The sequence below is a fragment of the Phaeodactylibacter xiamenensis genome, assembly GCF_965229835.1.
GTDB lineage: Bacteria > Bacteroidota > Bacteroidia > Chitinophagales > Saprospiraceae > Phaeodactylibacter > Phaeodactylibacter xiamenensis.
This window is the reverse complement of record NZ_OZ245931.1, coordinates 7,636,442-7,694,112: the sequence shown is the minus strand read 5'-3', so window position 1 is coordinate 7,694,112 and position 57,671 is coordinate 7,636,442. Positions and strand designations below refer to the sequence as shown.

Annotated in this window: 41 protein-coding genes (2 of these 41 running past the window's edge); 24 read left to right on the top strand and 17 right to left on the bottom strand. The window is 51.1% G+C overall.

Annotation, left to right across the window (positions count from 1 at the left end):
* Positions 1-223: the 3' portion of a hypothetical protein gene (locus ACO08I_RS29355; RefSeq protein ID WP_282783025.1), read on the top strand. 164 nt of this gene lie to the left of the window's left edge; only the last 223 of its 387 coding nucleotides appear in the window; its start codon lies off the left edge, out of view; its stop codon occupies positions 221-223.
* Positions 224-311: 88 nt separating this feature from the next.
* Positions 312-485: a hypothetical protein gene (locus ACO08I_RS29350; protein WP_160213848.1), complete on the top strand. Its 174-nt coding sequence runs from the start codon at positions 312-314 to the stop codon at positions 483-485.
* A 54-nt stretch (positions 486-539) separates the two neighbouring features.
* Here ACO08I_RS29350 and ACO08I_RS29345 read toward each other — a convergent pair whose 3' ends face one another.
* Positions 540-1,952 (bottom strand): alpha/beta hydrolase-fold protein, encoded by a 1,413-nt coding sequence (locus ACO08I_RS29345; protein WP_282783027.1) that lies wholly within the window; start codon positions 1,950-1,952, stop codon positions 540-542.
* A 117-nt stretch (positions 1,953-2,069) separates the two neighbouring features.
* On the opposite strand from ACO08I_RS29345, the gene ACO08I_RS29340 reads away from it, so the two are divergent.
* The 5 genes from ACO08I_RS29340 to ACO08I_RS29320 all read left to right on the top strand — a co-directional run bounded on the left by ACO08I_RS29340 (position 2,070) and on the right by ACO08I_RS29320 (position 8,938).
* Positions 2,070-3,350, top strand: a complete 1,281-nt coding sequence (locus ACO08I_RS29340) for an LVIVD repeat-containing protein (protein WP_421947977.1) — start codon at positions 2,070-2,072, stop codon at positions 3,348-3,350.
* A gap of 13 nt (positions 3,351-3,363) precedes the next feature.
* Positions 3,364-3,957: a hypothetical protein gene (locus ACO08I_RS29335; RefSeq protein ID WP_282783030.1), complete on the top strand. Its 594-nt coding sequence runs from the start codon at positions 3,364-3,366 to the stop codon at positions 3,955-3,957.
* A 1-nt stretch (position 3,958) separates the two neighbouring features.
* Positions 3,959-4,513 carry an RNA polymerase sigma factor gene (locus tag ACO08I_RS29330; protein WP_421947976.1) on the top strand — a complete coding sequence of 185 codons (555 nt, stop codon included), beginning with the start codon at positions 3,959-3,961 and terminating at the stop codon, positions 4,511-4,513.
* Positions 4,503-5,723 carry a hypothetical protein gene (locus tag ACO08I_RS29325; protein ID WP_421947975.1) on the top strand — a complete coding sequence of 407 codons (1,221 nt, stop codon included), beginning with the start codon at positions 4,503-4,505 and terminating at the stop codon, positions 5,721-5,723. The genes ACO08I_RS29330 and ACO08I_RS29325 overlap by 11 nt, the downstream gene beginning before the upstream one ends.
* A gap of 173 nt (positions 5,724-5,896) precedes the next feature.
* Positions 5,897-8,938 carry an ATP-binding protein gene (locus ACO08I_RS29320; protein ID WP_421947974.1) on the top strand — a complete coding sequence of 1,014 codons (3,042 nt, stop codon included), beginning with the start codon at positions 5,897-5,899 and terminating at the stop codon, positions 8,936-8,938.
* Between the two features lie 18 nt (positions 8,939-8,956).
* On the opposite strand, the gene ACO08I_RS29315 is transcribed toward ACO08I_RS29320, so the two are convergent.
* Positions 8,957-9,565, bottom strand: a complete 609-nt coding sequence (locus tag ACO08I_RS29315) for a YceI family protein (RefSeq protein ID WP_421947973.1) — start codon at positions 9,563-9,565, stop codon at positions 8,957-8,959.
* Between the two features lie 158 nt (positions 9,566-9,723).
* Between ACO08I_RS29315 and proC the strand changes: the two genes are divergently transcribed.
* Positions 9,724-10,557 carry a pyrroline-5-carboxylate reductase gene (proC, locus tag ACO08I_RS29310; protein ID WP_282783064.1) on the top strand — a complete coding sequence of 278 codons (834 nt, stop codon included), beginning with the start codon at positions 9,724-9,726 and terminating at the stop codon, positions 10,555-10,557.
* A gap of 60 nt (positions 10,558-10,617) precedes the next feature.
* Here proC and ACO08I_RS29305 read toward each other — a convergent pair whose 3' ends face one another.
* Positions 10,618-15,564: an OmpA family protein gene (locus tag ACO08I_RS29305; protein ID WP_421947972.1), complete on the bottom strand. Its 4,947-nt coding sequence runs from the start codon at positions 15,562-15,564 to the stop codon at positions 10,618-10,620.
* Between the two features lie 135 nt (positions 15,565-15,699).
* On the opposite strand from ACO08I_RS29305, the gene ACO08I_RS29300 reads away from it, so the two are divergent.
* A complete protein-coding gene (locus ACO08I_RS29300; protein WP_421947971.1) occupies positions 15,700-16,593 on the top strand; it encodes a lysophospholipid acyltransferase family protein in 894 nt (297 codons plus the stop codon).
* Here the strand turns inward: ACO08I_RS29300 and ACO08I_RS29295 are convergent.
* From ACO08I_RS29295 to ACO08I_RS29285, 3 genes are all read right to left on the bottom strand, one after another.
* Positions 16,583-18,862, bottom strand: a complete 2,280-nt coding sequence (locus ACO08I_RS29295; protein ID WP_421947970.1) for a DUF5916 domain-containing protein — start codon at positions 18,860-18,862, stop codon at positions 16,583-16,585. The two genes, ACO08I_RS29300 and ACO08I_RS29295, sit on opposite strands and share 11 nt — an antisense overlap.
* Positions 18,863-18,943: 81 nt before the next feature.
* Complete coding sequence (locus ACO08I_RS29290; RefSeq protein ID WP_044225066.1) at positions 18,944-19,279, bottom strand: hypothetical protein; 336 nt, start codon at positions 19,277-19,279, stop codon at positions 18,944-18,946.
* On the bottom strand, positions 19,279-19,992 hold the full coding sequence (locus ACO08I_RS29285; protein WP_421947969.1) for a YebC/PmpR family DNA-binding transcriptional regulator: 714 nt from the start codon (positions 19,990-19,992) through the stop codon (positions 19,279-19,281). Before ACO08I_RS29285 ends, ACO08I_RS29290 begins: the two co-directional genes overlap by 1 nt.
* A 189-nt stretch (positions 19,993-20,181) precedes the next feature.
* Here ACO08I_RS29285 and ACO08I_RS29280 point away from each other — a divergent pair, with 189 nt between their 5' ends.
* From ACO08I_RS29280 to ACO08I_RS29235, 10 genes are all read left to right on the top strand, one after another.
* The gene (locus ACO08I_RS29280) at positions 20,182-20,799 is read left to right on the top strand and encodes a PolC-type DNA polymerase III (RefSeq protein ID WP_282783048.1); all 618 of its coding nucleotides are present in this window, start codon (positions 20,182-20,184) and stop codon (positions 20,797-20,799) included.
* A 491-nt stretch (positions 20,800-21,290) separates the two neighbouring features.
* A complete protein-coding gene (locus ACO08I_RS29275) occupies positions 21,291-24,302 on the top strand; it encodes a SusC/RagA family TonB-linked outer membrane protein (RefSeq protein WP_421947968.1) in 3,012 nt (1,003 codons plus the stop codon).
* 27 nt (positions 24,303-24,329) lie between these two features.
* The gene (locus tag ACO08I_RS29270) at positions 24,330-25,907 is read left to right on the top strand and encodes a RagB/SusD family nutrient uptake outer membrane protein (RefSeq protein ID WP_282783051.1); all 1,578 of its coding nucleotides are present in this window, start codon (positions 24,330-24,332) and stop codon (positions 25,905-25,907) included.
* A gap of 78 nt (positions 25,908-25,985) precedes the next feature.
* Positions 25,986-27,581 carry a SusF/SusE family outer membrane protein gene (locus ACO08I_RS29265; RefSeq protein WP_421947967.1) on the top strand — a complete coding sequence of 532 codons (1,596 nt, stop codon included), beginning with the start codon at positions 25,986-25,988 and terminating at the stop codon, positions 27,579-27,581.
* Positions 27,582-27,711: 130 nt separating this feature from the next.
* Positions 27,712-28,392 carry a TVP38/TMEM64 family protein gene (locus ACO08I_RS29260; protein ID WP_421947966.1) on the top strand — a complete coding sequence of 227 codons (681 nt, stop codon included), beginning with the start codon at positions 27,712-27,714 and terminating at the stop codon, positions 28,390-28,392.
* Positions 28,389-28,895: a dihydrofolate reductase gene (locus ACO08I_RS29255; protein WP_282783057.1), complete on the top strand. Its 507-nt coding sequence runs from the start codon at positions 28,389-28,391 to the stop codon at positions 28,893-28,895. Before ACO08I_RS29260 ends, ACO08I_RS29255 begins: the two co-directional genes overlap by 4 nt.
* Positions 28,896-28,990: 95 nt before the next feature.
* The gene (locus ACO08I_RS29250) at positions 28,991-29,302 is read left to right on the top strand and encodes a hypothetical protein (protein WP_044225047.1); all 312 of its coding nucleotides are present in this window, start codon (positions 28,991-28,993) and stop codon (positions 29,300-29,302) included.
* A gap of 100 nt (positions 29,303-29,402) precedes the next feature.
* Positions 29,403-29,576 carry a PspC domain-containing protein gene (locus tag ACO08I_RS29245; RefSeq protein WP_202965278.1) on the top strand — a complete coding sequence of 58 codons (174 nt, stop codon included), beginning with the start codon at positions 29,403-29,405 and terminating at the stop codon, positions 29,574-29,576.
* 13 nt (positions 29,577-29,589) lie between these two features.
* Positions 29,590-30,327 (top strand): PPK2 family polyphosphate kinase, encoded by a 738-nt coding sequence (locus ACO08I_RS29240; protein WP_421947965.1) that lies wholly within the window; start codon positions 29,590-29,592, stop codon positions 30,325-30,327.
* An 11-nt stretch (positions 30,328-30,338) separates the two neighbouring features.
* Positions 30,339-30,731, top strand: a complete 393-nt coding sequence (locus tag ACO08I_RS29235) for an RNA-binding S4 domain-containing protein (protein ID WP_282783062.1) — start codon at positions 30,339-30,341, stop codon at positions 30,729-30,731.
* On the opposite strand, the gene tilS is transcribed toward ACO08I_RS29235, so the two are convergent.
* The 5 genes from tilS to ACO08I_RS29210 form a co-directional block, all read right to left on the bottom strand.
* Entirely contained in the window at positions 30,728-32,080 is a 1,353-nt protein-coding gene (tilS, locus tag ACO08I_RS29230) for a tRNA lysidine(34) synthetase TilS (protein WP_421947964.1), read from the bottom strand. The genes ACO08I_RS29235 and tilS overlap by 4 nt on opposite strands.
* Positions 32,077-33,081, bottom strand: coding sequence for a carbohydrate kinase family protein (locus tag ACO08I_RS29225; RefSeq protein WP_282775435.1), 1,005 nt, complete (start codon positions 33,079-33,081; stop codon positions 32,077-32,079). The genes tilS and ACO08I_RS29225 overlap by 4 nt, the downstream gene beginning before the upstream one ends.
* A gap of 203 nt (positions 33,082-33,284) precedes the next feature.
* Positions 33,285-34,937, bottom strand: a complete 1,653-nt coding sequence (gene pgi, locus ACO08I_RS29220; protein WP_421947963.1) for a glucose-6-phosphate isomerase — start codon at positions 34,935-34,937, stop codon at positions 33,285-33,287.
* A gap of 186 nt (positions 34,938-35,123) precedes the next feature.
* On the bottom strand, positions 35,124-37,760 hold the full coding sequence (locus ACO08I_RS29215; RefSeq protein ID WP_282775437.1) for an AAA family ATPase: 2,637 nt from the start codon (positions 37,758-37,760) through the stop codon (positions 35,124-35,126).
* Positions 37,761-37,958: 198 nt separating this feature from the next.
* The gene (locus tag ACO08I_RS29210; protein WP_421947962.1) at positions 37,959-42,161 is read right to left on the bottom strand and encodes a DUF4397 domain-containing protein; all 4,203 of its coding nucleotides are present in this window, start codon (positions 42,159-42,161) and stop codon (positions 37,959-37,961) included.
* A gap of 171 nt (positions 42,162-42,332) precedes the next feature.
* On the opposite strand from ACO08I_RS29210, the gene ACO08I_RS29205 reads away from it, so the two are divergent.
* Complete coding sequence (locus tag ACO08I_RS29205; protein WP_044225029.1) at positions 42,333-45,623, top strand: AAA family ATPase; 3,291 nt, start codon at positions 42,333-42,335, stop codon at positions 45,621-45,623.
* 12 nt (positions 45,624-45,635) lie between these two features.
* Here the strand turns inward: ACO08I_RS29205 and ACO08I_RS29200 are convergent, their stop codons facing one another.
* Positions 45,636-45,866 carry a hypothetical protein gene (locus tag ACO08I_RS29200; protein WP_421947961.1) on the bottom strand — a complete coding sequence of 77 codons (231 nt, stop codon included), beginning with the start codon at positions 45,864-45,866 and terminating at the stop codon, positions 45,636-45,638.
* A gap of 256 nt (positions 45,867-46,122) precedes the next feature.
* The gene (locus ACO08I_RS29195; protein WP_052516239.1) at positions 46,123-46,644 is read right to left on the bottom strand and encodes a hypothetical protein; all 522 of its coding nucleotides are present in this window, start codon (positions 46,642-46,644) and stop codon (positions 46,123-46,125) included.
* A 279-nt stretch (positions 46,645-46,923) separates the two neighbouring features.
* Between ACO08I_RS29195 and ACO08I_RS29190 the strand changes: the two genes are divergently transcribed.
* Together ACO08I_RS29190 and ACO08I_RS29185 are read left to right on the top strand one after the other, a co-directional pair.
* Positions 46,924-47,274 carry a HesB/IscA family protein gene (locus ACO08I_RS29190; RefSeq protein ID WP_044146864.1) on the top strand — a complete coding sequence of 117 codons (351 nt, stop codon included), beginning with the start codon at positions 46,924-46,926 and terminating at the stop codon, positions 47,272-47,274.
* Between the two features lie 260 nt (positions 47,275-47,534).
* Positions 47,535-49,397 carry a T9SS type A sorting domain-containing protein gene (locus tag ACO08I_RS29185; protein WP_044225025.1) on the top strand — a complete coding sequence of 621 codons (1,863 nt, stop codon included), beginning with the start codon at positions 47,535-47,537 and terminating at the stop codon, positions 49,395-49,397.
* Between the two features lie 321 nt (positions 49,398-49,718).
* On the opposite strand, the gene icd is transcribed toward ACO08I_RS29185, so the two are convergent.
* Complete coding sequence (icd, locus tag ACO08I_RS29180; protein WP_044225024.1) at positions 49,719-50,984, bottom strand: NADP-dependent isocitrate dehydrogenase; 1,266 nt, start codon at positions 50,982-50,984, stop codon at positions 49,719-49,721.
* 216 nt (positions 50,985-51,200) lie between these two features.
* Here icd and ACO08I_RS29175 point away from each other — a divergent pair, with 216 nt between their 5' ends.
* Positions 51,201-51,728, top strand: coding sequence for a flavin reductase family protein (locus ACO08I_RS29175; RefSeq protein ID WP_044225022.1), 528 nt, complete (start codon positions 51,201-51,203; stop codon positions 51,726-51,728).
* 100 nt (positions 51,729-51,828) lie between these two features.
* Here ACO08I_RS29175 and ACO08I_RS29170 read toward each other — a convergent pair whose 3' ends face one another.
* The 3 genes from ACO08I_RS29170 to ACO08I_RS29160 all read right to left on the bottom strand — a co-directional run bounded on the left by ACO08I_RS29170 (position 51,829) and on the right by ACO08I_RS29160 (position 56,528).
* Positions 51,829-52,083: a DNA-binding protein gene (locus ACO08I_RS29170; protein ID WP_044225020.1), complete on the bottom strand. Its 255-nt coding sequence runs from the start codon at positions 52,081-52,083 to the stop codon at positions 51,829-51,831.
* 144 nt (positions 52,084-52,227) lie between these two features.
* The gene (locus ACO08I_RS29165; RefSeq protein ID WP_421947960.1) at positions 52,228-55,350 is read right to left on the bottom strand and encodes a WD40/YVTN/BNR-like repeat-containing protein; all 3,123 of its coding nucleotides are present in this window, start codon (positions 55,348-55,350) and stop codon (positions 52,228-52,230) included.
* Between the two features lie 29 nt (positions 55,351-55,379).
* Positions 55,380-56,528 (bottom strand): alkaline phosphatase, encoded by a 1,149-nt coding sequence (locus ACO08I_RS29160; protein WP_282775442.1) that lies wholly within the window; start codon positions 56,526-56,528, stop codon positions 55,380-55,382.
* Positions 56,529-56,720: 192 nt separating this feature from the next.
* Here ACO08I_RS29160 and ACO08I_RS29155 point away from each other — a divergent pair, with 192 nt between their 5' ends.
* On the top strand, positions 56,721-57,671 hold the 5' portion of the coding sequence (locus ACO08I_RS29155; RefSeq protein WP_282775443.1) for a hypothetical protein. It continues 132 nt past the right edge of the window; 951 of the gene's 1,083 nt are visible here — the first part of the coding sequence; the start codon lies at positions 56,721-56,723; the stop codon falls past the right edge of the window.

Below are 57,671 nucleotides of genomic sequence, written 5' to 3'. Positions count from 1 at the left end.
CACTCCTGATATTACCGCAGTGATGCGGGGCAACAAATGCTACTTTGAAATCGCCATGAAATCAGACCAAAAACAAGACCTCATCACTAAATGGAAACTGCTTGACCGGCTGGCTTCAATCAAAGAGGGAAAGTTCTTCCTCTTTACACCGCATGGGCACCGTGCTTTTGCAGACCGGCTGGTAAAACAACATGATATTAACGCCACCCTGATTAACATCTAGGTGTGCCTTTATTTGACCATAAAACGGTAGCCGTTTACCCGAACTTACCGGACAACTACTTTCTTCAACATTTTAATCGACAGCTATTATGATAGATCGCAGCATCAAAGTCAAAGTACTCAAGGAAACGTCTAAAACCGTTACGGTACAACTAACGACTTTAAATAGAAAAATGCCCGTGCCTCGAAAAGAATTCGAAAAGCGTGTAAAAAATGGTCTGTACGAAGTTATCGGTGGTTACGAAGTAGAAGCTGAAGAATAGACTTTGTTACGGACTAACCGCATTCCGACCACAAAGGAATCATAGTTCGTAAGCTTACTTTTGCACCATCAGGCGCTTCATACCTAAACTGTGCCCGCTTTTAAGATAAAAGCCTATCAGGTAGGTAGCAGGCGGCAATCCGGTAAGGCTCATTCGCTGGCCATCAGGCTGAATGAGCCTTACTAGTTTACCCTCTGCTGTAAAAACCCTGCACTGAAGCCCCGGCTTTTCTTCCGGCAGCTCGATATATACAGTATCTCCGCCCGGGTTCGGAAATACCTCCACACCTTTCATGAAATCGCGGGCATCTTCACTTACGCCGGTGGTCAAATTGCCAAACAACCACTCATAGGCAGCGGGGAATTCTCTTTTCCAGTACCATTCAGCATGTGTACCATCCGGATGCCCTACAGCAACAATCTCGCTTTCCTCAAACCCCGCAGCCAGTAGCTCCTGCTTCATAGCCATCATATCAGCCACCTGTTGCCCGTTTGACCCTTCCTGGGCTCCGGCAATCATATATATCCGCATATCCTCCTGTTTCCCCCGGTCGCCTACATGGTCATAGCACGCTTCAGCAAACCAGAAAGAAGCAGAAAAAATCCCCGCTTTGCTAAATATATCCTGATGCTCTATCGCAGCATAGAGTGAAATCAGGCCGCCCATGCTCGACCCCATAATACCCGTGTGGGCCCGCCCCGGAAGCGTCCGGTAGTTTTCGTCTATGTGGGGCTTAAGTGTTTCCACGATAAAATCCACATAGGCTTCTCCTTCGCCCCCACCATAACTTGGGTTCACCCATGGGCTATACTCGTCTAACCGGGCGGCCCCGCCGTTGTCAATGCCTACTACGATTACGCCGTCATCCCCGTTTTCGAACAGGGCGTTCAGAGATTCATCCACTTCCCATTCTCCGAAGGCTGCAGTAGCGGCATCAAAGAGGTTCTGGCCATCGTGCATATAAAGGACCGGATAGTCCGTTGTGGAGGTCGTGTAATCCGGTGGCAGATAAACCCAAATACGACGGTTGCGGTCCAGCTGAGGCATATAAAAGTCTTCCGCAACCACAGTAACATTATCAGCGGCAGTGGAACTTCCCGGGCTGTCTCCTTCCCAGGATACAATTTCCAGATCGACCTCCAACTGCCCCCCGCCGTACTCCAAAGTCCGGTTGGGCAGAAAACCGCCATCCGCATTGCCTTCCACCGTTGCCCAGCTACCCCGGGTAAATTTGAACGTCAGAGTGCCCGGATCAGGCTCAAAAGTGAGGGTGTAAGTACCATCCGCAGCTGCAGTAAAGGCATAATCCGAGCTGCCTTCCTCCCAACCATTAAAGTTGCCTGCCGCATAAAGGACCGCCCCGTCCGGCGTATTAGCTGGTACACTCGTGATATTGAAAGTCACCTGAGCCAGTGCCGTTATCCCGAAAGCAATCCAAATGAACGTAGACAGAATGATTTGCCTCATCTTTTTTTTACACAAATATAGGGCTTTAACCCAACCCTCCCCGCTTTATCCAACGTCTGGCTTTGTGAGAAGTCATCGGGAATAGATTATCTCTAAACTTTTCACAAATTTACCTTTATGAAAACGATCCCGACTTTCTATTATCACCTGATTGGCCTGCTGAGCCTTGCGCTGGCTTTGCCTTCCTGTATACAGGATACTTGTGAGGCCACCACCACCTTCCAGGCTTATGAACCGGTTTACGTGAAACCCGCTGACTTCCGCCACGCTATAGAATTTGAAGCACCCAAAGACCTGGAGAACCCTGGCAAAATTTATGTTTACCAGGATATCCTCCTGATTAATGAGCGTGGTGCAGGCATACACCTGATTGACAACAGCAATCCGGAAGCCCCCCAACCCTTTGGGTTCCTGAATATTCCGGGCAATGTGGATATGGCAGTGCGTGGCAATATGATCTACGCTGACAACTATGTAGACCTGGTCGCCATTGACATTACCAATCCCAACAGCCCGGTTTTTGCCGGGCGGACCGAAGAAGCCATTCCCAGCCATAGCTTTGACGAAGAGCAAGGCTATTTGGTCCGGTACGAGGAGGTGCCAATGACGGAGGAGGTAGACTGTGACTCGTATACCGGTAATTCCTTTTGGAGAGACGGCACTTTATTCATCGATGTGGCGGCAGGCGGTGTGGCGCAGGATTTCGCCAATGAATCCGCCGGACAAGCGCAGGACGTAGGTGTTGGAGGCTCTATGGCAAGATTCACCCTCGCCCAGGACCACCTGTATGTGGTGGACGAACACCGGCTGCATGTATTTGGCTTGTCCGCCACCCCTGAGCCTGAAAAGATCAATGTAGTCGATATAGGCTGGGGTATTGAGACCATTTTCCCTTACGGAGATAAGCTATTCATTGGTGCTGCCAACGGTATGTATATTTTTGACAACAGTGTGCCTACTGCTCCGGAGCAGCTATCGGTATTCCGCCACGCAACAGCTTGCGACCCTGTTTTTGTAGATGGGAATATTGCCTACGTGACGCTCCGGAACGGCACGGAGTGTGAGACTTTTACCAATCAGCTCGATGTGGTGGATGTCACCAACCTAACAGACCCGGTACTGATCAACAGCTTTAGCATGCACAACCCACATGGATTGTCTAAGCTCCATAACGCCCTGTATATCTGTGAGAACGAACAAGGCGTAAAGATTTTTGATGCCACCGACCCGGCAACGGTTGGCAACGAGCAAATTGGAAAAATGACAGGATTCCAGGCTTATGATATTATTACGCTGCAAGGCAATTTAGCGATAGTCATAGGCGACAATGGTTTATACCAATACGATATTAGCAATCCGGAGGCACCACGCCGTTTGAGCAACCTTTTATCGCTGTAATATGGCACAGTATATGAAAGCATGGGCTTTTGCCGTATTTACAGTCTTGGTGCTGCTACTGCCGGGCACAGTTGAGGCACAGCAGGATACTGAAAGCATATTCGAGCCCGGGTGGGCGCATGAAGTGCACTACGGCAGCCTGATCGGGTCTTCAGATTCAGAAATACAAGCCGGTGCCTCCCTGCAATACATTGGCACCTACCGGATAAAACGTTATCTTGGGATAGGTGGAGGAGTTGGGGCACAAAGCTATCAGTTCAACAGTGGCTACAGCTACTTCCCCTTTTGGGCTGTTTGCAAGCTTTATGACCCTTCTCAAACTGGTGTGCAGCCCTATTTGCAGTTTGCCGCAGGTTATGGAGCAGCGCTTAACCGGAGGGATGAGGAGACTTTGCTGGTTGATGCAACAGGAGGCTTTAATGCTCACGGGGCGATAGGCCTGGAAGTACCCATTCGGCAGGAACTTGGACTGTTGTTGAGTCTGGGCTATCAGTTTCAGTCGGCTCAGTCAACATTTGACCATTTTGGCTGGTGGTGGGGAGACCGGCAGACTACGCAGGAATGGAAGTTCCGGCGTATACAACTTCAAATTGGAGTTAAATTTTAGTATGGCAAAGGACGCATCCGCATATACTGACGAAGAGCTGGTGGAAGGCTGCCTGAAGAACAGGCGTCTTGCTCAGGAGATGCTCTACCGCAAGTACTTCAAGAGTATGATGCGGATGTGCCTGCGATATACTCAGGATAAAACCGCTGCGCTGGAAATCCTGAATGCGGGGTTTCTCAGGGTTTTTAAAAAGCTGGAAAAGTACTCCTTTAACGGGTCGCTGGAAGGCTGGATCCGGAGGCTGGTGTTCCACAGCCTGTCAGATCACTTCAAAAAGCACAACAATCAGATTCATTTTCTCGATCTGGAAGACCGGGATGGGCCTGCACCTGATAATGCGCTAAGCCAGTTATACCTGGAGGATATTCTTAAGCTGGTGTCTTATTTACCGGATGCCACGAGAGAAGTTTTTTACCTCTACGCTATTGAAGGCTATACGCATGTGGAAATAGGGAAGCAGCTGGGCATCAGCACCGGCACTTCAAAATGGCACCTTTCCAATGCCAGGCAAAAACTGAAACAATTAATCAGAACGCATTACAACCATGCAGGATAATTTTACACCAGATATTGACCCGGACTGGGTGGAAGAGGGCTGGTCAGGCATGCGGCAAATGCTGGACCAGGAAATGCCCGTTCAACAGCGCCGCCCGTTTGTATGGGTATGGTGGAGTGCTGCACTGCTGGCTATTGGCATAGGCACAGGTTGGCTGCTCAATGATTTTGCCGGTCGCCACACAGTCATCGGGCAGTTGCCGGTCCCTTCCGAATGGGCAAGGGCCAGCCAAAACCCGGAACACTCACCGTTGGAGCAGGAAGCAAACGCTACTGGTCAGGGTGACTCCTCGCCGATTGCAGGCAATACTCCCCCAATAGCAGGAGCAGCTCATTACCCTAATGCGGCTTTGAACACTTCCCCAATTCCCCGCCCCGTAAAACAGTCTGAGCCTAATGCGAAGGTTCAGTATAGACAGACAGCAAGTGCAACGACATCCATAGAGCAGGAAAGGCCACTTGCGCTCTCCCCTGCACTTACTGCTATTCCCCCGCTGAACGCTCTTGCAGCACTCAGCCCTGAACCATTGGAAAAACAAAGCTTTCCGTCGCTGCCCGAACAGCCAAAAACCACTTTGGCTACAACTTCCCCCTGGCAGCCCGGGCTTTTCATAAGCGGGCTCTTCGTGCCAGAACAAGGCAGCACAGGGTATGAAGCAGGGGTTTTTCTTGCCTGGGAGCCTAACCAATCAAGATGGTACAGCCGCTTTAGCATGAGCTACCTCCGCTTAGGGATGAATCAGCAACTGGATCAACGGCAGTTTGCGCTTTCCAACAGTCGCTTCTCCAACAACCCGGCTGTGGTCAGCATGGCTACAAAGGTGGAAGTTGCACACTTCGCTAACACAGCCCTACGTGCCGGCTATCAAATCACTCCTGGGCTGGGGTTGGAAGGTGGCTTCTTCATGGCCTACCTCACCAGCGCACAAAAGGTTAATCTGTGGGCTGGCACAGGGGCACCGGACAATAGCGGCGGAACGGACGGGAGCGAGGCCAGCCTTCCTGCTTTCAATATTACCAACCGATCTCAATCCGTAACAGGGTTAAGCCGCTGGAGTACAGGATGGACAGCTGGTTTACGGTATAATTTAAGTGACAATTTTTTCACTACCCTTAACTACAGCGCCCCTGTAACGGGCTTTCCAGCAACTGGCAATCAAAAAACAATCTTAAACCCAACCATTGCCCTGTCACTATTTGGCAGCTTCTGAAGGGCCAGTTAACATTTTTTTTAGTAGCTTTTGACCCTGAATTTCAGAGTCATTGACAGGAACGAATCATGTCTAAGCTAAAAAAAGGTGATTGCCTGCTCAGGTGTGTTCTTTTTTTTGCGCTTTTTTCGAATTGCTGCCTTCTTCATAGCCAGATCAGTGAAGAGCAACTTGTGCATTTTGATATTGAGGACGGGCTGCCTTCTAAAGTAATCTATGGCGTTGAGCAAGACAGTTCCGGATTCATCTGGGTTTCCACCGATGTTGGCCTCTCCTACTTTGATGGGGTTGAATTTCACACGCTGACCACAAAGGACGGACTGCCGAGTAATGACGTAATTGGCACTGACTATGTGGACCACCGGCTTTGGGTAAACACCCTTGGCCACCTCTCCTACCTCACCCCTGACTTTAAGGTCCAAATTGCCCCTATTTCTTCCTCTACCTTTTCCTCCTACATTGACCATCAGTTTGTAAAAACGGAAAGTGCGCTTTGGATCAGCCGTTCAAATGACCTTTTCAGGCTCAACGATGCCCTGGACACTATGCCTGTGGCCCCGGAACTCCTCCGGGAAGATAGCACCTATTATTGGGTCTTCGAACATCAGGATCAACCCTGGATGGTTAGAAAAAAGAAAGGGTACAGAACAGAGCTGCTCCAAATAGCCGGTAATCAAGTCAACACCTGCTTCGAAGTTGGCGACCCAAGTGATGATGTGTTTTACTTCTACTATGCCTCAAGAGGCCCTCTGCTTTATTGCCACTTTAACGGCAATGTATTGGTCATCAATACGGAGACCGAAACGGCGAAGGAGATAATTCAGGGGCGGGACCTCAACAGCCACATCCGGCTGAAAGACAACAACCTATGGATAATACAGCCGAGAAATGGTATTGAAGTGTATGCCATTCAGGGCGATACTGCGGCGGTTTACCAGCAAACACTTTTAAAAGGCCTGCAACCTTCCAGTGTTCTATTGGACAAAGAAGGCAATGCCTGGATCGCTACGCTCGGAAACGGGCTCTACTTTTTGCCCCGGCAAGCCAGTGCAATTCAGGTGGTGCGCAAAGCAAATGGCCTTACAGAAAATACGATCAACAGTATATTAGCTACCGATCAGTACCTGGTTGCCGGCAACCGTAGTAACATCCTTGAATTCTTCACATCCGACAGCTCCGGCAAGGTAGCAGTAACGGGCAGGAAAACCCTGGAGGACCAACCTGGCTTTCATATCACCAACCGGGTTCTAAAAATTGTCATGCCCCTTCCAGGCCATTACTTTCTGGCTACCGATATCGGCTTGATTTACTACGGCCAAAACAGGGAGCAGCTCCTACTTCAGGAGGCCATCAAAAACCTGGATATTGGCCTCAATGGAGACCTCATTATTTCCAGTCATAAAGGCATAAGGAAGATAGCGGCAGCTGACCTTGCCCAAATAGACCAAATGACTGCTCCGTGGGAGATGTTCAATAAAAAAGCTGTAAAAATCGAGTCGGTTTTCCCCGGCCGGTCCTACGCCAGCACAGTAGACCATGGCGGGACAATCTGGGCCCATACCATTACCAATGGCTTAATGCAAATCACTCCAACAGATACTATTTTCTGGAAAAACCGCCACCCTGTTTTTTCCAGTCAGATCACAGACTTCGAAATCCTGGCAGACAGTACGGTTTGTGCCAGCACCAGAGGAGACGGGCTGGTCCTGATCAAAAACAACGAATACCGGATACTCAATCAAGATAGCCTGCTGGCCAGTGACTTCATTAATGTCCTCTACCAGGACCCGCACGGAAGCCTTTGGATTGGAACGAATAAAGGGCTTACCAATTGGATTGCACCCTCTTTTGATGGGCCCCGCGCCCAACTCGTGACTTACAGTACGTCCGACGGATTATTGTCCAACAGCATCAATGATATTGCACTATGGCAGGGACAGGTATTCATTGCGACTAATGAGGGCGTAATGTACTTTAAGCCCAGCGAAATCATCAATGCTTCACAATCTCCTAAATTGGTGCTTTACCCGCCGGCAGTAAATGACACTATGGTAATTAAGGCTGCTGTGGCCAGTCTAGCCCCGAATGAAAACAATATCCAATTCAGGTTCGCATCTCTGAATTTCCAGGACCGCCAAACCATCACCTTTCAGTACCGTCTAAAGGGGCTGAACGAGGAATGGGCTTCTACGAAAACCCCAGAGGCGAGGTATGCAGGTTTGCAGCCCGGAAGCTATACTTTTGAGCTCAGGGCCCTTACTGACAAAGGTCAGGTCAGCTACCTTTCCACCCCTTTCCACTTCAAGATCAACCGTCCTTTTACTCAGTCGCTAACCTTTTACTGGCTGCTTTTCATAGGTGCTTTGGCAGTGATGCTGCTTGTTCTCCAAAGTTTCAACCGAAAGGCTAAAAACCGGGAACTCAATCAGCTGGTAAAAGAAAAGACCAAAGCCCTGAAGGAGCAAAACCAGGCACTGGAAGCTTCAAACGCCAAGCTTAGGCGGTCCAATCAGGAGCTCAACCAGTTTGCTTATGTAGCCGCCCACGACCTGAAGTCGCCTCTGCGCAATATTTCAAGCTTCGTGCAGCTGCTGCGCCGCCGTGCCTATGACAAGCTGAACCAGGAAGAGCTGGAGTTTATTGACTTTGCAGTGAAGGGGACGCAGCAACTGGAGCGGCTTATCGATGACTTGCAGGCCTACTCCCAAATTACCGCATACTCCGGGCAGCGAAGTTGGAATACCCTGAAAGACCTGGTTGAACATGCCATTGGGCAAATCCCGGACCTGCAAAAAGAAAACCACGTAAGCCTGCTGATTCCAAACCACAAAATCTGGATCAACACCCGCAACGGGCAGTTGCTATTCTATCATCTGCTATCTAACGCCTCAAAATTCCGGCATCCGGATCGCAAGCTGCTTATTCGCATAGGAAACATTAAAAAAGATGGAAACCTTTGTATCTACGTTGAGGATAATGGTATAGGCATCCATCCACAGTATCAGGAAAAAATCTTTAAGATATTCCAGCGCCTGCATACCAGCCTTGAATACCCAGGTACCGGTATTGGCCTTGCGATCTGCAAGAAAATCATTGAAGAGGAAAATGGCCATATCGGGCTGTCCTCAGAGGAGGGGAAAGGCGCTACCTTCCTCTTCACCTGCCGCATAACCGAAGAAAGGGAAGCAGCTCTCGCTACTCCCCTTTCTAATTGACGATCATTTCTGATCCGATTACTTATTCACAACAAGGTTTACCTGCAGGTCAAACTCATCGTAAATCGTCTTATCTCCCAGGTTGTCAAAGAAGCTGCCTGAACCATAACGAACATTGAATTCAGAGCGGTCAACTACAACTTCAGCAACTGCTTTCGCCTTGTCGCCCATATCTTCCAGGTTGGCCTGGAACTTAATTTCCTTGGTAATATCTTTAATGGTCAGATCACCAACAATTTTGTACTCGCCTGGCTTACCACGAGATACCACCTGAGTAATGTTGAATGAAGCAGTTGGGAACTTGTCCACACTGAAAAAGTCATCAGACTTAAGGTGCCCCATTAATTTTTCGTTCCACTCTCCTTCCAAATCGGTATTCGTCATGGAGGTCATATCGATCACGAAACTGCCACCAGTTAGCATATCGCCGTCGAATTCCAACTCGCCAGACTTCAGCTGAATGTTGCCGGTGTGGGAGCCAGTCACTTTGTAGCCGTTCCATACGATGTTGCTTTCCGCAACGCTTACCGTGCGGCGTTCTTTTTCGCCTTCAACAGGATTAGTAAAGCTCATGCCGATCATCGCTACAGCTGCCAGCATAACAGAGAAAATACTTGCCTTTTTCATAATGGTTTGGTTTGATTGTTTTTTATGGAAAGGGTAACAACGCTACCCTTGTTAATGTTTAAACTTTGATCAGCACAAATATAGGCGCTCTAAATCAAAGTTGCAACATCAAAATGAAAATTTCTGCTTATTCCTGCTAAATTGTAGCTTTACGCCTTATCCCGAGCACCTTTGAAAAATTCAACTTTATGAAAATACTGATCATTGGCGGAGGCAATATGGGCCTGACTTATGCCCAGAGCTTTCTGAGATCTCATATTGCCAGCAAAGAGGATATGATGATTCTGGAAAAATCGCCTCAAAAAGCGGCAGAGCTGGCCAAAAGGGACATCGGTACGGTCTATGGCCGGGCTGAGGATTGTATCCAGCAGTCTGACCTCGTCATTTTTGCGGTTAAGCCACAGGACTCATCTGTGCTGTTTGAGCATATCAAACCTCTTATTGACCCACAACAGGTCTTCCTTTCTATTATGGCCGGAGTGAAGCTTTCTACCATTTCCGCCAGCCTGGGCGCGGAGAAGGTCATCCGGGCCATGCCCAACCTGCCTGCCCAAATCGGCATGGGCATGACCGCCTTTACGTCTTCTGATGCAGTCACCCGGATAGAGCTCGTCATGGTCCAGAACCTCCTGAACACCACGGGCAAAACCGTATACGTAGAAAAGGAGGAAGCCATTGACGCGGCTACTGCGATCTCCGGAAGCGGCCCGGCTTACGTCTGGTTTTTCATGAAGTCCATGATGGACGCGGCCCGTAATATGGGATTTTCTTACTCAGAAGCGGAGCTATTAGTCAGCCAGACTTTCCGGGGAGCCATAGAACTTTTCAATAAGACAGATTTCACCTGCGAAGAGTGGATTGAGAAGGTCTGTTCCAGGGGGGGCACCACAGAGGCAGCCCTGGCGTCCTATGATAAGAACCTGGTCCGTGATGACATTATTGCAGGTGCACAGGCAGCCCTCGACCGGGCGGTGGAGCTGGGCAATGGATAAGGCCATTCCCAAATCCATAAATAGAAGAGGCGGCACCTTTACCGGATGCCGCCCCATGCTCTATAATCTTAATATCTTAATTTCCACTCGTTGGTTCCGCCTTCGGCCGTCTTCTGTTCGGTTAGAGAAAAGCGGTTTTCGCTTGCCATAACCTTTGTAGAACACCCGGTCTGAAGGGATCCCTTTAGCTACCATATACTCGGCTACAGCGCGGGCACGGGCAGTAGACAACTGATCGCAGTACTCGTCCGGAGGCAGGTTGTTCGTATGCCCGCCGATTTCCACGACGATGGAAGGGTTGTCTTTGAGGAAAATGTAAATCTCGTTCAGCAAGGGCTTCACCGATTCCTGAATCCTGGAGCTGTCCGCTTCGAACTGCAGCTTTTGCATCTGAATCGTCTGGCCACTGCTCACGGCGCTGGTCAGTTCCTTCAGTACTCTTTCCGTGATTTCAAAGTCAGCACTCGCTATGCAGCCGTTGGCATCTGTAACGGTCACGCTATGCTGCCCAAGGCCAAGATTTTCCACTTTAGGGCCGGCAGCCCCATTGTCCCAGCTAATTTTGTAAGGCGGTGTGCCTCCGTTCCCACTTGCTTCTGCCTTCCCATCTTCACTGGTATCGCTGAATGCGGGTTCCACCCGTCCCAGTTCAGCAGTGAGAGGCTCTGGTGCGGACAGAGAAACAGCGGCTGTTTTTTCGTTCCCCGCCTCGTCGGTCACGGTCAATTCATAGGTACCCGCGCTTAGTCCCGTACGGTTTTCCCCCGCGGTGCTTTCATCACTCCAGGTGATGGTGTAAGGTGGTTTGCCTCCGCTGACAGCCGCTTGTACGGCACCATCCGAAGCACTGCTACAGGAAATGGGTTGGATAGCGGACAATTCCACTTCCAGCGGGAGGATATTCTCGGATATCGCAACCGTCGCCTCAGCCGTACAGCCCCTGGCATCCGTAACGGTTACCTGATGGGTAGCCGGTGGCAGGCCGGCTGCCTGCTCCTCCGTACTTCCTGTGCTCCAGGCGTAGGTGTAAGGGGCAGTCCCTCCGGTTGCAGTTACTTTGGCAACGCCATCGCTATTGTTCGTGCTGGCTGGCTGCACCGCTGCAGCTTTCGCGGAAAGCGCTGCCGGCTCTGTCAGAGTTGTTTCGGCCTCTACCGTTGTGCCTGCCGCATCGGTGAGTGTGAGCTGGTAAGCCCCAGCAGCCAGACCAGCCGCCTGCGGTTCAGTGGCACCATTGCTCCAGGCGTAGGCAAACGGTGGCTTACCACCGGTGATGGCGGCATTCAGAGCGCCTACCCCACCCTTGCAGCTGATGGGTGCAGAGACTTCCAGGTTTAAGGCCAGGGGCAGAATGTTCTCTGTAATCTCCACACTTACTGCTGCGGTACAGCCTTTGGCATCCGTGACGGTTACAGTATGGGTGCCCGGTGATAGATTGTCCGCCAGATCGGCATAAATTTCAGTACTCCAGTCATAGGCGTAAGGTGGAGTACCTCCCTTGGCGGAAGCCTTCGCTTTTCCATCTGCGGCATTCGTACTGGCTGGCTGAATGGTTACTACTTCCACTGATAATGCTGCCGGTTCGGCAATCGAAAGAGTGGCAGTGGCGGTAGTGCCGGCTGCATCAGTTACGGTAAGGGAATAATCCCCGGCGATGAGTTGGCTTGCTTCCGGCCCGTCCTGACCGCCGCTCCATGCATAATTGAATGGAGATTTGCCTCCAGTCACCTCGCTGGCAATCGCCCCGGTTGCTGCACCATTGCAATTGACAGTGCCAGCTTCCCTCAGAGATACCTGCAGGGGAAGTATGTTTTCATTTATGCCTACCGTAGCGGTAGCAGTACACCCGTTAGCATCCGTAATGGTCACTTTATGATCAGCAGGGGAAAGGGATTCTGCTACTTCTGTGGTGGAACCTGTACTCCATGCATAAGCATAAGGAGGCGTACCACCAGTGGCACTGGCCCGTGCCATACCATCTGCATTATTGGTACTGGCAGGCTGAATGGCAGTAGCTGTAGCCTGTACCGGATTGGGCTCGGTGAGGGCAAAAGTAGCCTGAGCACTTGTACCTTTTGAATCCGTGACGGTAAGGGAGTAGTTGCCTGCCTGAAGGCCGTCAATATTCTCCTTGCGCTGCCCACCGCTCCAGGCGTAGGCAAAGGGCCCTTTACCGCCTTTGACTGAGGCAGTGAGGGCACCATCGGTTGCTCCGGCGCAGGTAACAGGCTGAGCCATGGATAAAGAAACCTGAAGCGGTAAAATATCCTCTACCATTTCTACTGAAATGGAGGACGTACACCCTTTGGCATCTGTAACCGTCACAGTCTGCATACCGGCTGGCAACTTCGTAGCTTCGGCAGTGGTTTCGCCGCTGCTCCAAAGGTATTGGTAGCCCTCATTTCCGCCGGTAGCGCTAACCACCGCACGCCCGTCTGCCTGCCCTGGGCTGGCCTCCCCTGTGACTTCCACCCCGACTTTAAGCTTGGGCGGTGCCGTCACTTCGACGGTGGCATTTGAGGTATTGCCTACCACATCAGTCACCGTCAGGCTGTAGGTGCCCGCCGGGAGGGCTTTCAATTGCTTTTCGGATGTGCTGCCATTCGACCAGGCGTAAGCGAAGGGGCCTTTGCCGCCGTCCACTACTGCCGTCAGTTGCCCATCCGCGCCTTCTGAACAGCTTACGGGCTGGCTCATCTCCAGCTGTACCTGAAGAGGGGCAATATCTTCCGTCACTTCCACTTTGGCTGTTGCCTTACAGCCGTTGTCATCAGTTACTGTGACGGTGTAGGCACCAGAGGACAGGCGCTCAATTTCGGCTGTGCCGGCACCGTTGGTCCACAAATAAGCATAGGGCATAACACCTCCGCTCACCTCTGCTTTTGCAGCCCCATCGGAAGCGCCGGTATTCGCAGGTGTCACCTGAACTGCTCGGGCTTTTAAAGCGGCTGGCTCTTCGATGGTAAAAGAGGCCTCAGCGGCAGTTCCTGTTGCATCAGTAACGGTCAGGGTATAGGCTCCGGCAGTCAGTCCATTGGCGTTTTCTCCTGCCCCACCATTACTCCAGGCGTAAGTGAAGGGGCTTTTGCCGCCTGTAACTTTAGCAGAAAGCGCGCCGGCTGCGGCACCCTGGCAATCAATAGTAGCGTCCTGGCTAATGGCTAGCGATAAGGGCAGAATATCTTCGCCCACGGTTACCTCGGCGGTAGTTGCACATCCGTTGGCATCCGTTACGGTAACGGTATGTTTACCCGCAGGCAAACCTGTCACCGCTGCAGCATTACCACCACTGCTCCACGTAAACTGATAAGGGGGTACGCCTCCGGACGCTTCCACCTCTGCGGCGCCATCACTGCCATTAGCGGAAGCCGGCTGCGTGACCTGAGCTTGTACCTGAAAAGCGGAGGGCTCCTCCACCGTATAAGTTGCTGAGGCAACCGTACCATTCGCATCCGTAACCGTAACGCCATAATCGCCGGCAAGCAGTCCGGTCAGCTGAGGCGTGGGCGCATCGGCTGCACTCCACTTGTACGTATAAGGCTTGGCGCCGCCTGCTGCATTTACTTTCAGCACAGCACTTTTATTCCCCTGGCATTTGATGGGCTTAACCTGCTCAATTTGAACGGCCAATTCCTCAAGGGTACGCGAAATATTGACCACCGCTGACACTTCACAGCCCTGCCGGTCCGTCACGGTCACCGTATGTGCACCTTCTGACAACTGCATGGCGATGGGTGTTGTCTCTCCATTGTCCCAGGCATATTTATACGGGGGCATACCTCCCGTGGTTCTTGCTTCTGCCTGCCCGTCGGCAGCACCAGCACTGCTGACCTCACTGCGGGCCTCTGCCCGAAGGGTAACCCTGCGGTCCGGGACACTGATATCCGTCAAGCGGCTGTTGCCCTTGGTATCTGTGATGGTCAGGCGGTAAGTACCTGGCGTCAGGCGGTCCGGGCTATCACCTGTTGCATTGCCGCTCCAGTTGAAGGTATAAGGTGGAGCACCTCCGGTTACCTTTACCCGCAGGGCACCATCTGAGCCATTCCCATTGCAGGTGACCGGGCTGACAAGCTCTACGGTGGCAACCAGAGAGGAGCCTTTTTGAATAACGTAAACGCCTTTGTCTTCTGTACCAATCCAGACTGCACCGTCCAGGTCTACGGCCAGGTAATTGGCAAATTCACTGGTATATTCTTCCGCTCCTCCAAAAGTGCTGGTTTCCCCACTGGCCGGGTCGTAAGAAGCAATAATGCGGGAAGCAATCCAGAGCCTTCCTTTTCCGTCCAATGCAATATCGGTGATGCTTCCTTCCACTGCATCGGTGGGGATATCGACCAGCTCCCAACGGTCCTTACGGTCTACTTTTCCAACCAGCCCGTCGCCCATCAGCCAGACTTCCCCATTCGCCACAGCCACAGACTCTATGATCAGCCCCTTCTCCAGCAGGTCCCATTTGCCATCCCGGCCGACCAAAGCGCCATCATTGGTGGCGATCCATATGCGCCCTGGCCCGTCCTTGGCAATTTCATGAACGAAGTTGGACCTCAGCTTGGTGTTGTCCATGGACAACTGCTCTTTGAAAACCAGCTTGCCATTTTCTTTTTTCAGGCGGTAAGCACCGGTCAGGCTGGTACCCAGCCAGATATCCTGATTGACCTCATCGTAAAAAGCGGAAGTGATATAGTTGTCTTCGTCTATGATATCCCCAATCGCATCAATCAGCTCCTGCTGTTGCCAGCGGATGTCGGCATTGCCGCCTGAAAACTGGAACAGGCCCAGCTCTCCGGGCTGAAGCACGATAGGGTCAGCAGAACGGGCGCCACTGACTTTTTGGATGACCTTAGTGTTGGCCACCCACTTGGTATTATCGGTATCGACAAATATATTTCTGACCGGGCTGCCCCATGGAAGGGCGGTACTCCGGATCACCTCCAGGTTTTCTTCCTGTGCCTTTCCGGCAAAGCCCAGCAAAATCAAAGCAAGCGATAGTAGGTAGCTTCTGCTCATGGTATGGTTTTCTGAATTTTCGGCGCAAAGTTAGGCAACCTGAAGCAAAACGCAGTATATGGTTTAATATTACCTTTGTGCCGCCACTGAAAGCCTGCTCATCGCACGGCCGGCATTAACGAATCGCTGAATGATATGAACGTAGTCCTTTTTTACTTGCTGATCAAGCCCCTCTCGTACGTGCCTTTGCCCGTAATGCACCGTTTGTCTGATGCCCTTTCCTGGCTGCTGTTCCGGGTTTTTGGCTTCCGCAAAAAAGTAATCATGGGGAACCTGGAACGATCCTTCCCGGAAAAATCAGCAGAAGAAATTGACCGGACCGCCCGGGAGTACTACCGGCATTTGTGCGACCTTGTGGTGGAAGCAGTACGCTGCTTTAGTATCCCGGAGGCAGAAATCAAGCGACGGGGCATCATTGCCAACCCGGAAGTCCTTGATCCCTTTTTTGAAAAACAACAGCCTGTAATCCTTTGTGCCGGCCACTACAACAACTGGGAGATGACCGCCACAGCTATGCCTATGTATATCAAACACCGGGTTGTGGGCCTTTACAAACCGCTGAAAGACCAGTTCTTTAACCAAAAAATCACAGTTTCCCGCAGCCGGTTTGGTATGGACATGGTTTCCATCCGCAAAACCCGGGAGTTCTTTGAGGCTGATCATGGGGTAAGCATTATTTTGTTTGCTACCGACCAGGCGCCCTCCAACCCCAACCGGGCGTACTGGACCGAGTTTCTAAACCAGGATACGGCGGTGCTTTTCGGAACGGAGGCCTACGCCCGAAAGTACAACTACCCGGTGGTCTTTGGCTACATTGACAAGGTAAAGCGGGGGTATTACGAAATCCGGTTCAAAGTCATTTCTGAGGATCCGGCCAGCCTGCCCGCCGGTGCCATTTCAGAAGCCCACACCCGGCTGCTGGAAGAGGAAATCCGCCAAAAGCCTGAATACTGGCTGTGGAGCCACCGCCGCTGGAAACATACCCGGCCGGAAGGCTGGAAACTGGAAACTAAATCGGCTACAAATTGAGCCAGTAGGTGGCTTTGAGCACAATAGCCCGGTTTTTGCCACGTGGATTCGCCAGAAACTGGTCCGAAAAATAGTTATCGGTGTACACCAGAAAGATATCCGATACGGGCTTAAAGCGCCACTGCAAACGGGTATTGATGTTGACGTTGTCGGCCTGGGTGTTGTATTGCAGGAAGACACTGAAGAAAACACTTCTGGAAAAGGAAAGCTCCGCCCGGGGGCCGACCAGCCATATGCCCGCATCGTTGTAGGGGCTGGGCAACTGAATATCCGTGTACGTCGCATCCAGGGCCAGAATCCCCAATGGCTGCCAGCGGTAGTTCAGCTGAAATCGCAGGCGGGAGAAATCCCCGTTGAAGTAACGTCCGTAGCTGCCTTCCACGCCATAGTAAAAGTCCTTGCGTACATCCGAGCTGTAGCTCAAATTAAGGGTAGGATAGGTATAATCTGTCCCTTCCGGCAGTTCTACGCCCCCGGTATTGGTAGGGTCGAATGGGAAGAACAGGAAAGTATAATTCTCTGTATAGTCCAGGCTAAGCTCACTTTGCCCGGGAAACTCCACAAATGCCCCGGCGCTCAGCTCCCGGTCCGTCAGTTGATAGTCCGGTTGGTTGAAAATAAACTCTGTCCTTGCGCTGAGCCCAAACGCAATGACCCGCTCTGCCCACCACTTCTTTTTCGGAAAGATCAGATGGGTGATGCCCGGAGAGGTGGACAGGAAGCCCCGGCGCGGTACAAAGCCCATCTCGGCTTCGTGGTTGCGCCCTATGTAGTGGGTAGGGAAAAAGATCCGCCAGTTGCGCAGGTAATGGCCCACGAACAGAGCAGCAGCCTGCGCATCCACATTATTATCACTGGTAAAAGAGCGGTGGTAGAAAGCTTCGGCTTCCCATTTATTATCCTTTGAAAAAAGGTTGTATTCCAGTCCTGCCACCCGGTTGAAAGCATCAGGGTCGACTTCGTAACCGCCCGCACCGTCCGGCCGGTAATTCACTTTGTTGGTGAAAATGGCGCCGACGAAGGACCGGTCAAAGACCTTTCGCTGCAGCACACCAACGGAATAGTTGGCAGGCGCTAAGTCAGCATCGGAGACGGAGCCGGTCTGCATATTTAGCAGGCCCACCCGCCAGTTGTTGTCCAGCTTACCGCTGAGCCGGGCGCCCGCCAGAATCGGCACGTTGAAGCTGCGCTGCACTTCGATCTCGTCCCCACCGGTTGTGGTACGCCGGAGCGTGCCCTGAGCCAGGCCAATCCTGCGGCTGAAGAAAGGGCGGCTGCTGGGAAAGCCAAACTTGCCAAACAAGTCCTCATTTTCGAGAAAAAACTGCCGCCGTTCCGGAAAGAAGAGCTCAAAACGGCTCAGGTTGGTCAGCTGCTGGTCTACTTCCACCTGACTGAAATCAGGATTAAAGGTCAGGTCGAGGTTCAGAGAAGGGGTAATGGCAATCTTGGCATCCCCGCCAGCATTAAAGTTACGCTCTGCAGGCAACCGAAATTCTTCATCCCGCTCTACACCCGCAATAGCGTACGGGATAAGCGAAACGTTTAAGCCCGGGCTCGGCGGTGGAGTGGCCCAGCGCATAGGCAAGGTAAAGGCCAGGTTGTTGATCCCAAACTGCCGGGGCACCGGATTCCAGGTGGAGCGCTCGTTTTGCTTAACAGATATGCGGCTGAAGTTAATCCGCCACTGATTGTCCCCTTCAGACCGTTTGTAACGCAGCGTTTTGAAAGGGATCGCCATTTCCACCACCCAGTACTCCGGATGATTGGACACCTCGGCGTACCATTTATTATCCCAGTCGGTGGAAATACTGTTGCCGTTATCGATGAGGCCTTCCCGGCGTACATTCAAAGGTGTAACAGCGAAATGGAAACCATTGATTTTATCCTGAAAGGGATCAATATTGACAGCGAATTCATCAGAAGGGCCAAGTTCAAAGTCCCGGCGCAGGGAGGTGACGATGTAATCTTCCTGTGACTGATAAATGACCGCACCAATGTACAGGGCTGTCTCATCGAAGGTGACGCGGACTTCCGTATCCAGTTCAGCATAGGAGGTATCGAACGGAAAATTTTGGTAAAAATCAGTCGCCACCCCGGTATTTTCCCAGGCTGCTTCATCCAGCACCCCGTCCAGCCGTATGGGCGTTGCAGCTGACCGGATATCCAGCCCCTCTGACGCCTGCCCTGCGGCAAGGCTGCTGAAAACACACCAAAATAAAACAGTTAGCCCCTTGCGGCTAGCCCAAACCCTTGCTCGATCCGTCATTAACCCTAATAATAGTTGCCAGCTCCGTAAAGAGCCCTGTATGTTCCTGAAGTATGCAGCAGGCTGAAACCAGCCCGTTTTTTAATCCTCCTCGATGGTATCCGTCACCATCGTTTCAACGTGGTAGTCGTAGAACCGCTCAAACAGCGCCCAGTCCAGTGTTTCCGGCCAATCGTTCTCGTCCAGGCTCCAGCCTTCCAGCAGGACGCTGAGCAGGTCCTCCACATTGGCTTTAAGATGAGAAAGGACATCCTCCACATCCTCGAAATCTGGCAACAGAAAAATATCCGCTTCATCGTGCTGATCCATATCAGCATAATCCAGGGGCTGTTCCGGAAAAACTTCATTAGCCCACTCGATCAGAGCTGGCTTGGGCTTCACGACAAGTGCCGTGCGGTTGATTTTGTAAAAATCCATTAGTCTTCTTTCATGTTGTGGAAGACCGCGTTGACATCGTCATCGTCTTCCATGATTTCGATTAGCTTAATGACATCCTCTACTTCGCTGTCTGTAAGCTCTTTATAATGACTGGGAATGCGTATGAGTTCTGACTCCGTCACTTCCAGCCCGAATTCTTCGATACCTTTCTGGAGGTTGCCGTAATCTTCAAAAGCGCAGACCAGGACAATTTTATCGTCTTCCTTCCTCAGTTCTTCCAGTCCAAAGTCGATGAGGCCCAGCTCCAGTTCTTCTCCGTCCTGCCCTTCGGCTTTGACTTTAAAGTTGGCCTTGCGGGAGAACATGTAATCTACCGAGCCGGAAGTACTTAGGTTGCCCCCGTACTTGGAGAAGATGTGGCGGACACTGGCTACGGTACGGGTTGGGTTGTCCGTTGCCGTTTCCACCATAAGAGCTACACCGTGTGGGGCATACCCTTCGTAAACCAGCTCTTCGTAGTTTTCCGCATCCTTTGAAGTCGCCTTTTTGATGGCATTTTCGACGTTAGCCTTTGGCATATTAGCCGTCTTGGCATTCTGTATAGCCAGACGCAGGCGGGGGTTGTACTCAGGGTCCGCCCCACCCTCCTTAACAGCAATAGCAATCTCCCGGCCGATACGCGTGAAAGTCTTGGCCATATTGGCCCAGCGCTTCATTTTCCGCTCTTTACGGTATTCAAATGCGCGTCCCATTATCTGCAATTTAAATTTGAATCAATAAAGCAGTTTTACCTTTTCAGGCGGCCCTGCTTCAGAATGCATGCAAAATTAGCGTTTACAAATCAGCCTGCCATATTTACTTCTCAATATTTTTCAGCCAATCGCCTCAGGTATGCTTTCAAAGCAGTAAAAATCCCTTATTTTAGCCCGACAAACCTCATTATGGAATATTTGGTAATTGACCTCGAAATGTCGGGCGACGACCCGAGCTATCACGATGTGATCGAAATCGGTGCAGTGCTTTACACCGATAACTGGCTGGAACTGGGCAGGTATCAATCCTACGTATACCCGGAAAACGAGGAAGCGTTCTCAAAACCCTCCGAAGAAGTCCATGGCATCAGCCTCGAACAGTTAAAGGATGCTCCCATGCTGGATGATGTCCTGCCCGAATTTGAAGCCTGGATGCTGGGGCTGCGAAAGCTCAAGCCGGACCCCTTCGATAACAGCCGGGCGCTGCGGCACACCATGATTTCGGGCCTGGGCATTGTGAATGACTTCGCTTTTCTGCGCGCCGCCTACGGCATCATCAACCGCCGCTGGCCCTTCAGCTACCACATGCTGGATATGCAGTCCCTGACCCACGCCTTGTTCCCGATCTTCAAAGCCGCCGGAGAAGCCGTACCCGAGCGCCAAAGCCTCACCGCTATTGCCGCTTATTTCAACCTGGAGCGGGAAACCGAGGAGCACAATGCGCTGGAAGATGCCGTGCTGACCGGGCGCTGCTTTATCGAACTGAACAAAATGATTGACCGGCTAAAGGTTGACCCCGCGGTTTAATTCCCGCCGACAGGACTGTTGTATCCGAAAGTATGGTCTCAGTGCTTGCTGTATGGTTGCCCCTCCGAGAGCGTGGCGGGCCCCTGCCTGTCCCTGCTTTCAACTCAAATGATAAAGATCAAAGTGGAAAAAGCCAAAGGGTGACGAAGATCATCGAACACCACAGGGAAGTTGATTTCTTTTGTGGCTATCGAAACAAATAACCAATTGAAATCAAAAAACTTGGCAAATGGTTCATGAAAGTCGGGTTTTGCTCAAATTAATTCCAAAATTAAATAGGGCAATTGCGAATCAACGAATATATTTACCGATGGACTTGGTATAAAAACTACATTAACCCCCACTGCTTACTGTTACTCAAAAACGACAAATGCCAAGTTTTCAGAGATTTACGCCTACCACTCAAACTATTGAATTAGTGTAAAGTGTACACTAAAATTGACACGGGTAATCTAAACTTACCATACAACCAAAATTAAATTGTAGCTCTTATGAAAAACATTCTGCGATTGGTCGTGGCTTTTGCAGCTGCGCTGCTCCTGGTCCAACAGGGGTATGCTCAGGGTACTGTACAAGGCCAAGCGATCGACGAAAATGGCGAAGCCCTGATCGGGGCTACCATTCTGCTGGTGGGCAGCAGCCGGGGAACGGCTACCGACTTTGACGGTAACTACGTCCTCGAAAATGTACCGGCCGGCGAACAGCAACTCCGGGCATCCTACACGGGATACGGAGACCTTACTAAAACCATTACCGTTAAAGACGGAGAAACCGTTACGCTTGACTTCCAACTGGGCGAAGACGCCGAAGTGTTGGAGGAAGTGGTGGTCATCGGTTATGGCTCGGTGCGCAAGGAAGATGCGACCGGGGTAGTCGCGAAAATTGATGACAAGAACTTCAACCGGGGAGCCATTGTATCTCCGGAACAACTGCTGACGGGTAAAGTAGCGGGTGTACAGATTGCGCCTGGCGATGGTTCTCCAGGTGGTGGCTCTGCCATTCGTATCCGGGGTGGTACTTCTATCAATGCCAGTAATGAGCCGCTTTTCGTTATTGACGGTATGCCTATCGACAATGAAGGCTTTGCCGGCGGGCGTAACCCCCTGAACTTCCTCAATCCAAGCGACATCGAATCCTTCACCGTACTGAAAGATGCCTCAGCGACAGCGATTTACGGTTCACGGGGTGCGAACGGTGTGATTATTATCACTACCAAGAAAGGGCAGGCTGGCAGCCGCCCGCGGGTAAATTATGATGGATACTACACGGTGAATGAAATCCGTGGAGAACCGGCCATGCTCGATGCAGACAATTTCCGGGACGTAGTTACCTTCTTCGCCCCCAGCCGCCTCAACGCTCTGGGCAACAACAACACCAACTGGTTTGATGAAATGCTGCGTCAGGCTCAGGGCCAGAACCACTCTCTGAGTGTTTCCGGTGGCGGCCAGGACTTTGGCTACCGCATCTCTGCCGGTTATCAGCAACTCGAAGGTATTATCCTGGGTTCAGAAACCGAGCGTGCAAGTTTCAGCCTTAACTATAACCACAGATTCTTTGACGATAAGCTGAAGATCAATACCAACCTGCGCGGTGCACGTACACGCGATGCTTTTGATCCGGGTATAGGTGCGGCCTGGGATTTTGATCCTACACAGCCTGTATTGGATCCGGACAATGAAGCCTTCGGTGGTTTCTTCTCCTACGGGAACGGCCTAGCTCCGCGTAACCCGGTCTCTGCTGTTGAGCAACGTGTTGATGAGGGGCAATCCTTCCGTACCATTGGTAATATGGAAATTGAATATTCTCTGGGTGACCTTGTAGAGGGCCTCAGCGTGAAAACCAACCTGGGCTTCGATGTCAATCAGGGCGACCGGAACACCTTTGAGCCAACCACCTATACCAATACACAGGTGGCTAATTTCAATGGCTTGGTAAAAATTGAGAATTACACGCGGACCAACTACCTGTTTGATGCGTACCTCAACTACGACAAGTCACTCAATGACCGCAACAACCTGAAGCTGACATTGGGTTACTCCTATCAGGATTTTTACGAACAGTATCCGCTGTTTGAGGGGCAAAATCTATCCACTGATCAGTTCGGAATCAACGGGCCGGCACAAGCAGAGGATGTATTCCCTTCCAACTCCGTATTTGAAAACCGCCTGATCTCCTTCTGGGGCCGTGCAATTTACAATTTCGACGAACGCTACGTGCTGACGGCAACCCTGCGCCGTGACGGTTCCACCCGCTTCGGCCCGGAAAGCCGCTGGGGCTTGTTCCCATCAGCAGCTGTTGCCTGGCGGGTGCTTCAGGAAGACTGGGCAGGCTCCCTCAATAATATTTTCTCGGACCTGAAACTCCGTGTGAGCTACGGTATCACAGGTAACCAGGAAATTGGTGACTACCGCTATCTCCCACAGTATGCCTTTAGTGATCAGCGGGCGCGTTACCAAATCGGTACAGATGCAGATGGCAACCCTATCTTTATCAATACTGCCCGTCCCAATGCCTATGACCCGGGGCTACAGTGGGAGGAAACGGCATCTCTCAACGTGGGACTTGAGTTTGGCTTTGCCAATGGCCGTATCAATGGCGCTTTAGAATATTATACCCAGAATACGGACCAATTGCTGTTCGAAGTCAACGTACCAGCAGGTACTAACCTTTCTGACCGCGTACTGACCAATATCGGTGAGTTGCAAAACCAGGGTGTGGAACTGACGCTGAACGCCAATCTGCTCAAAACATCGGATATGAGCTGGGACCTTACCGGTAACATAGCTTACAACCGTAACGAAGTACTGGGGCTGTCCAATATTGCTGGTGATGCAGGCATCCTTCGGGGTGGTATTGCCGGAGGTGTGGGCAATAACGTACAGATTCTCCGGGTCGGTCAGGCTGTGGACGCATTTTACGTCTATGAGCATATCCTCAATGATGATGGCACACCTGTTTCTGATGAGGACGATCTTATGATGTACGTTGACCAAAATGGAGACGGACAGATCAATGAACTGGACCGCCGGATTTTCCAAAATCCAGCACCTGATATCCTCTATGGTTTGACGTCTAATTTCCAATTCAAAGGGTTTGACCTGGCCATGACAATACGTGGTGCCGTTGGCAATTATGTTTACAACAATAATGCCTCTAACCGTGGTTATTACCAGCGGGTACAAGGTGTAAATATTGGCAATGACCAGTTCTTCCTCAACAACGTTCACGAGTCTGTACTGGAGACGCAGTTCGTCGCCCCTCAGTATTTCTCTGATTACTATGTGGAAGATGCGTCTTTCATGCGATTGGACAACGTAACTTTAGGCTACACCTTACTGCCTAAGCGTGGCATTTCAAGCCTGCGCTTCTACGTTACCGGTCAAAACCTGCTGGTTTTCACCAAGTACAGCGGACTTGATCCGGAAGTAGGCGTGGGTGGTATAGATAATGCGCCATTCCCACGTCCGATGGGCTTTATCTTCGGCGCAAGCCTGGGCCTTTAATTTGTTGAACACAAGAAAAATTAAGCCATGAAAAAAATAATTAATATAGGGTTGATCGCCGTCCTGGCTATGATGTCTGCCTGTACAGATTTGGATGTACAGCCCAGGAACGATCTGACTCCTGATGTTTTCTTTTCAGATGATGCTGCCTACGAGCGTTTTCTGACCCGTATCTATGCCGGACTCGCAGTCACTGGCCAACAAGGCCCTGCCGGTAACGCGGATATCAAATCACTGGATGAAGGCTTCTCCAGCTACCTGCGCCAGTACTGGCAATTGCAGGAACTCCCAACGGATGAAGCTATTATCGCATGGAATGACGATGGCCTGCCTGACCTGGTTACTCAGGGCTGGAGCAGTACCAATCAGTTTGTACGTGCGATGTACTATCGGGTGTTCTTCCAGGTCTCTCTGGCAAACGAGTTCCTGCGGGAATCCACACCTGAAAAGCTGGACGCACGTGGTGTCAGCAAAGAGGTAGTTGATCAAATGGCCACTTACCGCGCAGAAGCCCGCTTTATGCGTGCCCTGAGCTACTGGCATGGCATTGACTTCTTCGGTGACATTCCATTCTATACTGAAGATCAGGTGATCGGTTCTACCGCGCCTACTCAGTTCAGCCGCCGGGAGGTCTTCAACTTCATCGTGAATGAGCTCAACGAAATTGAGAGTGACATGCTTGAAGCCGGCACAGCACCATATGGCCGCGCAGACAAAGGCGCACTTTGGATGCTGCAAGCCAAGCTTTACCTAAATGGTGAAGTCTATACCGGAGGGGAGACTTACTGGAATGAGGCAGTGGAAGCCTGTAACAAGATCATCGAATCTGGTGCTTACACCCTGATGGACGAGTACCACCACAACTTCCTGGCTGATAACGACCGCTCAACGGAGATTATCTGGTCTGTGAACTTCGATGGTGATGCGACTCAGACGTTCGGCGGTACCACGTACCTCGTGCATGCGGCTATCGGTGGTGCAATGAATGCGGAAGACTACGGCGTGAACAACGGCTGGGGTGGACTGCGCACACTGCCTTCCCTGGTAGACCGTTTCCCTGATGAAACCGGCAATATTGATGAGCGGGCGATCTTCTTTACAGAAGGGCAAACCAAAGCCGTAGAGGCCATCAATGAGTTCACTAATGGCTATACCGTGCCAAAATACCAGAACGTTACGTCTGAAGGTGTTGCGGGTTCTGACCCTACCTTTGCCGACACAGATTATCCGATGTTCCGTTTTGGAGAAGTGCACCTGACTTATGCTGAAGCGGTCCTCCGTGGCGCTTCCAACGGTGACTTGGGTACAGCTGTAGCCTACATCAATGCCCTGCGTCAGCGGGCATACAATAATGATGCTGGCAACATTTCAGAAGCAGACCTCAACCTGGATTTCATCCTCGATGAGCGTAGCCGTGAATTGTACTGGGAAGGTGTGCGCCGTACAGACCTCATCCGCTTCGGACAATTTACTGAAAACGGTACATGGGCATGGAAAGGTAATGTGCAGGAGGGCAGAACAACTTCGCCTCACCTCAACCTCTACCCTATCCCGGCGGAAGAACTGTTGGCTAATGACAACCTGGTACAAAACCAGGGCTATTAAATCTTCCAGGGGCGGTGGCCTTGTTTTGCATTCCACCGCCCATTCGAAAATTTATTAAGTTTTCAATCAGATTAAGACATGAAAAATTTTCTTAAAATATTTTCCATCCTGGTTTTGGCGGGGCTCGTTGCCTTTAGCTGTACCAAGGATGAGATCGACGTGGAAGCGTTGACGGACTTCGCGCCCGGTATTGTTTCCATCTCTCCGGCCAACAACAGCAAGATTGTAGTTGGCAACTTCGACCTGAAAGTCATCGTGGCAGATGGTGAGTCTTCGCCTCTTGCCGAAATCTCCGTGCAGCTGCTGGATGAATTTGGCAACACCCTTGCCGATGCGACTCAGGCGGTAACGGGTACCCGCGACAGTATCGTGGTGCCTGGTGCCGATTTTGCAGTGCCTGCCGAACAGCTTGGCGCGGGCATTTACAGCATGAACATTACGGTATCAGATGCTAAAGGGCAGACCACCAACCGAAGCACCACCTTCGAAATCTCCCTCTTGCCTTTCGCGGCCAACCACGATGAAATGTGGATTGCCGGTGGCTTCAATGGATGGGGCGGTGATGCGATGACCCTCGTCGCGGACCACACCTGGGAAATTTCAGGTATTGACCTGCTCGGCGACGAGTGGAAATTCAAAAACTGCCTGGACTGGTGTGATGAGGACTGGGGCGACACCGATTGCAACAACTTCATGGAAAGTAACCTCAGCGGCGGCAACGGCAATACCGCTTGTGGTTATTCCGGTGAAGTGACCGTAACCTTCAACGACGAAACCCTGGAGTACACGGTACGTCCGGCTGTTGAGTTTGCCACCAACCTCTCCGGTCTTTACCTGCTCGGTACCTTCAACAACTTTGACGGGGACGAATTCCGCTTCCAACTCACGGGCGACAACACCTGGGAACTGGCTGAAGTGGAACTGGCAGAAGGCGATGAGTTCAAATTTGCTGAAATGCCCAACTTCATGGGCAAAAACTTCGGTGATGCAGACGGTGATGGTGTAGCCGAAGAGTTTGGCAACAACACTATGTTCATGGGCGACCCTGGCATTTACAAAATCACCTTCAACGACGCCACCCTCGAGTACACCATGGAATTCCTGGGCACTGGTGGCGGTGGCGGATTTGAGTCCATTGGTATCATTGGTAGTGCTACGCCGGGCGGATGGGATGCAGAAACGCCTATGACGGATAACGGCGATGGCACCTACTCTATCCTGATCGGCCTGCTGGACGGTGAAGCGAAGTTCCGCGCCGATAACGACTGGGCTGTCAACTGGGGCGCTACTGACTTCCCAAGTGGCACCGGTACACAGGACGGGCCTAACATTCCGGTTACCTTTGGCCTCTACCAGGTAACATTCAACCCTGAAACAGGTGAATACAGCTTTGAGGCAGCTTCAGTTGGCATCATTGGTGACTCCACGCCTGATGGCTGGGACGCAGATACAGATATGATGCCGGACCCTGCCGAGCCTTCCGTTCAAACTCTGAACGTTGACCTGACGGATGGTGAGGCCAAGTTCCGCCTGAATAATGACTGGGGCGTAAACTGGGGGGCTGGTGATTTCCCAAGTGGCATCGGCACACAGGATGGACCGAATATCCCCGTTACTGCGGGTAACTACACGGTACGTTTCAACGTGCTGACTGGCGAATACTCCTTTGAGTAAGTCATTTTGATTAGGCGATTGCTTATCGCCTGACAGATACGGGCAGGTGTTCTCCGGAGCATCTGCCCGTTTTCATTTTGCCCTCCTTCGAACATCAACAACGACGAGCGCTTTTTTTACATAAAAGCCTTTGAAAAGAACACAAGTTACCGCCTCCTTTCTCACCCTGTTGCTACTAGGCAGCATGGTCGTGCTTTACTTTGCCTCGCCTTCAGTACAGGAAACCGTCAACGAGGGATTCCGGCTGGCAAAAGCTGGTGATGAAGCCGCACTGGCTAAATGGTTTGAACAGTTCGGGATATGGGGCCCCATCGCCATCATACTGTTCATGGTCCTGCAAATGTTCCTGATCATCTTTCCCAGCTGGCTGCCCATGGTTGTAGCGACAATTGGCTACGGGCCGGTTTGGGGTGTGGTTATTTCTATAGTCGCCGTCACTGTGGCTTCGGGCATTGGGTATTGGATTGGCCGGGTGTTTGGGGCGCAGGCCCGGGAGCGTTTTATAGGGCAGGAAAAAGAGGAGGAAATTTCTGAAGCCATGGAAGAATATGGATTTGGCACTATAGTATTGTTTCGTCTCTCCCCATTCCTGTCTACGGACGCCATTAGTATTATTGCCGGTTTACTGGGGATGCGCTTTGTGCCCTATTTGCTGGCTACCCTTGCCGGCATCACACCACTGGCATTGGGGATCGCCTACTTCACCCGGGACCTCGACCAACTCAAAACCGGGCTGTACTGGCTGGGCGGTATTGGAATACTCCTCTACGGCTTGTACATTTGGCTGGACCGAAAACGAAAAAAATCATGAAAATCGTAATGATAGCTGCCCGCTCAGAGAACGGGGTGATTGGCAAAGATGGAGGACTGCCCTGGTCTATGCCCGCAGATGAAGCCTTTTTCCTAAACGAAATCGAAGGCTGTTTCCTCCTGTCGGGTCGGAAATCCTACGAGTCCAATCAGGGCAATACCATTTTTAAAGATAAGCAGTTTGTGATCATCACCCGGCGGGAAAATTACAAAGTGGGCCCCGGCGGAGAGATTGCCCATAGTGTGGAAGAAGGGATCGCCCTGGCCAGGCACAAGCAAGTGCCCCGGCTCTGTGTGCTTGGGGGTGGAGAAATCTACCGGCAGGCTCTGCCCTATGCCGACGAGCTGATCCTTACGGACATTCACACACAGGTCGAAAACGGCGATGCCTTCTTTCCAGCGTTCAGTGCTGAAGACTGGAAGTTGACCCAACAAGAACCGCACGAAGCCGATGCCGATAACCCTTTCCCCTATACCTTTAAGTGGTTCCGCCGCCAACTTTAAATCGCAATCCATTCATAATCAAAACAGTAGACAAAACATATCACCGCCATATTACGTTTTACTGTTGATTATCGATGACATAAATTAACTTTTTAATGGAATACCTCGTAGCAGGAATAGCGGGTTTGATGGTCGCTATCGTATATGGATTAACGCATCAACAACAAAAAAAGCAAGAAAAAAGAAGAGCGCCCCACCCTTCGCTCGACACCAAAAACACCACCAATTACAATATGGAAATCTTGGAGGAAGCTCCACTGAAAAAGCTCACTCCGGAAGACGCTCAACGTATGATCGAGCACTGGAAACGTGGAGGTTATATTCCTTCGCACCGGGAGTTTTATGCCGTACAGCGCGTCCTTCGCCGCGACGCTAAAGCTCAGCTCAAAGAAGCTCAGGAAAATTAAACGCCAAAAGCCTTGTACCGCAGGGCTTTTCTTTTTTGCAGGAACTGCCTATCTTACCCATTCTTAAAATCTAACAAGCCATATGCCCAACCGAAAATTAATGAAACGGAAAGACCAGGCCGTCATAGGAGGCGTTTGTGCAGGCATTGCCGACTACTACGGCTGGGACCCTACACATGTGCGCCTTTTTTATGTGTTGCTTTCTGTGCTTAGCGCAGCTTTTCCTGGTTTATTGGTATATGTGCTGCTCTGGCTTTTCATGCCAGAACGATAAACACTAATGGTTGATGATCAGACTAAGCGAAATCCCTGCAACACCCCCCGACGACCTGGACCGGGACGACATCGAAGATAAGACGAAAGAACTACAGGAACGCCTGGGCGACCTGCAAAAAGTCCTTTATGCTGAGCAGGAACACAGCGTACTGGTGATTTTTCAGGGCATGGATGCAAGTGGAAAGGACGGTGCGGTGAAACATACCTTTAAAGATTGCCACCCGCAAGGCATAAGTGTGCACAGCTTCAAAAAGCCTACCGATGAGGAACTGGCTCACGATTTCCTGTGGAGGGTCCACAAGCAAGTGCCGCCCAAGGGCATGATTAAGATTTTCAACCGGTCGCACTACGAGGATATCCTCATACAAAGAGTACACGGCTGGATTGACGATGAGCACGCCCACCGGCGTATGGCTGCCATCAACGCTTTTGAAGAGCTCCTCGCCTTCGATAATAATACTCATATCTTTAAATTCTACCTCCACCTGTCCTACGAACAGCAAAAGGAAGAACTACAGGAGCGCATTGACGAGCCCGAAAAGCACTGGAAGCACAACCCCAATGACTGGAAGGAGCGCGAGCACTGGGAGGCCTACCGGAAGTACTATGAGTACGCCATTAATGAAAGCCGTATTCCATGGACGATCGTGCCAGTAGACAAGCGCTGGTACCGGAACTATATCGTAGTCAAAACGTTAGTTGAACGACTGGAGGCACTAAACATGCAATACCCGCCTCTGCCGATATAACTGAGGATTTTATGGCGAACATCGAGAAAGTACGTGTGGACAAGTGGCTGTGGAGCGTCCGGATTTTCAAATCGCGCACTCAGGCTACAGATGCCTGTAAGTCAGGCAAGGTTCAGGTTAATAATTCAGTGGCTAAGCCTTCTCAACTGATTCAGCAGGGCGACCTCCTCACGGTCAAAAAAAATGGTTTCAATTTACAATATAAGGCGGTGGACCTGATCCGCAAGCGTGTAGGTGCGCCCATCGCCCAAACCTGCTACGAAGACCTGACGCCCGAGGAAGAACTCAACAAGTATAATGAATGGTTTGTGGGTAAAGGCAAAACTGAGTTTCGTGACAGGGGTGCCGGCCGGCCAACCAAGCGGGACCGCCGGAAAATTGAGCGCTTTAAGGACAAAAATTAATCCATCAGTACCCGAACTTTCAGGCATTGCAATGTCGAGGAACGTACCCGGTTGGCATGATTGCTGCGGTGCCCAACTAACCACAGTATGGTACCCTTTGCATCCACCAAAATCCAGGTAGCGGCTTTCTCCGCCCGGGTGAATTTGTGGTTGCTAAAGTAATCCTGAATTTTCTGGTGCTTCCCGCCCATGCCAAAAGGCTGGAACTGATCGCCTGCCTCCCATTTGCGCAGAGTAAGTGGAAAGGCAAGCGTTTCATGGTCAAAGTGAGCCACTTCGGGGTCTCCAGAGAAAGTCTCCGGCACCTTTTCCAGCAACTGGAAATACAGGTATCCCCCGGGAAACCGTAGCTGCTCCGCTTCTCTCTCAATAACCAATGACTGCTGCACTGTTTCTCCCCTAGCTACGACTTCCAACACTTCCGCTGCCAGGGCAATTTCGTGAGTTGGGGTCAAAAAGACCTTGCCCGGTTGCCCTTCGTGAATGCCCGACGCCAGGTCATTGGCCTGTGTGGTATTTAGCCCAAAGGGCGACAGCAACTCAAAAAGCACAGTTGGCAAAGCCGGAGCAAAAGCTTTGAGCGTATCCAACTGATATAAAATCCGGTCGCCATCCTGAGTTTTGGCAGCTTCTTCAATACGGTTCAGCATGTGTTCCATCAGGAAAAGCGACTCCCGAAACCGCTGCATGTTCTCCCCCAGCGATTGCTCCAATCTTGGGTTAAGCTCCCGGAAGGCTGGCAGGACACGGTGGCGGATAAAATTGCGGGTGTACTTGGTTTCCGCATTGCTGGAATCTTCCCTGTACGCCAAACCCTGAGTCTCCTGATAATCGGATAGTGCAGACTGACTAGCGAACAACAAGGGACGGACCACCCACCCATTGCGCGGAGGGATACCCAACAGCCCCCTCATGCCTGTGCCCCGAACCAGATGAAAGATCTGTGTCTCTACAGCGTCCGTGAGATGATGAGCCGTGGCTACGTAGTCATATCCTGAAGCTTCCCGGATATTCTCCAGCCATTCGTACCTCAGCTCGCGGGCTGCCATTTGTACGGAAACAGATAATTGTTCTGCAACAGCGAGCGTATCGAAAGCAGTTTGATGAAACGGGCAATTGAGCTGCCGGGCAAGGTCCTCCACAAATGCGGCATCCTCATCAGCAGCCTTGCCACGCAGTTGGAAATTGCAATGCCCAATACCGAAGGACAAGCCGGTTTGCGCAAACAAGTGCGCCATGACCACGGAGTCTTTCCCACCACTAACGGCCAGTAAAAAGTGCTGCTGCTTCGGGTGATCTACCCCACAGGCATCAGCCAGGTAGTGCAGCATCCGTTGTGCCAGGCTCATAAGCGGGCATTGGCTTCGTAGTGCTGCCGGAGTATAGCTTCCGTATCAGGCAGCGACTTGAACACCTCAAAAGTGGTGCCCTGCGTCCGCATCGCGCCCAGCGCATTGGCAAACTGTGCAGCCCTAACGTAATCCATCCGGTCGCGAAGCAGACCGTAAGCCAGCCCTCCCGCGAAGGAGTCGCCACAGCCGGTGGTGTCAATGACTTCAGCTACCGGGATAGAGGGGACAAACTCTGCTTTGAACTGCCCCCCGGGCATGGAGTACACCATACAACCTCTGGAATCCAGAGTAATGATCACCGCTTTGACGCCTCGTTCCAGGCTGTGCTGTGCAAAGTCTGCCATGTCCTTTTCGGACAGGTCCTGATAGGGCTGTTGCAGGTCCTCCGGCTTATACTCTTTGCTGAACCAGCTGCACCCCGCCTCCTCAATATTCATTTTCAGAATATCGATATACGGTAGCCACAGATCGCGCTCTATCCAGAAACGGCGCACCCGGTCCCCCTGAGTAGTCACCGCTGTGGTGGGCCCATGCGCATCAAAGATGGTTAAGGCACCCGGCTTTCGGTTTTCCCTGATAAACCGCAGGGTTTCCAATGGTACTTCATAATCAGAAATCGGGACACCAACAAATACATCGCTGTCCATGAAGGGTTCCACATCTTCCGGACGTATGGGCGGCATAAACGCCGTTTGTTTTTCCAAACGGTTATTCTGATCTACAAAGCGGAGCTGGATGACATCCCCCTGATCTAAATGGGCGTAGACGCCCTCCGTGCTGATATTGGAATATTGCCCGAGTAGCGCTTTCACCTTAGGCTCGTCCTTCTTGCGGACATGTGTGATGGGAATGACCGTACCGTCCTGAGCAAGCAGGGCTGCAGCACCGATTGCGGTATGCGTTGCGCAGCCGTACTTTTCAATAACCCGGTTTTTACTAGTCGTAATGTGGTCAAAGGGAATAGGGCCTAATACAGCCACCTTGTAATGCTTATCCATAGAAATGCTTACGTCCTGGTTCGAAACGAATATAGCATTTCTTGCCAAATTGACTATTGGATTGGGCCAGAATTGCCAAACAGTTTGACCCGATTTCTATCGGTGCAGCACCGGCAGGCGTCTTAGCGCTGAAAAACCAACAGGTCATTCCGTTTCAGCACGCCAGCATATGCTGCACCGTAAAAGGATAAATCGACTCCAGATTATTCGCGCATTTCTTTCCAGGCATTGATCAGCCCGTTGGTGGAGGCATCATGACTGCTGACATCCTCTGCCCCATCCAGTTCGGGAAGGATTTTCTTGGCCAGCTGCTTGCCGAGCTCCACGCCCCACTGATCAAAGCTGAAAATATTCCAGATGATGCCTTGCGCGAAAATCTTATGCTCGTACAGCGCGATAAGACTTCCCAAACTACGCGGCGTCAATTTTTTGAGCAGGATAGAATTAGTGGGGCGGTTGCCTTCAAAAACTTTGAATGGCAACAGCTGCTCAATTTCAGAAGGAGTCTTCCCCTCTGCTTCCAACTCTGCCCTGACCTCACCTTCAGATTTGCCCATCATCAGGGCTTCCGTTTGGGCAAAGAAGTTAGACAAGAGCTTGGCATGATGGTCTCCGATAGGATTGTGGGAAATAGCCGGTGCAATAAAATCACAGGGGATCAGCTTGGTACCCTGATGGATGAGCTGGTAGAACGCATGCTGTCCGTTGGTCCCAGGCTCGCCCCAGATAATCGGCCCGGTCTGATAATCAACCGGCTGCCCACTCCGGTCCACGTATTTACCGTTGCTTTCCATATTGCCTTGCTGGAAATAGGCCGGGAAGCGGTGCAGGTACTGGTCATATGGTAAAATCGCTTCCGACTCTGCTCCAAAAAAATTGTTGTACCAAATCCCAATCAACGCCAACAGCACTGGCAGATTTTTGTCCAGCTCGGTTTCACGAAAGTGGAGGTCCATAGCATGAAAACCCTCCAGCAGTTGCCGGAAATGATCAAAACCAATAGTACAGGCTATGGGCAGCCCAATTGCAGAAGTCAGGCTGTAGCGGCCACCGACCCAGTCCCAGAAACCAAACATATTCTCTGGTGCAATCCCAAAATCCGTCACGCCATCAGCATTCGTGGAAATCGCTACGAAGTGTTTTGCCACTTCTTCTTCATTGCCTGCGGCTTCCAGGAACCACGAGCGCGCCGTGCGGGCATTCGTCATCGTTTCCTGAGTAGTAAAAGTCTTGGAGGCAATCATAAAGAGTGTCGTCTCCGGATCGCACTGCTTAAGGGTCTCTGCCATGTGGGTGCCATCGACGTTGGACACAAAGTGTACCTGCATACCCGGCTTCCAGTAGGGCTTCAGCGCTTCAGTGACCATCACCGCACCAAGGTCGGATCCTCCGATGCCGATATTGACAATCGTGCGCAGGGGCTTGCCGGTAAATCCCCGCCGTTCTCCATTCACCATCTGATTGGCGAAAGTTTCCATACGGCCCAGCACCTCATTGACCTCAGGCATCACGTCCTTCCCGTCTACCATAATGGGCAGGTTGGTACGGTTGCGCAGGGCAATGTGCAGTACGGACCGGCCCTCCGTTTCATTGATCGGTGCGCCGGTAAACATCTGCTCAATGGCATTCTGCAGCTTGCACTCTTCGGCTAGCTGAAGCAGCAACTGAAGGGTCTCGTCCGTGATCCGGTTTTTAGAAAAGTCCACAAGAATATCTTCAAACTGAATCGAAAACCGGTTGAAACGGTCCGGATCATCAGTAAAGAGTTGCTTCATTTGTATGTCACGGGCCTGTTCAAAGTGGGCTTCCAGTTTTTTCCAGGCTTGGGTTTGGGTAGGATTTTGTTGGTTTAGCATGGATGTATCGCTTGTTTTTTATTTTTGGATGGCTACGCTGAATCAGCCACCGCAATATCGGAGATAATTGTTAACTCAAAGTGAAGCCCGCGCCTCAGGCAGCATCAACCTTGCCATAAGCCGGTAAAAGCGCGCCAGATTCAGGCATCAACGCGCCGGGGAAATGAGGAGGCACTCCCGTTGCCTCTATCCTTCCCCGCGCTTAAAGCCAATAGACTTCTTATTGAAAACAAAGCTGCTCTTATCAAGTTTGAAAGGCTCCACATCTTCGAAAGTCAGGAGATTAGGAGGAGTATTGGCGCGCACTTCGGGTGAAAGGGCGGCTAAACGCAAATTGTGGTTCTTAATGGCCTCATTGACTACATTGCGCACGGTGCGGGCATTGCCAAAGTATTTGTCCCGGTAGTCGTAGAGAAAGGTCAGGTAACTCCTCAGGTGCTCCTCGGCTTCCGGTGAAGGCACCACACTTTCTTCGCTCAGCATTTGCAGTGCAATGCGGTGCAATTCCTTTGGATTGTAGTCTTCAAATTTAAGGATCTTGTCGAAGCGGGAGTTCAGCCCGGGATTGGCCTTCAGGAAGGCTTCCATATTGTCCGGATAACCGGCCACAAATACGAAGAACCGCCCCCGGTGGTCCTCCATACGCTTAAGCAAGGTCTGAATGGCTTCATCCCCAAAATCGCTGCCGCCCCGGCTGATGGATAAGGCGTAGGCTTCGTCAATGAATAAGACGCCCCCCATTGCTTCATCAATACGCTCAGCAGTTTTGATGGCAGTTTGCCCAACGTGCCCGGCCACCAGTCCCTGCCGGTCTGTCTCAATCATATGGCCCCGCTCAAGTACGCCGAGGGCTTTGTAAATCTTAGTCAGAATGCGGGCTACCGTCGTCTTACCCGTTCCCGGATTACCGATAAATACGGTATGCAGGAAGAAGCTGTTCAGCACATCGCGGTTAGTCTCCCGGTAAAAACGGACGAGGCGGACCAGTTCATTAATTTGTTCCTTAACATTATCCATGCCCACCAGGCGCTGCAGCTCGTCCAGCGATTCACGGAGCAGAGGCTCGTCCACCGGGATATTGGGGAGCTGAATCCGGGGCTTGACTTCTATCTTGGCTACATCATCGTATTCGACCCATGCCAGTTCTTCCGCAGGCAGTGCTTTGGGGTCTTCTGCAGACATAACTCTCAGCCCCAAATTGATTTTTGACTTTTCGATAAGGTCATAGACAAAGCGGGCGTTACCAAAAGACCGGTCTCGCGTACGGAATGCACTGATGATCAGCTCATCAATTTTCCCTTTGGCCGCAGGATGCAGTTTAACCCCTTTGTTATCCGCCGCAACTTCTGCAATCTGCGACAGCTCCTGCGGCAGGTAGTCCGGGAATTCGAAGTAGAGCTTGAAGCGGCTCTTCAGGCCAGGATTGGAATCCAGGAAGTGCTTCATTTCTTTCGGATAGCCCGCCACGATAACGGCAAAATCCTTTCCGCTTTCCCCCGACATCTCCTTCACCAGGATTTCGATCACCTCCCGGCCAAAGTCTTTGCTGTCATCATTAGAGCGGGCAAGCGCATAGGCCTCGTCAATAAAGAGGACCCCGCCGCGCGCCTTCTCAATCGCTTCCTTGACCTTCGGAGCGGTCTGCCCGATGTACTCTCCCACCAGGTCCACCCGGTCTACTTCGTGCACATGGCCTTTAGACAGCAGCCCCATTTTCTTGTAGAGCAGCCCCATCATCTGAGCGACGGTTGTCTTGCCGGTACCGGGGTTGCCAATGAATACGGAGTGCACATTAATCCGTTCCTTTTCCTCAAAGCCACGCTCCTTGCGCAGTTGCAGAAACTGAATATACCGGGCATGGTCTTTCACCTGTTTTTTAATAGCCTCTAACCCGATCAGATTGGTCAGGTTGCTCATTACCTCTTCGAAGGTCTTATTCAGAGACTCATCAGGCGCAAAGAGTATGGAAGACTGCCGGTTGGGCAGGAGTACCCCGGAAGTACCCTCCTCGAAATCCTCTGCCACTTCAAACGGAATAACAGCCAGGAGCTTATCCATGAAGACCAGCTCGGCAGTATAGCGGTCGCGGCGCCAGGAACCTTTGACATTAGAGCCCCAGCCAGCGGTAATCCGTATCAGGTCATCCCGCTTATCGATACGTTGAAGGCGGACCACCTGACCTTTCAATTCACGGGCGTCGTTGTAAAACTTCGTGAATAACTCACAGTGCCAGGACTTTTCCCGGAACAGGTTCTGCAACACAATTTCTACATAAATATACCGGGTCTCTTCACTGCTGAACGTCTCGTAGTAAAGGCGCTCGTCCTCAATGACGTCATCATAAGGCCCTTCGTACAACTTCAGGGACTGTACTTCCAGGTAAGGATTTTCTCCGGGCAGAGCCTCCCGGCCGGCTTCTTCCACATAAAAATACTTGGTGGCTACTTTTTCTCCCTCAATCCAGGCTTCCCAAAAGTAAGTACCTTTCTTCCAAAACGCGCCTTCTGTTTTATTCCCCCACCCTTCGCGTATAAACATAAGGTGGTCGTACTTACTCACTTTACGGCGGAACGGCAGAGAACAGAGCAGCTTGGAATTCTTCTTCATGGCGTAGCAACGAAGCTCTACATCCACTTCCCAGTCTTTGACATCAAAAAGCTTGTTATGAAAGGAGAGCTCTGCGTAAATGTAGGTGGTCTCATACCGGTCGAACACCTGCCGATACTTCTTTTTGTTATCGGCCAGCCACTCCGTGGAAGCATAAACCTTCAGTTCCCGGAATTTATAATTTCGCGTTGTGGGATTCGTTATTTCCTCCGCCATTCGGCAATTAACTGGTTAAAGTCATTAAAGATAAACAAATAGCGCATTTTCAATTTAATTCTATACGTGGAAATGCCCCTTAAGGTACATTTTTTCTAGAAAACCCGGTTTTGTATACAAAAATGCGCCCTGCCGTTATTCCCGACAGGGCGCAATCCAATCAACTATAAAAAATAGTCTTCAGATTCTCTTGTCCATCTATTTCACTACCACCAGACGGCGGGTAATTGTACCCAGTGGAGTGACCAGATTGTAGGTGTACATACCAGCAGGCAGTGCACTCACCTCTACAGTGCGGTTGTGCTGGCCCGCTACCTGTGTGCCCAAATCGCTGGCATATACCACTTGTCCGGTAAGGCTGCGAATTTCTTCAGTCACCTGTAGTGGCTCATTGATGCTGAATTGAACCGTCGCCTGAGTGCGTACAGGATTCGGTGCAATCAGGAACTCATCAAAGGCGGCATCCACTTCCCGTGTGCTTGTCAGCTCGCCGAGTGGGAAAGTAGTACCGTCCGGAAGGGCTACCCATACCCCAAACGCTGTTGGGCCATCGGCTTCACCCAGGAAGCCAGTCGCAAATACTGTTGCTGCGCCGCCTTCCAGCCCGGTGAGGTCTGCCTCATAGGCTTTCACTGCGGTACTGTTGTCGTCAGCAGGCGTGACATTCAGCTGGTAAGAAGCAGCTGGTACGTTCACATAGCCCTGATAATCTCCGTAGGCCACATCGTCAAACAGTACGCCACCAGTGCTTTGAACGGTAACATCAACATCCGGCGCATCGGTAGCACCGTGGTATAGCAGCAGGTCCACGCCTTCATCAGCCGCCGCAGTCTGTGCCATATCGAATACCGCCAGATCAAACGGGGTATCAGCATTGCCAACCAGGCCGGTTGCCATGACTACATACTTTTGACCATCATTAAAGCGGATATCCTCAAATGTTGCAATCGCATCATCCGCAGAATTGCTGTTCTCACCAGCTACTGCCAGATCAATATCCGTGCGGGTTGGCAGGTCCACGAATGGCGTTGCGGTACGGTACGCAAAATCATTAAGTAGCAGATCTTCATTGGCATAAACATCCACGGTGGGGTCCGCTGAGTTGTGAATCACCTGCACCTGGGCTACCGGCGTAAAGCGCACAGCGTCTCCCAGTGGGGAGAAGGCAATCAGATCGAAGGGTGGCTCATCGCCCAGCAGACCGGAAGCGACTACTGTTACGCCGAAGCCAGCAAGACCTTCCGGAATTTCTGATTCGAAAGTCGCAACGAGAGCGTCGCTGTCTCCGGGTGTGATCTCCAGGTAGTAAGTTTCCGGATCAATTGGCAGTACGCCGGAGAAATTTCCATAAGCCAAATCGCTAACCAGCTCAGCCCCCAGGTCACGTGCCGTCACATCTACTGCCGGTGCACCAGGTGAACCATGGAATACGGTTACATCCACCTGAGCTGGGTCTTCTGAAAACAGTACCCCTTCTGTGTTTTGTACCAGTTCAAAAGGATTGTCTGCATCACCGGGGATACCGTTGGCAATGATGATGTTGAACTTTCCGTCTTCAAACACAACAGGCTCCGTTACATTGAACAAGATATCACCAGGCTCATCGCTGTCTGCAGGCGCTACGCCAATCGTAAGCGGTGTGCGGGTCGGATAGTAAGTCGTTGCGCTTGTGGCTGTTTGGAAGTCCAGGTCTTCCTCGATTTTCACTGCGTTGTTCACCCAGAGGTCTACACTTGCAGCTGCTGCTGCCGGTGAATTATGGATGATTTGCACACGAGCCGCTGGCGTGAATGGAATGACACTTCCGTCGGGCAGGACCGTCAGGAGATTGAAACCTGGATCGCCACCAACAATACCTGAGGCAAAAACCACGGCAGCGAGCCCTTCCGTACCAGTCAGGTTCTGAATAAAAGTACCAACCAGGTCATCCGCACCTGCCGGGCGTACTTCGAGGAAGTACTGAATACCGGGCAGATCAAGATAGCCTTCGGTAAATTCTCCGTAAGCCAGTCCCGTGATGAAAGGAGCATCACCGGAATCATTAATATCCACAGCTGGTGCACCGGGGGAACCATGGAAAGCCATCACCTGAAGGCTTTCAGGGTCTGTGCTTGCTTCCTGGCCCATAGCGCTGACTGCAAGACCGAAAGGATTGTCTGCATCTCCAACGATACCATTGGCAAAGACAACATAGGTTTCTCCGTTCTCGAACATTACCGGGAAGTTGACCAGTGTGTCTTCCACAGACTCACTGTCGCTAAGTGCCACGCCAATATTGATCATAGTCTCGGCTGGCAGGGTTTCAAATGGGGTCGCCGTTTGGAATCCAAAGTCATCCAGCAGCAGACCGCCATTCGCATAGATGTCTACAGTTGGGCTCGGTGAGTTGTGGATAATTTGTACACGTGCTACGGCTGTTGCCGGGAATTCAACCACCGTGCCATTCGGCAGAGCAGCGAACAAACCAAAAGCAGGATCGCCACCTAAAATACCGGAAGCAAATACCGTAGCAGCACCTCCGCCCAACCCACTCAGGTCGGCTTCGAAAGTCGCTACAATATCAGGACTGCCGGCAGCGCGTACATCAAGGTAGTACAGACCGGGCTCGGCTTCCAGGTAGCCGGTGTAAGCACCATAAGGCAAATCTTCAATAATATTACCTACCGTGCGGATATCTATATCGACATTGGGCGCACCCGGTGAGCCATGCAGTGCGGCAAACGCCACAGACTCCGTATCGCTGGCGGCTTCCTGCCCCATGTCATTCACATGCAGGGTAAAGGGGAAATCAGTATCTCCGACAATACCATCGGCAGCAACGACGTAGGTCTTCCCATTCTCAAAAGTCACAGGGAAGTTCACCAGGGTATCGGCTACTGAGGTGCTGTTGTCCAGCGCCACGCCAATGTTGATTTCCACACCGGCATCTACAAAGATGAATTCAGACGCTGTCCTGAACGCAAAGTCATCCAGCAACAGCCCACCATTCGCATAAACATCGACAGTAGGGCTTGGGGAGTTGTGGATCACCTGCAGGCGGGCAACAGGTGTGAGCGGCAATTCAACCACATTACCGTCAGCTAATGCTGCAAACAATCCGAATGTACCTGCGAAGAGTGAGCCAGAAGCAAATACAGTAATTGCATTTCCACCCAATCCGTTCAGATCAGCCTGGAAAGTACCAACGATATTGGGATCGCCTGTTGCTCGGATATCCAGGTAGTATACGTCTTCTCCCACTGAAATATAATCAGCAGAATAGTTTCCGTATGACAGGTTTTCGATGAGGTTACCGATCAAACGTGCATCAACATCTACGCCTGGCGCATCATAGGAACCATGCAACACTGAGATATCAATATTATCTTCATCCATTGCAGCTTCGCGGGCAGTGGCATTCACAGCCAAAGAGAAGGGAACTGTTCCACCACTTACGTCCCCTAAAGCAGAAATCACATAAGTGTCCCCGTTAACCAGCGTTACAGGACCACCTGTGTAAACATTATCGGTAGCTGGATCACCGCCAGCTGGTACTACTGCAATATCCAGAGCAACACCAGCCGGAACGAAGTCGAATGCTGTAGCAGTACGGTACTCAAAACCGGGGAGGAAAAGACCTCCGTTTACATAAATGTCTACTGTTGGATTGTCTGCGTTATGGATGAACTGTACGCGGGCAACCTCTGTTGATGGCAATTCAATCACCGTACCATCAGGCAGGGCAGCGAACAGGCCAAATTCAGGCGTGGCCCCCAGTAAACCGGAAGCAAAAACAGTGGCAGCGCCTCCGCCGAGGGTGCTCAGATCCGCTTCAAAGGTTGCCACGATATCCGGATTGCCGGCAGCACGGACATCCAGGTAGTAAGTCTGCGGTTCCACAGACAAGTAGTCCGTAAAATTACCATACTCCAGACCGGGGATAAGTGTGCCGACAGTCCGGGCATCTACGTCTACAGCAGGTGCATTGGTGGAACCATGATAAACATTAAGGTCTACCATGCCCATCATTTCGGCTTCTGTTCTGGCGTTGGCATTGACGGCCAGGTCGAAGGGCGTATCCATATCGCCGACCACGCCGGTAGCAATAACCGTATAGTTGACCCCGTCTTCCAGAGCTCCCAGCGGGAACGTAGCAATGGCATCATCAGCGGAATTACTGGGCGAGACCGCGATATCTACCTCGATATCTGCACCAGCCGGTACTTGGAGGAACGCGGTTGCAGCCCGGTAAGGCACACCTGTCAGTTCCGGTAATAGCGCATCATTGACATAAATGTCGACAGTAGGACCGGAGTTGGTCCCCGGCGTAGGCGAGTTGTGGATAATCTGAACGTTAGCAGTTTGGGCAAAGCTCAGGCATGCCAATAGCATTGCAAGGCTTACCATGTACAACTTCTTCATGGATTGCTTTTTAAAGGTTGGAGATTTATCATCATTCACACACACTAACAGAGCACCTGTTTTTATGTTTGTGGATAAAAATAAAGTTCGTCAACCAAGTTGCCCTTTTGCCAAGTGCTTGTCATTTCCACAAAAAACTTATCTTGCCCGGCAACACCACACCAATCCTACATGGCCCACGTCAAGCTGCAAGTCCCTACTCTGGTCAGCGATCTCGAACTAAACGGGAAGCGCCACTACAGCCTGCGCCCTTTATTCCTGGATTACCCCCTGACTGCGCACCGCAGGTATGAGCACGCCGTTGTGCAATATCAGAAGGAAATCAAGAATCTGTTCAAAGGATTCAGCCTCGACCGGGAGAATGCGCTTCAATTGCTGTGGATGATGTTCCGCCCTGAGGTTCGTTATTTTCAGTTCCGGTATGAACTCACGATTGACCGGCAGTTTATTGCCGGGCGGTACCCGGTGGCTGTTTTCACCTTACAGAAGATGAACTTTGTCGTCCTGCCTACTCTGAATAACTACATGTACATCTCTGATGCCAAATCCCATACCGATTTTGAACAAGCCTGCCGCAGGGTGATCCGAAAGCTTTTGAAACAGATAAAAAAGGAGGAGCAGGAAAGTTTTTCTCCTCAGGACTACTTTTGCGGAGATAAAGATTTCCTGACGGAGGTCGATGTAACGGTCAATATCGCTGCTAAGCCTTTTTCCTTTGATGCGCCAGCCAACAACTGGTTCCTCAGCAGTCTGCTGGACGACACATCCTTCGACGGTGCTGTGGAAGCCGAAAAAACAGGTCAGGACATCAACGCCCTTTATCCGGCTGAGCTCAACCGGGCCTATCATCAGGAAGAGCGGGTACAACAGCTGTACCAACTTATGTATCAGCCGGCACAAACGCCCATCGCAATTGTAGGGCCCAATGGGGTTGGCAAGCATACTATCGTACAGGAAGCCGTTTGGCGGTACGAATCGGGCTACTATGAAAAGGTAAAGAGCCGGCACCAACGCCTTTGGCATATCGACCCCACCCGGCTTATTGCGGGCATGAGTATTGTGGGCATGTGGCAAAAGCGCCTTGAAGCCATCATTGAGTTTATCATGCGCCCTTCCGAAAAGAAGGGCGATAGTGACAAAATGCTGGTCGACAACCCTATTGCACTGCTCCGTATCGGCAAATCCGCACAAAACGATATGACGCTGAGCGACGTACTGCGCCCCTACCTTGAAAAACGTCAGCTGCACCTCATACTCATCGCAACGCCTGAAGAATGGAAAACCCTACAGGAAAAAGGGCGGCGTTTCAGCAATCTGTTCCGGGTTGTGCGCATAGAGGAGCCCGGCCTGGAAAAGGCTGTTCAGATCATTATTGAAAAACGGCGGCAACTGGAGCGTAATAATGACAACCAAATTAAGATTCAGGCCATTGAGCAGTTGCTTACCATTCAGCGCAATTACCTGCGCAATAAGCCCCTGCCCGGGAGTGTCATCAGACTCTTGGAACAGCTGGCCGTGAAGCACCGGTACGGCATTGTGGATGCGCCGGAGGTAAGGGAGGAATTCCGCAACTTCAGCGGCCTGCAAGAGCATATTTTTGATGCTGCCGAGCCTCTTGAAGCGGAAGCCATTCAGGAAGTACTGGGGCAGCAGCTGGTGGGGCAGCCGGAGGCCGTCCGTGCACTGTCTGATGTAGTACACCTGGTCAAAGCCAAACTTAACCACCCGGGCCGCCCCTTGTCCTCTTTTCTCTTTATTGGCCCGACGGGCGTGGGCAAAACACAGGCAGCCAAAGTACTTTGCCACTATTTAATGGGGCATGAAAAGCAGTTGCTGCGCTTCGATATGAATGAATACATCGACAGCAACAGCCTGCAAAGGCTTATCGGGGACTATTACAATCCGGAGGGGCAGCTTACCGGTGCAGTGCGATACCGGCCTTTTAGTATTGTACTGCTTGACGAAATTGAAAAAGCCCACCCTCTGGTTCTTGACTTGTTGCTTCAGCTGCTCGATGACGGGCGCCTGACTGATAGCCTCGGACGGACCATTGATTTTACGAATACCATTATCATCATGACCTCCAACGTCGGAGCGCGGGAAGCGGGCACTCAACTTGGTTTCACCTATTCAGAGCAGTCTCAGGCACACACTTACCGCCGGGCCATGGAGCAACAATTCCGGCCAGAGTTCATCAACCGTATTGACCATACCATCGTTTTTAACCCGCTAAGGCCGGAACACATCCTGGGCATCGCCCGCATTCAGATCAAAGAACTCCTCAAACGCGATGGCTTTGTCCGTAGGGCCACCATCCTAAATATCAGTCAGAATGCTCTGGAATGGGTGTCCAGGCGGGGCTTCGACCCTCGGATGGGCGGACGGGCGCTAAAACGGCAAATTGAACGCGATCTCACGGCACTTTCCGCTGAACAGCTGATCAACACCCATTCTGACCACCCCATCCTGATGGATATCATCCTGAAAGACGGGCAGCTCCACCCAAAGATTACCCCACTTGAATTTGTTGAGCCGCTGGAGGAAGAATGGATGCCGGAACTGCCTGAGGAAACCAAAGGCAGAGGCTTCTACCGCCGGCTTATTAGCACCCTCGACCTGATGCTGGAAGAACTGGAAGCCTACGAATCCGCCAATCAGGAAGATGGCCCGATTGTTTATATCGACGGGCAATCGGCCGGGCAGCTCGACTGGGAATACCACCACTTTAAATCGAAAGTGGTTGAAGCCAAGGAGTCCATCAACAACATCAGCCTGGCCTTCCGGGACCGTTATTACAAAATCGGGCCAGCAATCCCACTACGCCTGAAAGCTGTGAATATGGTACCCCGGAGCGACTGGTCGACCAAAGGTATACGGGAAAACTTTAAGGATAAGCTCTTTCAGCAGGAAGGCATACGCGAGATCAGTGATGCTTACCAGTATGCCAATGTGCAATTTGACAGCCTGCGCACTGAGTTTCTCAACCACTTTCTGACCGTTGCCATACTACAACTGCAACAACGGGCAGTACTCATCAAGCCTCCCGGCAAGCTCCGCCTGCATGTACAGTCCTGTATTATCGGTATGGGCCAAACTGAGGTCGGTTTCTTAATCAACCTTTATGATAAGCTGCTGCAATTGCTGGACCTCTCCCCCACCCGCAACGATGACAATGAGATCGAAATTGAGGGTTATGGGCTGCGGGCTTTACTCGAAGGAGAGTCAGGCATTCACCTGTTCTATACCGCCAACCGTACTCCGATCCCAATACGGGTAACCTTAGACGGGCTTCAGGACCCGGAGTCTGCACATCGGGTAATCCGGTTGTATGATGCCACGTATACGATCACCGACCTGAGGTCAGGTTTTGCAAATGCGGCAGATATTACGGCTGAAGAGTTTCTGCTGCTCGTCTACGCAGGAATACCTGCTCAGTTGCGCAGAGCACTTTATCCATTGTAGAAGCGAGAGAACTTATTGATTTTCAAGCATGGCTTTCTCCTGCACAGTAGTGCACAGGCGGACCACATCAGAGAACCGGCCCAGAGCCTGACCATTCCGGTAAAGGTAAAAGGCACCATCAGGTTCAATTGTAATTTGAACCTCCCCGGGCAACAGGAATTCCTGTTCTTTGCGCTGCTCCACGGCAATTCCAAAGTGCCTGAGTGCACAAAGCAACAGTTGAGTTTGGTTAGATGCATCCATAATTGCTGAATTAAATTATGGCAGCTGAGGCATTTGTAAAAAAAATCTGTGAAATACGAAAAATGGATTCATCAATGAGGCTCCCTGTGTTTTTGTTTGTTTATAGCTAATGCAGGGAAGCTAAAGGATGATCTATTTTCTAAAACTACAATCAATATATGATCAATTCTTCAGAAATAAAAATTCCTGCCGGATGATTTGGTGTTTTTTCTGTTTTGTTGAATACCAAAGGGTTATAGCTTAAACAAAACCGGCATTATAATCGGGTAGCCGCCTCTCTTTTAATGGCAAGCAGGGCTTTTTCAACGGCCATAACTTCCTGCTGATTGACATAATTCAGCAGCATCCCTGTCAGTTCTTTTGCATCGGATTTGGCATTTGCTTTCTCCGCTATAATGGAGATGGCATTGACCGATTCATCCCGGGCCAGCTTGATGATTTCCCAAAGTTGGGAGGAGACGTAAACCTGCTGGGTAATATTGTGCTCGTACTCCTGCTGGACCGCCAGCAACAATGACACCCTAAGCTCACCATTGGACATGCCCGGTTTACGGACTCTCAGCAGCAAGTTGGGCAGGGAAATCCGCTCACAAAACAGGGATAAACGCTCATAGGCCTGCAAGCGCAGTGGCAGGGAGGACTTTTGCTGCTCCTGCTGCATTTTAAGGTGCTGGAGCTTTTGCTGATTTTCCATGTAGGTCTTTAGCACAAAATAGGCTGCCAGAAACGTCAGCAGTCCGGGTATGGTAAGTTTGATGATCTCCAGAAGGATTTCCATAGGTTCGTTTTGTATTGAGTGTCCGGAATAGTCACCGCCTGACTGCCATTTTGATTACGCAGGCTGAGCGGTTGGGCTGCAAAACTAAGGACCTTAATCGAAAAAACGCACAGAATTATCCTGGTGGCCAGGAAACTCTCCCGTGATGCCTGGAAAAATTAAGGCAAAATTGTTTTCAAACCAAACCCGGCAGCAGGTTGTTACGTTTGGTAAATTATCGCATAGCACTTAGATTTGTTATGCAGATTAACCATAAACTTAAAAACAGCTTATCCGGATATGAGCGATGTTAAAGTAGAACAGGCTCCCATTGCACTGACTGAAGGTGCTATCAAAGCGCTGAATCAAATCAAAAAAGATCAGAACATTTCTGATGACCATGGGCTGCGCGTAGGCGTTAAAGGTGGAGGCTGCTCAGGCTTTTCCTATAAACTTGGCTTTGACCTCCCCAAAGAGAATGATCAGGTGTACGAAGTTGCCGGCATTAAGATCCTTATGGAAAAAGCACACGGAATTTATCTGCTTGGGATGGAGATCGACTGGGAAGAAGGGCTCAACAACAGAGGGTTCTCCTTTAATAATCCTAATGCTACGGATACCTGCGGCTGCGGAACTTCCTTTTCTGCATAGCTATTTTGCCCCGGACAAGACAGATGCACCTGACCCCGGGGCTAATTATCCTAATTTTACAGCCAAAAAAACAAAAAAGTGCTTCCGGATGACAATCCTTCATGTTCCGGAGCAGTTTAGCAACTTTATGCCTTTTGGTATCGTCTTTCTTATATAATCGCAGCGTAAACCAGCGATGTCAGGAGACTAAATCCTCCAAGACCCCACCAACAAATTCAAGAACGAATCATTTCAATTCAATATTAATCGATCAACTATTTATGAAAAAATCACTACTCCCTTTGCTGGCGCTATGCCTACTAGCTATTAGTGGCACAGCACAGACTGACACCCTATTCCAGGAAGATTTTGATGGCGGCATTCCCGATACCTGGACCATCAGCCCGGGCAACCCTGAAGGTGCAATCTGGCAATGGTCTGCTGACGGCACAGCTGAATCGGCAATTGTGGATGGCGAAGTACTCGATGCCTTGTTTTGGGGCGCAGGAGGCACCATTCAGTCCCCTACCGTATCCAATGGTGTAGCCATGTACAATTCTGACGTGTACGATGGAGGTGGCGTTGGCGTAGGTCAGGGGCCATTCCCTGGTACACACTCTGGCAGCCTTACTTCTCCACCTTTCAGCTGTGTGGGCTTTGACACCTTGTACCTGGCGTTCAATCAGTCTGCACGAGCCAATGCTAATGCCGTGTCTACCATCCTGGAGGTATCTGTGGATACCGGCAACACTTGGGTAGACTTTCCTATTAATCCGGAAGTAACCGGCAATGGCAGCAGTGGAGCAACCGACCTTGAACTCGTAAATATCAGCGAAGTAGCGGGAGGGCAGCCTCATGTGCAAATCCGTTTCACCTGGAACGGCCGTTATTACTACTGGCTGATTGATGACATTCAGGTGATCACTCCAATGGACCAGGAGCTGGAAATGGGCGACTTTTTCTACCCACCTGCCAGCTTCTCCACGCCAATTTCTCAAATCGCAACAGACACCTTTGGTTTCGAAGTGGACATTACCAACTTTGGTAAAGAGATTGTTAACAATATGGTTGTGAAAGCCAGTATCCTGGAACGCGTTACAGATACGCAAACAGAACTGGTGTGGGAAGACAGCCTGGTAATTGCAGAATTCCCTCCTTTTTACCGGGATTCTACTATTCAACTGCCAAACCCTTTCGTACCGGAAGACCTAACACTTGGTGAATACGTGGTACGGTACGATGTATATGCTCAGGATACAGAAGACTTTAACCCGCTGAACAACAGCAAGCAGGACAACTTCCGGGTCTCTTCTAACCTTTTCGCTAAAGAGCCTGCACTGGAAAGCGGCACCCGTCCTGGTAATCAGGCCGACTACCAAATGGGTAACCTTTACCAGATGAGCACTATCGCTACTGAGCAGTTTGTGACCAGCGAGGTTTTCTTCGGCGGTACAAAGAATGCTGCTGATGGGCCCATGGGCGGAGAAAACACAACCATCTTCCTCTACAAAGTTGCGGATAACGTAGATGCTAACTTCGACAACTTCGATTCAAGTATCGAAACTGAAGACCTTCTGGAAATCGGCTTTGGCTTCCACACTTTTGCGGATGACGAAGAAGGTGAACTCATCTCAGCTCCACTCACTGACCTCGATGGCAACCCCATTCCTCTTGAGCCAGGCGCACGCTACATCGTGGTGTCTGAATGGGCAGATCAGTCTACGGATGTATTCTCTGGTACCAACGATGACTTCATGTACTTCCAGATCGCAACTGTCGTGCGTACTTCTGAGTGGTTCCTCGGTGGCTTTGGCCCCGAAACAACTTCTGTAGTACGGATGCGTATTGCCCTGGCTACGACTAGTGATGACATCGCACTGCCAGAAGCTTCAATGAATATTTTCCCGAACCCGGTCGCTGTAAACGATCAGCTGAATGTACGCTTCGACCTCGATGGCAACTCACCGGCTATGCTGGTCGTTGCTGACCTCGATGGCCGCGTTATCAACCTCTTTGAGTACGAAGATGGCCTGACTAACGAAACCGTACAAATCCCTACCAGCAAACTGGCGGCAGGTACTTACCTGGTACGCCTGAGCACAGAGCAGGGTACAAAGACCATGAAGTTCAACGTAGTGCGCTAAGCGCATTATTCTGACAGGAATAAAAAAAGCGCTGCTCCGGAGAAACTCCGGGGTAGCGCTTTTTTAGTTTCGGCTAACCTGAGACGACAATACTCCGGGGCTGCCTGTCAGGTCACACCCCTGCAATCATCACCAGCCTCCGTATCAGGAATGTTCGCTCAGCATGAGAAAAAACACAGACATACGTTAGGTTGCGGTTTTACCACAGATAGTCATCGGGGGCGGTCTGAGCGGGCAATAAAAAACGGCGGCACCTTTCTTTCGAAAAGCACCACCGTTATCTGTTTTCAGCTGCCTGCATCAGGCGAGGCCTTATTCAAATTACATATTCTCAATAATCTCTGTACCAAACTCAGAGCACTTCAGCAGGGTCGCCCCTTCCATCAAACGCTCAAAGTCATAAGTTACGCGCTTGCCTGCGATGGCGCCTTCAACGCCTTTCACAACGAGGTCAGCCGCTTCGTTCCAGCCCATGTAGCGCAGCATCATTTCACCGGAAAGGATAACAGAGCTTGGGTTGACTTTGTCCAGGCCAGCGTACTTTGGCGCGGTACCGTGGGTCGCTTCGAAGATCGCACGGCCCGTAGTATAATTGATATTCGCACCTGGCGCAATCCCGATACCACCAACTTGTGCAGCAAGGGCATCAGAAACGTAGTCTCCATTGAGATTAAGTGTTGCAATAACTGAGTATTCCGCCGGGCGGGTCAGGATTTGCTGCAGGAAGGCATCTGCGATGGAATCCTTGATAAGCAGTGCGCCTTTGTCGAGGGCTTCCTTTTGAGCCTTGTTGGCTGCTTCCTTGCCTTGCTCCGCCACGATGCGATCGTACTGCGCCCATGTGAAGACCTTGTCGCCGTACTCCCGCTCTGCCATTTCGTAGCCCCAGTCCTTGAATTTACCTTCGGTAAACTTCATGATGTTTCCTTTGTGAACGAGGGTCACAGAAGGCTGCTTCTGATCCAGTGCGTAGTCAATTGCGGCACGGACCAGGCGTTCTGTACCTTCCACCGAAACCGGCTTGATACCTAATGAAACAGAATCCGGGAATCGAATCTGAGTCACGCCCATCTCTTCCATGAGGAATTTCTTCACTTTCTCTGCTTCAGGAGTACCGTTGAGGTATTCAATACCCGCGTAGATATCCTCTGTATTTTCCCGGAAGATGACCATGTCAATTGCACCGGGGTTCTTTACCGGAGAAGGCACGCCTGTGAACCAACGTACCGGGCGTACACAGGCAAACAGGTCCAGCTTCTGCCGCAAAGCAACGTTCAGGGAGCGGATACCACCACCTACCGGGGTCGTCAGCGGGCCTTTGATAGCCACGAGGTATTCTTTGATGGCCTCAAGCGTTTCCTCAGGCAGCCATTCGCCAGTTTGGTCAAATGCTTTCTGACCAGCCAACACTTCCTTCCAGTGGATTTTGCGTTCCCCTCCGTAGGCTTTCTCAACAGCTGCATCAAGTACGCGCTCAGAAGCCGCCCAGATATCAGGACCAATGCCATCGCCTTCAATGAAAGGCAGGACGGGATCGTTAGGTACGTTTAGTTTTCCATTTTCAATGGTGATTTTAGATCCGCTCATATTCTATTGTTCAGTTTTTAGTATTTGGTGACAGTAATTTTCTGAGGCTTTTTTAGCGGTCCAAAGGTAAAAATTAAATACAAAAAAACAGGTAGTTCTGACGGTCAGAAACAGGCAAAAGCTTGGAATTTCAGGGGCTGACCCAAGGCCGGGCGGTTAAATCGAACACAGATTTGGTTGCTCCCGTTACCAAAGTGTAATTAAAATGAAAAATTTATGGATACCATACGCGCAAAAGAAGATGTGCTGGAAAAAATCACTTATGGCTTTCACGTTGTCACGACCCGGGCAGACCGGCAGGAGTTGTCTACCCGCGACCGCGACTATATTGCGGCGGGGACGATCAGCTGGGCCATGCAGAGCAGCTTCGAGCCTCCAATGGTCACTATTGCTGTAGCCAAAGATTCAGACCTGAACGAAACCATTCCCAAAGCCGGGTCCTTCGCCCTAAACATCCTGGGCAAAGAGGATAAAGCACTTGTGGACGATTTCGCCAAAGATAGTGTCATCCGGAAGGATCAGACCATCAATGGTTATGACTTCCTAAACGGAACAGCAACGGAAGCCCCCATACTCGACCGCGGTATCGGCTACCTGGAATGCGAACTTGCTGATCAGGTAAAAACAGATGGCGACCACGTCCTCTTTATTGGGAAAGTAGTCAATAGCGACCTGCGGCAACCTGAACATCTACCGCTACACGAATGGGAAACCGGTAAGCATTATGGTGGCTTTCCTGCCTGATAAACCGATTAAACCTGACCGGTAAAATCAGAAGCGCCCCTACCCTGCTGCGGATAGAGGCGCTTTTGTTGTTTTGCAATTCTATAATCTCCAGTTCTATCTAACTCAAAACTTCTTCCTCTCCGAGGATACGCCGCGCGGCATCAAGGATGGCAGTGCTTTCCAGATTGACAATCCCGCCATTCGGCCCGGGCTGAATGTGGGCATCAATAATATCCCCATTCTCAAATTTCTTCGCACCAAAGTAATTCCGGACTGTTTGTTCCTGAAGCCCCAATTCATTGGCAATCTTTTTTACGCTTCCGGTTGGGAGACGGTGCTTGATCTCCCTCAGCTCATCATACGTTATATGCATGGCTCTGTCATTTTGTGAAAGAATCGAATTTGCATTAGAAATGTACAAATTCTATCCAAATAAACCAACTTAAAATTTGAGATTCCACGCCTTTTTATTTTGAAAATATATCTTAAAACCAAATAAAAGGGCCTGGCAAATTCTTTAATCGCTTTCCTTTAGCATGATAACGTCCACAGCCCGGGCCTTTACCGCTTTGTTGAACGCTGGAATTGCTTTTTCCCTCAAGGCGTAAAATCGGTCCAGCTGTTCATCGATCTGCCGGGCCAGAGTTTCCTTTACTTGCCGGTCCTGTTCGGTAGGTGGGAAACTCCCCGAACCAACCAGCGCATTGATGTGCGCCAGCTTGTTGGTCAGTTTAATGGGAAAGTTCAGCGGGTCCTGACGGCTCCGGTTTTTGGTTTGGTACAAAGCCGTCTCCACTTCTGTCATTACAGAATCTATAGCTTCTGCCTCCATGAGCAGGCCCTTATATTCCTCCTGCCCTTTCCAACGCTGCATAAACGGCTGCATTTGCTTGCGCACTTCCCGGATATCCGTGATCGCCTGATGTGCCTCAGAGACTTTTTCATTGACCGATTGCATAAAGTCAAAGCGGGCCTGAAGGTCACTGATGGTGGAAGAAATGCGTGGGTCTTTTTTCAATTGCCAGGGCTGCTCCAGGGTGTCCTGAGGCGTCATCAGCCTGACCGTATAGTACCCGGGCACCGCTTCCGGGCCACTAAGCCCTGCCCACCACAGAATCATACCTTCTACTTCTTTGGCTTTGGGGTAACGCAAGTCCCAGTTGAAGGTGTTGGCACCGGCTTCCACCTCCAGTTTATCCTCTTTGTCTTTGGCATCTGTGGAGAAAGTGCGGATATGCTTACCAGACTCCTCATAAAAAGCCAGAGCTACTGTTTGAGAATCGGTCACCACTGTTTCCGGAAGGAAGAAGTGTACCATTACACCTACGGGATGATTGGTGCCGGCTGTTTTCAGGTTTTTGCGCTGCCCGCCATCCATCAGGTAGCTGTCTATGGGTTGGAAAAGGTGAGCCGTTGCCGTATCCATATCCGGCCTGAGTTGGTGCAGGGGCGTCAGGTCATCGATCATCCAAAGGCTGCGGCCCTGTGTGGCAGCAATTAAATTTTGCTCCTTTACAGCGAGGTCCGTGATGGGCACAATAGGCAGGTTGAGCTGAAAGGGTGCCCATGAACCGCCATTATCAAAAGAAAGGTACATGCCGCTTTCGGTCCCGGCGTAAAGTAACCCCTCCCGGTCCGGATCTGCCCGGACGACCCGGGTGAAGTGCTCCTCGGCTATGCCATCTACTATGAGCCGCCAGTTGTTGCCATAATCCGTTACGTGGTACAGGTAAGGCTGATAATCGCCCAGCTTATAACGGGTGCCGGCTATAAAGGCAGCTCCAGGGTTGAAGGGATCGGGGTCGATACTGTTGACCATAAGCCATTCCGGGAAATCCCCTGGGGTGATGTTGTCCCAGTTTTCTCCGCCATCACGGGACAAGTGCACCAGGCCATCATCTGAGCCCGTCCAAATGAGCCCCCGCTCGTAGGGTGATTCGGTGGCAGCAAAAATGGTGCAGTAATACTCCACGCCTGTATTATCTTTAGTGATAGGCCCTCCTGAGGGGCCCAGCTTGGTGGAATCGTTACGGGTCAGGTCCGGGCTGATCACAGCCCAGCTTTGCCCGCCATTGGTACTGACGTGCAGGTGGTTGGATGCCGCGTAGAGTTTCTCCGGGTTGTGGGGCGAGAAAAACAATGGGAAGTTCCACTGGAACCGGTATTTCATGCCTTCTGCACCATAGCCCATCGGGTTATCCGGCCAGACGTTGACCGCCCGGCGCTCTCCGGTGCGATGATTCTTCATGGTCAGGTAGCCGCCGTAGCTGCCTCCAAAAACGATTTCGTTGTCAGTGGGGTCCACCGCAATGTGGGCGCTTTCTCCTCCGGCTGTTGATTCCCAGTCGGACTCCCCTATGCTGCTGCCATCTGTGCGGTGGCGGATACGGATGGTCGAATTGTCCTGCTGTGCAGCATAGATGCGGTAGGGAAAGTCATTATCGGTCGTAATCCGGTAAAACTGTGCGGTAGGTTGATTGTGGTATGTAGTCCAGTTTTCGCCCCCGTCAAAAGTCACCTGCGCACCGCCATCATCGCCAATAATCATACGGTCAGGGTCTTCGGGAGCAATCCATAAATCGTGGTGGTCGCCATGAGGTGCAGCGTAAGCCTTGAAAGTACGTCCGCCATCCTTGGATTTATGGTAGCGGACATTCATCACGTACACTACGTCCTCGTCCTTTGGGTCCGCGTAGATGCGGGTATAATACCAGGCCCGCTGTCGCAGGGAGCGGCTGTCGTTGATGCGCGACCAGGTTTCCCCTCCGTCTTCCGAGCGCAGCACACCGCCATCTTTGGCTTCCACCAGTGCCCATACCCGCTCTGCATTAACTGGTGACACCGCAACCCCAATAATGCCCAGCGGCCCTTCCGGGAACCCTTCCTTTTCGGAAAGGTTCTCCCAAGTCGTGCCACTGTCTGTACTTTTCCAGAGGGCAGAGCCTTCGCCACCGCTCTCCAGGCTGTAGGGCGTACGCCGAATACGCCAGGTAGATGCATAAACTACCCGTGGATTGGCAGGGTCAAGTAGAAGGTCTACCGCGCCGGCATCCGCATTGGCAAAAAGGATACGCTCCCAGGTATCCCCACCGTCAGTGGTGCGGTATACGCCCCGCTCCTCTGAGCTTTTGAACAGGTCGCCCATCACTGCTGCGTAGGCGATATCCGGATTGCGGGGATGAATACGGATGCGCCCTATATGACGGGAATTTTTAAGGCCTTTCTGTTCCCAGGTTTTACCACCGTCCACACTTTTCCAGATACCATAGCCAAAGGAAACGTTGCCACGTACGGTTTTTTCTCCTCCGCCCACGTAGATCACATTAGGGTCATAGGTACTGACTGCTACTGCACCAACGGAGCCGCCAAAGAAACCATCGGAAATATTTTCCCAGGTCTGCCCGCCATCCTTCGTCTTCCAGACGCCACCACCGGTGCTTCCAAAGTAGAACAGATTGGGCTGCCCGGGCACCCCCGTCACGGCGCAGCTCCGCCCGCCCCGGAACGGTCCGATATTACGCCATTCCAGTCCATCGTAAAGTTCAGGGGCGAAATTTGAGGTAGATTGAGCACAAAGCTCAGAAGATAATGCTGGCAGCAAGAGTACTGCCAAAAGAAGAAGTGCCTTTAGATAGTTCATGGTCAATAAATTAGGATGCAGGAGTACAATCATTTGCCCTCGGCTACCGTCTTTTGCGGTAAGCCCAGCGCCTGTCTCATCTTATAATAGATTTCCGTATTTTCATAAATGCCATCAAAAAGCTCAGCACCTGGGCCGTAAGCAAAAACAGGCACCATAGCGGCAGTGTGGCCATTAGTGGTGAAACTGGCGTTGATCGACTCAAAAGAGGACCCTGGATTGAGTGCCATGCCACCAGACTCATGATCTGCCGTAACAATAACAAGCGTTTCCCTGTCCCGCCTTGCGAAATTCAGGGCTTCCTTCACTGCCCGGTCGAAATCTTTGGTTTCTTCAATCACCAGCCCTCCGTCATTGGAGTGGCCACCCCAGTCTATCATGGAGCCCTCTGCCATCAAAAAGAAACCGGTATTACTGCGCCGCCCCAGGAAACTAGCGCCCATGGACACCGCTCTTGGGAGGTAGTCCCGCCCGGCTGCTTTCGTAAGCGGGTGCTTATCAGCTGCAAAATAACAGAAACGGCTCATCGGGCTGGGCACAAGGTCTTTCAGCTCATGCTCCAGATAACTGGTCACATAGTAGCTGTTGCCCTCCATCTCCCGGATGAGATCCCGTTCGTCTTTTTCGCGCCGGTCGAAGTAACGCTTTCCTCCACCAACCAGATAATCGACACCGGAAGCAGCAAGGTCTTCGGCAATTTCTTCATAAAACACCCGGATGGGCTGATGCGCAGCAAAAGCAGCCGGAGTAGCATGCACGATGGTTGCAGTCGCTACCAGTCCGGTAGCATAGCCCTGCCCCTGCAGCTCTTCCAGAATCGTTTCGCAAGCTGCCGAATCTGCCGTCAGCCCAATCGCGCCGTTGTAGGTTTTCACACCGCAGGCAAAAGCCGTTGCGCCGGCAGCAGAATCCGTAATTAAATCGTTTGCTGAATAAGTTTTTTGAAAGCCGATGTGGGTGAACTGTTCCAGGTTGAGGCTGTTATCATTAGCGTATAAAGCAGCGGAGATATGCCCCAGCCCCATACCATCGCCGATTAAAAAAATGATATTCCGGGCAGTGGTATTCGCCGGTGGGGGCAATTGCTGCACCCGGCAGGACTCCAACAGTGCAAAAAGGGCTAACCACAGCCCCAGGTAATAGACAGGCGCAAAATTAATATTTTGTCGTTTTTTCATACTTTGTCAATCCATAGTCCTTTTTCCGACCTTAATCAAATTATACACCAATTGCTCCAATCAAACAATTGATTATTCTGTTAACATAGAATTAATCAGGCAAAAGTGGAATTTTATTTGGAACCACTGTAGCTTTGCCTCGTTAATATAGAAAACAGAACGCCATTTTCTCACTCAACCGAAACACGAACTATGACAAATCGGCTTTTGTCCACTTTAATGGCGATAACAGGGCTCAGCACCCTTGGTTTTGCTCAAGATAAGCAAACTATTTTTGATGCCCTGTATTCATCGGAAATATTAGAGGTCACCATTGAGACAGACCTCTCCTACCTTATAGACAACCGCAAAAAAGACGATTACCAGCATGCTATTTTCTCCTTTGAGAATGCTGAGGGCAGGTTGGAGCAACATGATATGAAGCTCAAGCCCCGCGGTAAATTTCGTCGGAACGTTTGCGATTTCCCGCCCATTAAGCTCAACTTTTCCAAAGACCGGCTGATGGAGCGCGGCTATATTGCAGAGTATGACAAGCTCAAACTCGTCACACATTGTATGGACGACAAGTTTGCCTCCAGAGAGAACGTTGCACGGGAATACCTGGCTTACCGTCTCTACAACATCATCTCTGACAAAAGTTACCGGGTACAGTTGGTCCGTATTGACTATGTCGACAGCAAGGACCGGATCAGCAGGATCAGGCGCTATGGGTTTATTCTTGAAGACACCGATGAAATGGCGCACCGTGCCGGCGGCAAGGAATGCGAAGAGTGCATCAATGTCCCAGCCGATGAGCTTGCCCAAAAGGAAGAGCACATTATGTCTGTGTTTCAGTACATGATTGGCAATGCGGACTACAATACCGGCATGATGCGCAACGTCAAAATGGTCCGCCCCTATACTGGCACCGGCGTAATCCCGGTACCTTATGATTTCGATTTCGCAGGTTTTGTTGACCCGTCTTATGCCATCCCAAATTCAGATTACGGGCTCATTTCCGTGAAGCAACGGGTTTTTCTTGGCAATAAAGTAGACAGCGCACTGCTGTCCTCCACGCTGCAGCACTTCCTGTTCAAACGCATGGAAATGGAGCGGGAAATCAACAACTTCAAGCTGCTTGACCGGCAGAACCGGACCGAAGTG

Coding starts and splice junctions, on each gene's coding strand:
- ACO08I_RS29350 (WP_160213848.1), top strand. CDS start 312: ATGATAGATCGCAGCATCAAAGTCAAAGTACTCAAGGAAACGTCTAAA.
- ACO08I_RS29345 (WP_282783027.1), bottom strand. CDS start 1,952: ATGAGGCAAATCATTCTGTCTACGTTCATTTGGATTGCTTTCGGGATA.
- ACO08I_RS29340 (WP_421947977.1), top strand. CDS start 2,070: ATGAAAACGATCCCGACTTTCTATTATCACCTGATTGGCCTGCTGAGC.
- ACO08I_RS29335 (WP_282783030.1), top strand. CDS start 3,364: ATGAAAGCATGGGCTTTTGCCGTATTTACAGTCTTGGTGCTGCTACTG.
- ACO08I_RS29330 (WP_421947976.1), top strand. CDS start 3,959: ATGGCAAAGGACGCATCCGCATATACTGACGAAGAGCTGGTGGAAGGC.
- ACO08I_RS29325 (WP_421947975.1), top strand. CDS start 4,503: ATGCAGGATAATTTTACACCAGATATTGACCCGGACTGGGTGGAAGAG.
- ACO08I_RS29315 (WP_421947973.1), bottom strand. CDS start 9,565: ATGAAAAAGGCAAGTATTTTCTCTGTTATGCTGGCAGCTGTAGCGATG.
- ACO08I_RS29305 (WP_421947972.1), bottom strand. CDS start 15,564: ATGAGCAGAAGCTACCTACTATCGCTTGCTTTGATTTTGCTGGGCTTT.
- ACO08I_RS29300 (WP_421947971.1), top strand. CDS start 15,700: ATGAACGTAGTCCTTTTTTACTTGCTGATCAAGCCCCTCTCGTACGTG.
- ACO08I_RS29295 (WP_421947970.1), bottom strand. CDS start 18,862: ATGACGGATCGAGCAAGGGTTTGGGCTAGCCGCAAGGGGCTAACTGTT.
- ACO08I_RS29290 (WP_044225066.1), bottom strand. CDS start 19,279: ATGGATTTTTACAAAATCAACCGCACGGCACTTGTCGTGAAGCCCAAG.
- ACO08I_RS29285 (WP_421947969.1), bottom strand. CDS start 19,992: ATGGGACGCGCATTTGAATACCGTAAAGAGCGGAAAATGAAGCGCTGG.
- ACO08I_RS29280 (WP_282783048.1), top strand. CDS start 20,182: ATGGAATATTTGGTAATTGACCTCGAAATGTCGGGCGACGACCCGAGC.
- ACO08I_RS29275 (WP_421947968.1), top strand. CDS start 21,291: ATGAAAAACATTCTGCGATTGGTCGTGGCTTTTGCAGCTGCGCTGCTC.
- ACO08I_RS29270 (WP_282783051.1), top strand. CDS start 24,330: ATGAAAAAAATAATTAATATAGGGTTGATCGCCGTCCTGGCTATGATG.
- ACO08I_RS29265 (WP_421947967.1), top strand. CDS start 25,986: ATGAAAAATTTTCTTAAAATATTTTCCATCCTGGTTTTGGCGGGGCTC.
- ACO08I_RS29255 (WP_282783057.1), top strand. CDS start 28,389: ATGAAAATCGTAATGATAGCTGCCCGCTCAGAGAACGGGGTGATTGGC.
- ACO08I_RS29250 (WP_044225047.1), top strand. CDS start 28,991: ATGGAATACCTCGTAGCAGGAATAGCGGGTTTGATGGTCGCTATCGTA.
- ACO08I_RS29245 (WP_202965278.1), top strand. CDS start 29,403: ATGAAACGGAAAGACCAGGCCGTCATAGGAGGCGTTTGTGCAGGCATT.
- ACO08I_RS29240 (WP_421947965.1), top strand. CDS start 29,590: ATGATCAGACTAAGCGAAATCCCTGCAACACCCCCCGACGACCTGGAC.
- ACO08I_RS29235 (WP_282783062.1), top strand. CDS start 30,339: ATGGCGAACATCGAGAAAGTACGTGTGGACAAGTGGCTGTGGAGCGTC.
- tilS (WP_421947964.1), bottom strand. CDS start 32,080: ATGAGCCTGGCACAACGGATGCTGCACTACCTGGCTGATGCCTGTGGG.
- ACO08I_RS29225 (WP_282775435.1), bottom strand. CDS start 33,081: ATGGATAAGCATTACAAGGTGGCTGTATTAGGCCCTATTCCCTTTGAC.
- pgi (WP_421947963.1), bottom strand. CDS start 34,937: ATGCTAAACCAACAAAATCCTACCCAAACCCAAGCCTGGAAAAAACTG.
- ACO08I_RS29215 (WP_282775437.1), bottom strand. CDS start 37,760: ATGGCGGAGGAAATAACGAATCCCACAACGCGAAATTATAAATTCCGG.
- ACO08I_RS29210 (WP_421947962.1), bottom strand. CDS start 42,161: ATGAAGAAGTTGTACATGGTAAGCCTTGCAATGCTATTGGCATGCCTG.
- ACO08I_RS29205 (WP_044225029.1), top strand. CDS start 42,333: ATGGCCCACGTCAAGCTGCAAGTCCCTACTCTGGTCAGCGATCTCGAA.
- ACO08I_RS29200 (WP_421947961.1), bottom strand. CDS start 45,866: ATGGATGCATCTAACCAAACTCAACTGTTGCTTTGTGCACTCAGGCAC.
- ACO08I_RS29195 (WP_052516239.1), bottom strand. CDS start 46,644: ATGGAAATCCTTCTGGAGATCATCAAACTTACCATACCCGGACTGCTG.
- ACO08I_RS29190 (WP_044146864.1), top strand. CDS start 46,924: ATGAGCGATGTTAAAGTAGAACAGGCTCCCATTGCACTGACTGAAGGT.
- ACO08I_RS29185 (WP_044225025.1), top strand. CDS start 47,535: ATGAAAAAATCACTACTCCCTTTGCTGGCGCTATGCCTACTAGCTATT.
- icd (WP_044225024.1), bottom strand. CDS start 50,984: ATGAGCGGATCTAAAATCACCATTGAAAATGGAAAACTAAACGTACCT.
- ACO08I_RS29175 (WP_044225022.1), top strand. CDS start 51,201: ATGGATACCATACGCGCAAAAGAAGATGTGCTGGAAAAAATCACTTAT.
- ACO08I_RS29170 (WP_044225020.1), bottom strand. CDS start 52,083: ATGCATATAACGTATGATGAGCTGAGGGAGATCAAGCACCGTCTCCCA.
- ACO08I_RS29165 (WP_421947960.1), bottom strand. CDS start 55,350: ATGAACTATCTAAAGGCACTTCTTCTTTTGGCAGTACTCTTGCTGCCA.
- ACO08I_RS29160 (WP_282775442.1), bottom strand. CDS start 56,528: ATGAAAAAACGACAAAATATTAATTTTGCGCCTGTCTATTACCTGGGG.